General features: G+C 70.3%; 43 protein-coding genes (2 of these 43 only partly in view). 19 read left to right on the plus strand and 24 right to left on the minus strand.

Going from position 1 to position 57,671, the window contains the following annotated elements:
* Positions 1–840: the 3' end of an acyl-CoA mutase large subunit family protein gene (locus tag ACZ39I_RS14995; RefSeq protein ID WP_467244830.1), read on the plus strand. The gene continues 861 nt to the left of window position 1, outside the view; 840 of the gene's 1,701 nt are visible here — the last part of the coding sequence; the start codon falls outside the window, past its left edge; the stop codon is at positions 838–840.
* Between the two features lie 43 nt (positions 841–883).
* Here the strand turns inward: ACZ39I_RS14995 and ACZ39I_RS15000 are convergent, their stop codons facing one another.
* Positions 884–1,525, minus strand: coding sequence for a TetR/AcrR family transcriptional regulator (locus ACZ39I_RS15000; RefSeq protein WP_467244831.1), 642 nt, complete (start codon positions 1,523–1,525; stop codon positions 884–886).
* 232 nt (positions 1,526–1,757) lie between these two features.
* Between ACZ39I_RS15000 and ACZ39I_RS15005 the strand changes: the two genes are divergently transcribed.
* The 6 genes from ACZ39I_RS15005 to ACZ39I_RS15030 all read left to right on the plus strand — a co-directional run bounded on the left by ACZ39I_RS15005 (position 1,758) and on the right by ACZ39I_RS15030 (position 8,148).
* Positions 1,758–2,735, plus strand: coding sequence for a tetratricopeptide repeat protein (locus ACZ39I_RS15005; protein WP_352392147.1), 978 nt, complete (start codon positions 1,758–1,760; stop codon positions 2,733–2,735).
* A gap of 629 nt (positions 2,736–3,364) precedes the next feature.
* Entirely contained in the window at positions 3,365–4,018 is a 654-nt protein-coding gene (locus ACZ39I_RS15010) for a DUF6230 family protein (RefSeq protein ID WP_467244832.1), read from the plus strand.
* 131 nt (positions 4,019–4,149) lie between these two features.
* Positions 4,150–4,713, plus strand: coding sequence for a DUF6114 domain-containing protein (locus ACZ39I_RS15015; protein ID WP_467244833.1), 564 nt, complete (start codon positions 4,150–4,152; stop codon positions 4,711–4,713).
* Positions 4,703–6,049 (plus strand): hypothetical protein, encoded by a 1,347-nt coding sequence (locus tag ACZ39I_RS15020; protein WP_467244834.1) that lies wholly within the window; start codon positions 4,703–4,705, stop codon positions 6,047–6,049. Before ACZ39I_RS15015 ends, ACZ39I_RS15020 begins: the two co-directional genes overlap by 11 nt.
* Before the next feature lie 252 nt (positions 6,050–6,301).
* A complete protein-coding gene (locus ACZ39I_RS15025) occupies positions 6,302–7,573 on the plus strand; it encodes a polymorphic toxin-type HINT domain-containing protein (protein ID WP_467244835.1) in 1,272 nt (423 codons plus the stop codon).
* Positions 7,570–8,148: a hypothetical protein gene (locus tag ACZ39I_RS15030; RefSeq protein ID WP_467244836.1), complete on the plus strand. Its 579-nt coding sequence runs from the start codon at positions 7,570–7,572 to the stop codon at positions 8,146–8,148. Before ACZ39I_RS15025 ends, ACZ39I_RS15030 begins: the two co-directional genes overlap by 4 nt.
* A gap of 82 nt (positions 8,149–8,230) precedes the next feature.
* On the opposite strand, the gene pyk is transcribed toward ACZ39I_RS15030, so the two are convergent.
* The 3 genes from pyk to pta all read right to left on the minus strand — a co-directional run bounded on the left by pyk (position 8,231) and on the right by pta (position 13,052).
* Positions 8,231–9,658 (minus strand): pyruvate kinase, encoded by a 1,428-nt coding sequence (gene pyk / locus ACZ39I_RS15035; protein WP_352392139.1) that lies wholly within the window; start codon positions 9,656–9,658, stop codon positions 8,231–8,233.
* 83 nt (positions 9,659–9,741) lie between these two features.
* Complete coding sequence (locus ACZ39I_RS15040) at positions 9,742–10,956, minus strand: acetate kinase (protein WP_467244837.1); 1,215 nt, start codon at positions 10,954–10,956, stop codon at positions 9,742–9,744.
* A complete protein-coding gene (gene pta, locus ACZ39I_RS15045; protein WP_467244838.1) occupies positions 10,953–13,052 on the minus strand; it encodes a phosphate acetyltransferase in 2,100 nt (699 codons plus the stop codon). The genes ACZ39I_RS15040 and pta overlap by 4 nt, the downstream gene beginning before the upstream one ends.
* Positions 13,053–13,235: 183 nt before the next feature.
* On the opposite strand from pta, the gene ACZ39I_RS15050 reads away from it, so the two are divergent.
* Complete coding sequence (locus ACZ39I_RS15050; protein ID WP_352392136.1) at positions 13,236–14,261, plus strand: ATP-dependent 6-phosphofructokinase; 1,026 nt, start codon at positions 13,236–13,238, stop codon at positions 14,259–14,261.
* Between the two features lie 51 nt (positions 14,262–14,312).
* Here the strand turns inward: ACZ39I_RS15050 and ACZ39I_RS15055 are convergent, their stop codons facing one another.
* Positions 14,313–15,017, minus strand: a complete 705-nt coding sequence (locus ACZ39I_RS15055) for a helix-turn-helix domain-containing protein (RefSeq protein ID WP_352392135.1) — start codon at positions 15,015–15,017, stop codon at positions 14,313–14,315.
* A gap of 187 nt (positions 15,018–15,204) precedes the next feature.
* Here ACZ39I_RS15055 and ACZ39I_RS15060 point away from each other — a divergent pair, with 187 nt between their 5' ends.
* The gene (locus ACZ39I_RS15060) at positions 15,205–15,654 is read left to right on the plus strand and encodes a PPOX class F420-dependent oxidoreductase (protein ID WP_467244840.1); all 450 of its coding nucleotides are present in this window, start codon (positions 15,205–15,207) and stop codon (positions 15,652–15,654) included.
* A 576-nt stretch (positions 15,655–16,230) separates the two neighbouring features.
* Here the strand turns inward: ACZ39I_RS15060 and ACZ39I_RS15065 are convergent.
* The 5 genes from ACZ39I_RS15065 to ACZ39I_RS15085 all read right to left on the minus strand — a co-directional run bounded on the left by ACZ39I_RS15065 (position 16,231) and on the right by ACZ39I_RS15085 (position 21,881).
* The gene (locus ACZ39I_RS15065) at positions 16,231–17,073 is read right to left on the minus strand and encodes a carbohydrate ABC transporter permease (protein WP_467244841.1); all 843 of its coding nucleotides are present in this window, start codon (positions 17,071–17,073) and stop codon (positions 16,231–16,233) included.
* 2 nt (positions 17,074–17,075) lie between these two features.
* Entirely contained in the window at positions 17,076–17,936 is an 861-nt protein-coding gene (locus tag ACZ39I_RS15070) for a carbohydrate ABC transporter permease (protein WP_467244842.1), read from the minus strand.
* The gene (locus ACZ39I_RS15075) at positions 17,933–19,294 is read right to left on the minus strand and encodes an extracellular solute-binding protein (protein ID WP_467244843.1); all 1,362 of its coding nucleotides are present in this window, start codon (positions 19,292–19,294) and stop codon (positions 17,933–17,935) included. The genes ACZ39I_RS15070 and ACZ39I_RS15075 overlap by 4 nt, the downstream gene beginning before the upstream one ends.
* Positions 19,295–19,392: 98 nt before the next feature.
* Positions 19,393–20,085, minus strand: coding sequence for a response regulator (locus ACZ39I_RS15080; RefSeq protein WP_467244844.1), 693 nt, complete (start codon positions 20,083–20,085; stop codon positions 19,393–19,395).
* Entirely contained in the window at positions 20,082–21,881 is a 1,800-nt protein-coding gene (locus tag ACZ39I_RS15085) for a sensor histidine kinase (protein ID WP_467244845.1), read from the minus strand. The genes ACZ39I_RS15080 and ACZ39I_RS15085 overlap by 4 nt, the downstream gene beginning before the upstream one ends.
* Before the next feature lie 151 nt (positions 21,882–22,032).
* Between ACZ39I_RS15085 and ACZ39I_RS15090 the strand changes: the two genes are divergently transcribed.
* Entirely contained in the window at positions 22,033–23,409 is a 1,377-nt protein-coding gene (locus ACZ39I_RS15090; RefSeq protein WP_352392132.1) for a cation:dicarboxylate symporter family transporter, read from the plus strand.
* Between the two features lie 135 nt (positions 23,410–23,544).
* On the opposite strand, the gene ACZ39I_RS15095 is transcribed toward ACZ39I_RS15090, so the two are convergent.
* On the minus strand, positions 23,545–24,162 hold the full coding sequence (locus ACZ39I_RS15095) for a TetR/AcrR family transcriptional regulator (RefSeq protein ID WP_467244846.1): 618 nt from the start codon (positions 24,160–24,162) through the stop codon (positions 23,545–23,547).
* 110 nt (positions 24,163–24,272) lie between these two features.
* On the opposite strand from ACZ39I_RS15095, the gene ACZ39I_RS15100 reads away from it, so the two are divergent.
* Positions 24,273–25,943 (plus strand): MFS transporter, encoded by a 1,671-nt coding sequence (locus ACZ39I_RS15100; RefSeq protein ID WP_467244847.1) that lies wholly within the window; start codon positions 24,273–24,275, stop codon positions 25,941–25,943.
* A 76-nt stretch (positions 25,944–26,019) separates the two neighbouring features.
* Positions 26,020–26,820, plus strand: coding sequence for a DUF2127 domain-containing protein (locus ACZ39I_RS15105; protein WP_467244848.1), 801 nt, complete (start codon positions 26,020–26,022; stop codon positions 26,818–26,820).
* Between the two features lie 26 nt (positions 26,821–26,846).
* Here the strand turns inward: ACZ39I_RS15105 and ACZ39I_RS15110 are convergent, their stop codons facing one another.
* Positions 26,847–27,785, minus strand: coding sequence for an NAD-dependent epimerase/dehydratase family protein (locus ACZ39I_RS15110; protein ID WP_467244849.1), 939 nt, complete (start codon positions 27,783–27,785; stop codon positions 26,847–26,849).
* A gap of 45 nt (positions 27,786–27,830) precedes the next feature.
* On the opposite strand from ACZ39I_RS15110, the gene ACZ39I_RS15115 reads away from it, so the two are divergent.
* The 5 genes from ACZ39I_RS15115 (at position 27,831) to ACZ39I_RS15135 (ending at position 33,009) form a co-directional block, all read left to right on the plus strand.
* Entirely contained in the window at positions 27,831–28,340 is a 510-nt protein-coding gene (locus ACZ39I_RS15115) for an Lrp/AsnC family transcriptional regulator (RefSeq protein ID WP_467244850.1), read from the plus strand.
* Between the two features lie 29 nt (positions 28,341–28,369).
* Entirely contained in the window at positions 28,370–28,798 is a 429-nt protein-coding gene (locus ACZ39I_RS15120) for a MerR family transcriptional regulator (RefSeq protein ID WP_352392153.1), read from the plus strand.
* Positions 28,795–29,127 carry a thioredoxin family protein gene (locus ACZ39I_RS15125; protein WP_451475902.1) on the plus strand — a complete coding sequence of 111 codons (333 nt, stop codon included), beginning with the start codon at positions 28,795–28,797 and terminating at the stop codon, positions 29,125–29,127. The genes ACZ39I_RS15120 and ACZ39I_RS15125 overlap by 4 nt, the downstream gene beginning before the upstream one ends.
* A gap of 141 nt (positions 29,128–29,268) precedes the next feature.
* Entirely contained in the window at positions 29,269–31,557 is a 2,289-nt protein-coding gene (locus ACZ39I_RS15130; RefSeq protein ID WP_467245121.1) for a HelD family protein, read from the plus strand.
* 54 nt (positions 31,558–31,611) lie between these two features.
* Complete coding sequence (locus ACZ39I_RS15135; protein ID WP_467244851.1) at positions 31,612–33,009, plus strand: cytochrome P450 family protein; 1,398 nt, start codon at positions 31,612–31,614, stop codon at positions 33,007–33,009.
* A 19-nt stretch (positions 33,010–33,028) separates the two neighbouring features.
* On the opposite strand, the gene glgB is transcribed toward ACZ39I_RS15135, so the two are convergent.
* From glgB to ACZ39I_RS15160, 5 genes are all read right to left on the minus strand, one after another.
* Positions 33,029–35,713: a 1,4-alpha-glucan branching enzyme gene (gene glgB / locus ACZ39I_RS15140; protein ID WP_467244852.1), complete on the minus strand. Its 2,685-nt coding sequence runs from the start codon at positions 35,711–35,713 to the stop codon at positions 33,029–33,031.
* Between the two features lie 32 nt (positions 35,714–35,745).
* The gene (locus ACZ39I_RS15145) at positions 35,746–37,134 is read right to left on the minus strand and encodes a maltokinase N-terminal cap-like domain-containing protein (RefSeq protein WP_467244853.1); all 1,389 of its coding nucleotides are present in this window, start codon (positions 37,132–37,134) and stop codon (positions 35,746–35,748) included.
* A gap of 96 nt (positions 37,135–37,230) precedes the next feature.
* Positions 37,231–38,931, minus strand: coding sequence for a maltose alpha-D-glucosyltransferase (gene treS, locus ACZ39I_RS15150; RefSeq protein ID WP_467244854.1), 1,701 nt, complete (start codon positions 38,929–38,931; stop codon positions 37,231–37,233).
* Complete coding sequence (locus ACZ39I_RS15155) at positions 38,928–41,003, minus strand: alpha-1,4-glucan--maltose-1-phosphate maltosyltransferase (protein WP_467244855.1); 2,076 nt, start codon at positions 41,001–41,003, stop codon at positions 38,928–38,930. Before ACZ39I_RS15155 ends, treS begins: the two co-directional genes overlap by 4 nt.
* Before the next feature lie 191 nt (positions 41,004–41,194).
* A complete protein-coding gene (locus tag ACZ39I_RS15160; protein WP_467244856.1) occupies positions 41,195–42,397 on the minus strand; it encodes a S8 family peptidase in 1,203 nt (400 codons plus the stop codon).
* Between the two features lie 333 nt (positions 42,398–42,730).
* Between ACZ39I_RS15160 and ACZ39I_RS15165 the strand changes: the two genes are divergently transcribed.
* Complete coding sequence (locus tag ACZ39I_RS15165; protein ID WP_467244857.1) at positions 42,731–45,349, plus strand: glycosyltransferase family 1 protein; 2,619 nt, start codon at positions 42,731–42,733, stop codon at positions 45,347–45,349.
* 31 nt (positions 45,350–45,380) lie between these two features.
* On the opposite strand, the gene ACZ39I_RS15170 is transcribed toward ACZ39I_RS15165, so the two are convergent.
* The 7 genes from ACZ39I_RS15170 to ACZ39I_RS15200 all read right to left on the minus strand — a co-directional run bounded on the left by ACZ39I_RS15170 (position 45,381) and on the right by ACZ39I_RS15200 (position 57,331).
* Positions 45,381–45,890, minus strand: coding sequence for a DUF1990 family protein (locus ACZ39I_RS15170; protein WP_352389292.1), 510 nt, complete (start codon positions 45,888–45,890; stop codon positions 45,381–45,383).
* A 71-nt stretch (positions 45,891–45,961) separates the two neighbouring features.
* Positions 45,962–47,629: a M4 family metallopeptidase gene (locus ACZ39I_RS15175; protein WP_467244858.1), complete on the minus strand. Its 1,668-nt coding sequence runs from the start codon at positions 47,627–47,629 to the stop codon at positions 45,962–45,964.
* 284 nt (positions 47,630–47,913) lie between these two features.
* Positions 47,914–49,962 carry a M4 family metallopeptidase gene (locus tag ACZ39I_RS15180; protein WP_467244859.1) on the minus strand — a complete coding sequence of 683 codons (2,049 nt, stop codon included), beginning with the start codon at positions 49,960–49,962 and terminating at the stop codon, positions 47,914–47,916.
* Positions 49,963–50,216: 254 nt separating this feature from the next.
* On the minus strand, positions 50,217–51,971 hold the full coding sequence (locus ACZ39I_RS15185) for an ABC transporter ATP-binding protein (RefSeq protein ID WP_467244860.1): 1,755 nt from the start codon (positions 51,969–51,971) through the stop codon (positions 50,217–50,219).
* The gene (locus ACZ39I_RS15190; RefSeq protein ID WP_467244861.1) at positions 51,968–53,659 is read right to left on the minus strand and encodes an ABC transporter transmembrane domain-containing protein; all 1,692 of its coding nucleotides are present in this window, start codon (positions 53,657–53,659) and stop codon (positions 51,968–51,970) included. The genes ACZ39I_RS15185 and ACZ39I_RS15190 overlap by 4 nt, the downstream gene beginning before the upstream one ends.
* A gap of 16 nt (positions 53,660–53,675) precedes the next feature.
* Positions 53,676–55,538, minus strand: a complete 1,863-nt coding sequence (locus ACZ39I_RS15195) for an ABC transporter ATP-binding protein (RefSeq protein WP_467244862.1) — start codon at positions 55,536–55,538, stop codon at positions 53,676–53,678.
* A complete protein-coding gene (locus ACZ39I_RS15200) occupies positions 55,535–57,331 on the minus strand; it encodes an ABC transporter ATP-binding protein (RefSeq protein ID WP_467244864.1) in 1,797 nt (598 codons plus the stop codon). The genes ACZ39I_RS15195 and ACZ39I_RS15200 overlap by 4 nt, the downstream gene beginning before the upstream one ends.
* A 183-nt stretch (positions 57,332–57,514) precedes the next feature.
* Between ACZ39I_RS15200 and ACZ39I_RS15205 the strand changes: the two genes are divergently transcribed.
* Positions 57,515–57,671: the beginning of an ABC transporter ATP-binding protein gene (locus ACZ39I_RS15205; RefSeq protein ID WP_467244865.1), read on the plus strand. It continues 749 nt past the right edge of the window; only the first 157 of its 906 coding nucleotides appear in the window; the start codon lies at positions 57,515–57,517; the stop codon falls past the right edge of the window.

Below are 57,671 nucleotides of genomic sequence, written 5' to 3' on the forward strand. Positions count from 1 at the left end.
GAGATCGCCAAGTTCCGGGCGGCGCGGCGCATTTGGGCGCGGTGGATGCGGGACGTGTACGGGGCGCGGTCCGAGAAGGCGCAGTGGCTGAGGTTCCACACCCAGACCGCGGGGGTCTCGCTGACCGCGCAGCAGCCGTACAACAACGTCGTCCGTACGGCGGTGGAGGCGCTGGCGGCGGTGCTGGGCGGGACCAACTCCCTGCACACCAACGCCCTGGACGAGACCCTCGCGCTGCCGAGCGAGCAGGCCGCGGAGATCGCGCTCAGGACTCAGCAGGTGCTCATGGAGGAGACCGGGGTCGCCAACGTGGCGGATCCGCTGGGGGGTTCGTGGTTCGTGGAGCAGCTGACGGACCGGATCGAGGCGGACGCGGAGAAGATCTTCGAGCAGATCAAGGAGCGGGGACTCAGGGCCCATCCGGACGGACGGCACCCGATCGGCCCGATCACGTCCGGGATCCTGCGGGGGATCGAGGACGGCTGGTTCACGGGGGAGATCGCGGAAGCGGCCTTCCGGTACCAACAGGCCCTGGAGAAGGGGGAGAAGAGGGTGGTGGGCGTGAACGTCCACCACGGGTCGGTCACCGGCGATCTGGAGATCCTGCGGGTGAGTCACGAGGTGGAGCGGGAGCAGGTGCGGGCGCTGAGCGCTCGTAGGGCCGCCCGGGACGAGACCGGCGTACGAACCGCTCTGGACGGCCTGCTCGCCTCCGCCCGCGACGGGTCCAACATGATCGTGCCGATGCTGGACGCGGTGCGGGCGGAGGCGACGCTCGGGGAGATCTGCGGGGTGCTGCGGGACGAGTGGGGGGTGTACACGGAGCCGGCGGGATTCTGAGCTCACCCGCGCGCCTCACTCCATGCGCCTCACTCCATGCGCCTCACTCCATACCGGTCCCCGCCGGACCCGTCCCCGTCAGACCCGTCAACAGCACCTGGGTGAAGCCGTGGACCCACGCCGCGTCCGCCGGTTCCGCGCTGACCAGCGTGCGGTGGACCACCGCTCCCGCCACCATGTCGAAGATCAGGTCGGCCGTGCGGGCCGCCTCGACGGGGTCCGCCTGCCCAGGGAGTTCGCCGCGGGCCTGGGCGCGTTCCCGGCCCTGAAGGACCAGTCGTTTCTGGCGGTCGACGATCGAGGACCGGATGCGCTCGCGCAGCGCGTCGTCGCGGCACGACTCCGCCACCACCGCCATCAGGCCGTTCTGCGCCTCCGGACGCGCCAGAATCGCCGCGAACTGGAGGACCACGCCCTCGATGTCCGCCGCGAGGGTCCCGCTGTCGGGGAGTTCCAGCTCGTCGAAGAGTTCGGCCACCGCGTCGACGACGAGTTCGTTCTTGCCGGCCCAGCGCCGGTAGAGGGTGGTTTTCGCGACCCCCGCACGGGTAGCCACATCTCCCAGCGTCAGCTTCGACCAGCCCAGCTCCACCAGCGCCGCCCTCGTCGCCGCGAGGATCGCGGTGTCCGCGGCGGCGCTGCGCGGGCGGCCCGCGGCGCGGGGGGCGGGGGTGCTGCTCTGCATCCTCCGACCATAACCGGCCGTTCTCGAGTCGCAGTGAGAGAGATCACCGGGGTGGGGTACCGGGCAGGCACTCGGTGCCATTACGCTACGACTCGTAGCGAAAGCTCGCGACGGACGTACGCGAGCGGCGGCGCGCACGGCGCGGGGTGGGGACCCGGCGTCAGGACCGTGCCGCACGACCGGCTTTCACCATGCTTTTCACAGACGCGCGCTCACGGGGGAGGATAGACGCATGCAGCCACGGAACATGTCCATGAGCGGAGTCGTCGACCTCGCCGCGGTGAAAGCGGCCCAGGAGGCCAAGGCGAAGGCGGAGCAGGCGCGCGCCGAAGCGGCCCGGCACGGTGGCGGCCCGGGTGCCGTCTCCCCGGCCGATCTCGTCATCGACGTAGACGAGGCGGGTTTTGAACGCGAGGTTCTGCAGCGGTCCACCGAGGTCCCGGTCGTCATCGACTTCTGGGCCGAGTGGTGTGAGCCCTGCAAGCAGCTGAGCCCGGTGCTGGAGCAGCTCGTCGTCGAGTACAACGGACGCCTGCTCCTCGCCAAGATCGACGTCGACGCCAACCAGATGCTGATGCAGCAGTTCGGGGTGCAGGGCATCCCGGCCGTGTTCGCCGTCGTCGCCGGCCAGGCCCTGCCGCTCTTCCAGGGCGCGGCCGGCAAGGAGCAGATCCAGCAGACCCTGGACCAGCTGGTGCAGGTCGCCGAGCAGCGCTTCGGACTGACCGGCCTCGCCGTCGACCCGGACGCCGAGCCGGGCGCCGCCCCGCAGCCCGCGGCCGTGCCGGCGGGCCCGTACGACGCCCTCCTCGAAGCCGCCGTACGCGCCCTGGACGCCGGGGACTTCGGAGGTGCCGTCCAGGCGTACAAGAACGTACTGAGTGACGACCCCGGTAACAGCGAGGCCAAACTGGGGCTCGCCCAGGCCGAGTTGCTCCACCGGGTGCAGAGCCTTGACCCGCAACAGGTGCGCAAGGAGGCGGCCGAGAAGCCGGGCGACGCGCAGGCGCAGATCGCCGCCGCCGACCTCGATCTGGTCGGCGGGCATGTAGAGGACGCCTTCGGGCGGCTCATCGACACCGTGCGGCGCACGGCGGGCGACGAGCGGGACACCGTACGGCTGCGGCTCCTTGAGCTCTTCGAGGTCGTCGGTGCCGACGACCCGCGGGTGGCGGCGGCGCGCAGGGCCCTGTCCCGCGCCCTGTTCTGACCAGTTGCTAAACACTCCGCCATGTGATGCCGGAGTGAAAAATTTGCCGTCGGGAGACCACTGCGGCCGCACTTTGCCAAAACTTGGCAATTGCGGCCGCTGTTACTTCCAGTAAGCCAGAGGCGTTGATCTGTCGGTTTCTGTCCATCGATCAACTGCTTTGTCACCCCCCTGGTTGCCACCCAGCGTCGCCGACCGAGATCAGCGGGTCGTTGTTCGGTTATCCGCCCGTTACTACCGAGTAACGAAGCCCCTTGTGCGGGCGGCGAGAATGCACCACGATCGGCGACGCTCGGTCCTTTCCCGTACCCCGACAGCCGGTCGGGGCAAGGGATTCCGTGGGTCCCCACCGAGCAGAGCCGGCGGCAGGTGCGCCGGCTCTTGGACAGGGGGGTCTTCGCCCATCCGGCGAAGCCTGTCCAGCAAGGTTGTGCGTGATGCGTGTCAGGCGCGACCAGTGGTTGTGTCGCTCGGGGGTGATCGCCGGTGATCGGTGCGCGGTTCGCGCCTCCGAGGGCGGGCGCTCTCCTTCCCGAGGACGTAGCACTTCTCCCATCCCTGCCCGGCTGAGCCGTCCTTTCGAGAGGGCAGTCAGGGCCAGGAGATGTACGTCCGAGAAGGAGGAAAATATGGAGTCCCAGGTGCGTGGCGGGACAAGATGGAAGCGGTTCGCTGTGGTCATGGTGCCCAGCGTTGCCGCCACGGCAGTGATAGGTGTCGCCCTTGCACAGGGCGCGCTTGCCGCGTCGTTCAGTGTGTCGGGGCAGGAGTTCAAGGTCCGGGCCGGCGAGCTCGTCGGCTACGACATGAACCAGTACGGCTCCATAGACTCGGGCAAGAGTCTTGAGGGCAAGGACGAGGCGCACCCGGTGTCGGTCTCGGCGTTCAGCCACGCCACCATCACCAACATGTGTCAGTCCGTGGTCACCCCGGTTCCCTTCCTGAACAAGTCGGTCACCCTGAAGCTGACCGCGGGTGACAAGGGCACCAAGGTCGAGGCCGACCAGATCTACATCGATGTCGCCAACCTCGATGCGAAAGATGCCGTGTTCTCGGGCATCAACATCGGCGTCCCCGCGGGCACCACCAGCGGCGACACCCCGAAGCCCAAGACCGCGGACGGGGAGAAGTCCAACCCGTTCGGGTTCGCTCAGCAGGCCAAGAAGGCCGTGCTGACCGATGTGAAGCAGACGGCGTGGGCCACCACGGCCGGCACCTTCAAGCTCTCCGACCTCCACATGGGGCTGAGCTGGGGCAGCGGCGCCGGAATCGAGTGCTACTAGGCGCTCAGTGACGGGCGGGGGAGCCGTTACGGTCCCCCGCCTGCCATCTCTCACTCGTCGCCTTCACATCCCCCACATTCTTCGCGATACACCCTCATCAAGAGCAACGCCGCACCAGGGAGCTGTTTTCCATGAGCGCCGAGAGTCCTGCCGCGCCCGGCCAGTTCGCCCACCGGAGGCAGCAGTTCCGCGCCTGGCGGGGCACCCGCCCGTTCTGGGCGGGACTGTTGGTCATGATCGGCGGCCTCCCGATCATGTACTTCCCGTACGCGCACCTCAAGCTCGGTGGCCTGACCATCGCCATGGCCACCACGGCGGGCGCAGGATCCCTGATCATCGGCGTACTGCTCGTCGTCCTGGGCATCACCCTCTGGTTCCAGAAGCACGTACGCACCTTCGCGGGTGTCGCGGCGATCATGCTCGGGCTTGTGTCCCTCCCCGTCTCCAACTTCGGTGGCTTCATCGTCGGCTTCCTCCTCGCGCTGTTCGGCGGGGCGATGGCCGTGTCGTGGGCGCCGGGCGTACCGCCTGCGGAGGAGCCGGCCGGGCAGGACACGACCGCTGAGGGCGGTGCTCCCGAGGCCACGGACTACGACACCACGCTCCTGCGGCCGGTGAACCCGGTGGGCGAGCCGAACGATCTGTCAGGAACGAGCCCGGTCAACGGGGCGAACGGGAGGCACAGTGCCGGCTGACGAGGTGACCCACGGGGTTGACGTGGACGCGTCCCGTGCGAGATCCGGGCCCCGCCACGCGGCACCCAAGAAGCCGCTGTTCAACAGGTTCCACATGCCGGCCGGCAAGGCGATAGCCATGGCGGCGATGCCGACGGCCGTGCTCATGGGCATCGGGTTCACGCCGACGCTCGCGCTGGCCGACGACGCGCCGACCGCGAAGAGCCTGACGGCGGACGAGTACAAGGACTGCGTCGCGGCACTGACCGGCAGCCCATCCCCGTCCGCCTCGGCGAGTTCGTCCCCGTCCACCGGTGACACCACGGCGACTCCGTCCCCGTCGGCCTCCTCCGGCTCGGGGTCGGACTCCGGCTCGGGTGCGAACGGCTCCTCCTCGTCGGATTCGGGTTCCGACGACAAGGCCACGCCCACGCCCACGCCTTCGGCGTCCGCCTCCGCCGGCAAGGGGGAGAGCTCCTCCTCCGGCTCCGGCGGCTCCGCCACCGCCACGCCGTCGCCGTCGGCCTCCGCGAGCGACGACGGCAACCTGCTGACGGAGATCGGCGACGCGATCACCGGGATCTTCACGGGTGGCTCCGGCTCCGGCGATGCGGCCAGTGCAAGCCCTACGCCGACCCCCTCGGCCTCGGCGTCCAAGAGCGCCGACGACAGCGCGGGCGGCACAGCGGGCGACACCGTCAAGGAGACGACCGACAAGGTCACCGACACGGTGAAGGACACCGTGAAGGACACGACCGACTCGGCGTCCGAGGCGGCGAAGGACAGCACCAAGGCCGTGGAGGACGCCACCAAGGCAGCCGAGGAGGCGGCGGCGGACGCCACGGCCTCCCCGAGCCCGTCGGCGAGTTCCAGCACGGACCCGGCGGACTGCCCGGCCGCCACGGACGACGTGGGTGACACCGAGCCCGGTGTGACCGTGGCGGACAACGCCTGGACCCTCAAGGCCAGTTCGCTGCTGCTCAAGGGAGCCGACTACCAGGGTGTCGTCAAGGTCAGGACCGCGAGCGGCAAGACCAAGAAGGTGCTGAAGTACGTCATCTCCGGCGGCACCGAGATCGGTGACCTCCACCAGATCGTCACCGAGCAGGGCACCACGTACCACGTGCAGGCGGGCAAGGGCATGAAGCCGTCCACGATCACCGGTGACAAGACGATCATGTACACCGAGAGCATCTCCGGCAACCTGCTGGGGTTGATCCCGGTCACGTTCAGCCCGGACAGCCCCCCGCCGCTGAACATTCCGGTGATCTACTTCACCAATGTGACGGTCCAGCAGGCCGCCCAGTACGGCGGGACGCTGACCGTGCCCGGGATGCGCCAGTACACCACCGACTGACCTCGCCCCCGAACTTTTCCGGGAGCCGCACAACACGCTGAGGGTGCCCTCTTCACAGGGGGCGCCCTCAGCGCGTACACGAGCCCATGAGGGTTATCGAGTCCCTCACGTAAACCTCTTCACAATTTTCACAGAGTTCCCGTAACCTCATTCTTGCCGTGGACATAGGCGCAGACCCAGGCGTACGGCATCGCCGACGCGGCCGGTCTGCCGCGCGGCCGGGGCCTGCTGCACGGTCAGCAGGCCGCGCAGGTGACCAAGGCGTCCGCGGCGGCGGCCCAGGCCGTGGAGACCGCGTTCAACGCGACTCGCGCCTCCGCCGCCGACAGCAAGACGCTCGACTCCCTCGCCAACACCCAGGCGCACGCCGCCAAGGCCGAGTTCCGGCGCATCGCCGCGCAGGAGGCCGAGGCACAGGCCAAGGCCGCCGCGGCGGCCCGGGACTCGGCGGCGCAGGTCGTCAAACCCGCCAACGACGCCATCGAGTTGGGCTCCCCGTACGCGGAGACCGATTCCTCGGCGGGCCTGGCGGTGCTGACCGGCCAGGCCGCGAAGACCGCCGCCCAGCAGCAGGTCGCCGTCGCCAACGCCAAGGCGGCGCAGGCCAAGAAGGCGGCGGCCGAGGCGGCGGCGAACGCGGCCGAGTGGGCCGCGCAGGCGAGCACCTCGGCAGCGGCGGCGCAGGCTTCGTCGGATGCGGCGGCAGCCTCCGCCAAGGCGGCTCAGCGGTCCGAGGCCAACACCGTCGAGTACGACAAGCAGGCGGTGGCCGACGCGGCCGCCGCGCAGACCGCGGCCACCGCCGCGGACGGCTACGCCACCGACGCGGACGCCTCCGCCGACGCGGCCGAGCGGGATGCGGCGAGCGCCCGCAGCGCGGCCGACGCGGCCGAGGCCGACGCCTCCACCGCGCGGTCCGTCGCCGACAAGGCGGAACAGGACGCGGCCGTCGCCGAGGCGCTGCGTCCCGGCGACCGGCTGACCACACTGGACGGCAAGGGCGCGCGGGTCGAGTCGGTGACGAAGAAGCGCGGCCCGGTCCAGGTGTTCAACTTCGAGGTCGAGGGCGACCACACCTACTTCGTGGGTACGTCGAAGGTGCTGGTGCACAATGCCTGTCGGATCTGGCCGAACAACATGGCGGTCACTCTCGAACAGGAACTCGCCACCGCCGAGAGGCTGGGCATCCGTCCGGCCAAGCCGGGTTCCGCGAAGTGGGACAAGTACATCGACATGGACGGCGAAAAGATCAAGTGGGCCGTGCTCCAGGACGGGCAGCTCGTCATCATGCCGAAGATGGTGGGGCAGGATGAGCTCTCCCATCCCGTGCTGAGCGGCGGCGCCCCGGTGCAGGACGCCGGTGAGGCCCAGCTCGCGGGCAGCGGCGGCCAGTACTTCGGGCTGGAGATCGACGCCCACAGCGGGCACTTCTTCAAGCAGGGCGACCCGTTCTGGGCCCCGGGCGGCGGTGCCGAACAGCTCGGCAAGGAGATGTTCGAGGCGGCCGGGGTGATGTTCGGGTGACCGGGGTCTTCGAGGAGCTCGACCGGCTCGACCTCGACGGCCATGTGCGCCGCTGGTCGGCGCCGGGCGTCGCCACGGTCGACGGAGACGTGAGCCAGTGGATGGCCGCAGCCCAGCAGTTCGCCGCCCGGCTCCAGGTCCGTCCGGACGGGCCGACCTGGCTGACCGAGGAGCAGTGGGGCGAGATCGGGCACGCGTGGGCGGCGCTGCTGGCGGCTGCCGAGCGGTCCGTCGGCGAGCAGGGCAACGAGTGGCTGCTACGGGACCTGTGGCTGCGGTCCTGGCTCCTGGACCACATGGGGCCGCGCGCCGGTGTCGCACTGCTCGACCCCGAGGCCGTGCTCGAACGCGCGCTTGCCGCCATGCCCATGTCCGTGGAGGAGGCCGACAGGTCGGCCTCGTGGTGGCGGGAGGTGAAACCGGACGAGATCCTCACGTTCCGTGAGCGGATCCTGGAGCTTCGGATGATCCGACGGTTGCTCGCCACGGTGAGGCCGCTGGCCGCGCATCTCGCGGACCATCCCCGTTGGAGTGAGGTCGAGGAGTGGGCGCGGGTGGCTGAAGCACTGCCGTAGCCCCCGTCTCCGGCAACGACCGAGGGCGCCCCCTGTCACAGGGAGCGCCCTCGGTGTCGTACGGCCTCTTGCTGTCAGCCTCTTACTGGGCCGCGCCGCTCAGGTGATGCACCCGCAGCATGTTGGTGGTGCCCGCGACGCCGGGGGGCGAGCCGGCCGTGATGATGACGATCTCGCCCGGGTTGAAGCGGTTGATCTTGGCGATCTCCTGGTCGACCATGTCGACCATCTCGTCCGTGGTGTTCACGAACGGCACCACGTGCGACTCCACGCCCCAGCTGAGCGCCAGCTGGTTGCGGGTGTTCTCGTCGGTGGTGAAGGCGATGATCGGCTGCTGCGCGCGGTAGCGCGACAGGCGCCGGGCGGTGTCGCCGGACTGGGTGAAGGCCACCAGGCCCCGGCCACCGAGGAAGTCGGCGATCTCGCAGGCCGCGCGGGCGACCGAACCACCCTGGGTGCGGGGCTTCTTGCCGGGGACCAGCGGCTGCAGGCCCTTGGACATCAGCTCCTGCTCGGCGGCGACGACGATCTTCGACATCGTCTTGACGGTCTCGATCGGGTACGCGCCCACGCTCGACTCCGCCGACAGCATGACCGCGTCCGCGCCGTCCAGGATCGCGTTGGCCACGTCGGAGGCCTCGGCGCGGGTCGGGCGGGAGTTGGTGATCATCGACTCCATCATCTGGGTCGCCACGATCACCGGCTTGGCATTGCGGCGGCACAGCTCGATGAGGCGCTTCTGCACCATGGGGACCTTCTCGAGCGGGTACTCGACGGCCAGGTCACCGCGGGCCACCATGACGGCGTCGAACGCCATCACGACGTCCTCCATGTTGTCCACCGCCTGCGGCTTCTCCACCTTGGCGATGACGGGGACCCGGCGGCCCTCCTCGTCCATCACCTTGTGGACGTCGGCCACGTCCTTGGCGTCCCGGACGAAGGACAGCGCGACCATGTCGCAGCCCATGCGCAGCGCGAAACGGAGGTCCTCGACGTCCTTCTCGCTCAGCGCGGGGACGTTGACCGCCGCGCCGGGCAGGTTGATGCCCTTGTGGTCGGAGACGACACCGCCCTCGATGACCATCGTCTTGACCCGCGGGCCCTCGACGTCCAGGACCTTCAGCTCGACGTTGCCGTCGTTGATGAGGATCTGGTCGCCGCGGGAGACGTCACCGGGCAGGCCCTTGTAGGTCGTCCCGCAGATGGTCTTGTCACCCGGGACGTCCTCGGCGGTGATGACGAACTCGTCACCGCGCTCCAGCTCCACCGGACCCTCGGCGAAGGTCTCCAGGCGGATCTTCGGGCCCTGCAGGTCGGCGAGGACACCGATGGCCCGGCCGGTCTCCTTGGCGGCGGCACGGACGCGGTCGTACCGACCCTGGTGCTCGGCGTGCGTGCCGTGGCTGAAGTTGAAACGGGCCACGTTCATGCCGGCTTCGATCAGCGAGACCAGCATCTCGTGGGAGTCGACCGCGGGGCCGAGAGTACAGACGATTTTCGAACGGCGCATGGAGCGATCCTATCGGTTTGTTTCCCTGCGGAATATTCCGTCTGGCGGAAGATACAAATGGGCGGGGTCGCGCTCAGTTGCGGTTACTGCTCAGTCGCTTTTTCTTCGACCAGTGCGTAGGTCTGTGTCGCGATTTCCAATTCCTCGTCCGTCGGCACCACGGCCACCGCCACCCGGGCGTCCGCCGGCGAGATCAGTCGCGGCCCGTCGCTCCGTACGGTGTTCAGCGCGTCGTCCACCGCCAGGCCCAGGGACTCCAGGCCCGCCACGGCGGCCTCGCGCACCGGTGCCGCGTTCTCCCCGACGCCGGCCGTGAACGCGATCGCGTCCACGCGGCCGAGCACCGCGTAATAGGCGCCGATGTACTTCTTCAACCGGTGAATGTAGATGTCGAATGCGAGCTTCGCCTGTTCGTCGCCCTCGTCGACCCGGCGGCGGATCTCCCGCATGTCGTTGTCCCCGCACAAGCCGATCAACCCGCTCTTCTTGTTGAGAAGAGTGTCGATCTCGTCCGTGGACATTTTGCCAACACGCATCAAATGGAAGATGACGGCGGGGTCCAGGTCTCCGGAGCGGGTACCCATCACGAGTCCCTCCAAAGGCGTCAGCCCCATGGAGGTGTCCACGCACCTGCCGGCCCGGACCGCGGAGGCGCTCGCGCCGTTGCCCAGGTGCAGCACGATCACGTTGACGTCCTCGGGCGCCCTGCCGAGCAGCTTCGCGGTCGCCCGGGACACGTACGCGTGCGAGGTGCCGTGGAAGCCGTAGCGCCGGACGCGGTGGGCGTCGGCGGTCTCGACGTCGATCGCGTAGCGCGCCGCGGACTCCGGCATCGTGGTGTGGAACGCGGTGTCGAAGACGGCCACCTGAGGCAGGTCCGGCCGCAGCGCCCGCGCGGTGCGGATGCCGGTGAGGTTGGCTGGGTTGTGCAGCGGGGCGACCGGGATCAGCCGCTCGATCTCGGCAAGCACGGTCTCGTCGATCACCGTCGGCTCGGTGAAGGTCTTGCCGCCGTGCACGACCCGGTGCCCGATGGCGGCCAGCTCGGGGGAGTCCAGGCCGAGGCCGTCCTTCGACAGCTCCTCGGCCATGGCCTTCAGGGCGGCGTCGTGGTCGGCGATGGGGCCGGTCCACTCACGCGACTCGCCGCCCCGAGGCGTGTGCTTCAGCCGGGCGGACTGCTCACCGATGCGCTCGACGAGCCCCGCCGCGAGCCTGCTGCTGTCCCGCATGTCGAGCAGCTGGTACTTGACCGACGACGAGCCGGAGTTGAGGACGAGGACGCGGGTGGCGCTCACTGTGCGGTGGCCTTTTCTGTCGCGAGGGTCGAGGTCTGGGCCTGGATCGCCGTGATGGCGACGGTGTTGACGATGTCCGAGACGAGGGCGCCCCGGGACAGGTCGTTGACGGGCTTGCGCAAACCCTGGAGCACCGGCCCGACGGCGATCGCGCCCGCCGAACGCTGCACGGCCTTGTAGGTGTTGTTGCCCGTGTTGAGGTCCGGGAAGATCAGGACCGTTGCCTGCCCGGCCACGTCCGACTCCGGCAGCTTGGTCTCCGCGACCGTCGGCTCGACCGCGGCGTCGTACTGGATCGGCCCCTCGATCCTCAGGTCGGGCCGCCGCTGCCGTACCAGCTCGGTGGCCTCGCGCACCTTGTCGACGTCGGCGCCCGAGCCCGACGTACCGGTGGAGTACGACAGCATCGCGATCCGCGGCTGCACGCCGAACTGCTCGGCGGTCGCGGCCGACTGGATGGCGATGTCGGCGAGCTGCACGGCGTCTGGGTCGGGGTTCACCGCGCAGTCGCCGTACACCAGCACCTTGTCGGCGAGGCACATGAAGAAGACCGACGAGACGATGTCGGCGTCCGGCTTGGTCTTGATGATCTCGAAGGCCGGGCGGATCGTCGCCGCCGTGGAGTGCACCGAGCCGGACACCATGCCGTCGGCGAGGCCCTCCTGGACCATCAGCGTGCCGAAGTAGTTCACGTCGGAGACGACGTCGTAGGCGAGCTCGACGGTGACGCCCCGGTGGGCCCGCAGGGCCGCGTACTTCTCGGCGAAGGCGTCGCGCAGTTCGGAGGTCGCCGGGTCGATCAGCCGGCAGTCGCCGAGGTCGATGCCGAGGTCGGCGGCCTTCTTGCGGATCTGGTCGACCGGGCCGAGCAGCGTGAGGTCGCAGACGCCCCGGCGCAGCAGGACCTCGGCCGCGTGCAGCACGCGCGGCTCGGTGCCCTCGGGGAGCACGACCCGGCGCTTGTCGGAGCGGGCCGTCTCCAAAAGCTTGTGCTCGAACATCATCGGCGTGAGGCGGTCGCTGCTCGGCGCGGAGACCCGGCGGGCGAGCTCGGCGGTGTCGGCGTACCGCTCGAAGAGACCGAGCGCGGTCTCCGCCTTGCGGGGCGTGGCCGCGCTCAGCTTCCCTTCCAGGGAGAAGAGTTCGGCGGCGGTGGGAAAGCTGTTGCCCGCCACCGAGAGCACCGGGGTGCCGGGGGCCAGGCGGGCGGCGAGGGTGAGGACCTCGTCGCTCGGCACCTCGTTCAGGGTGAGCAGCACGCCGGCTATCGGCGGGGTGCCGGCGCTGTGCGCGGCGAGCGAGCCGACGACCAGGTCCGCGCGGTCGCCCGGGGTGACCACCAGGCAGCCCGGGGTCAGGGCGTTCAGGAAGTTCGGCAGCATCGCGCCGCCGAACACGAAGTCCAGCGCGTCCCGGGCGAGCCCGGAGTCGTCGCCGAGGATCACCTTGGCCCCGAGGGCCTGCCCGATCTGGGCGACGGTGGGTGCGGCGAGCGCGGGCTCGTCCGGCACGACATAGCAGGGCACGGGCACACGGCCCCGGAGCCGCTCGGCGATCTCGTCGCGGTCCTCGCGGGCCACCCGGTTGGTGACCATGGCGAGGACGTCGCAGCCCAGGCTGTCGTAGGCCCGGTAGGCGTTGCGGGTCTCCGCGAGCACCGACTCGGCGGGCTGCGTGCGGCCGCCCACGACCGGGATCACGGAGGCGCCGAACTCGTTGGCGAGCCGGGCGTTGAGCGCGAGCTCGTCCGGCAGCTGGGTGTCGGCGAAGTCGGTGCCGAGGACCAGGACGACGTCGAAGTCGCGGGCCACCAGGTGGAAGCGGTCGACGAGGGTGGAGACCAGCTCGTCGGTGCCGCGCTCGGCCTGCAGCGCGGAGGCCTCCTGGTAGTCGAGGCCGTAGACGGTGGCCGGGTCCTGGGTGAGCCGGTAACGGGCGCGCAGCAGCTCGAAGAGCCGGTCGGGACTGTGGTGCACCAGCGGCCGGAACACCCCCACCCGGTCGACCTGGCGGGTCAGCAGCTCCATCACCCCCAGCTCGACGACCTGGCGGCCGTCGCCGCGGTCGATCCCGGTCACGTACACGCTGCGGGTCACGCGAGCTCACTCCGTTTCCTGGACGGCATAAAAATCGCCCACCTAGGTGAGCAGAACCCTCTTGACAGTACCCCGATCGATGGATAAGGCGCCCGTCAGCATGGGATGCGACGTTGCTGTGCGGGACGTGAAAGAATCGGACCTGGCTCACCGGTATCAACAGCGAGCAGGAGACACAGCACGATGCGCATCGGAGTTCTCACCGCAGGCGGCGACTGCCCGGGGCTGAACGCAGTGATCCGGTCGGTCGTGCACCGAGCGGTCGACAATTACGGCGACGAGGTCATCGGCTTCGAGGACGGCTACTCCGGCCTCCTGGACGGCCGCTACCGCGCCCTGGACCTGGACAGCGTCAGCGGCATCCTGGCCCGCGGCGGCACCATCCTCGGCTCCTCCCGCCTGGAGCGCGACCGGCTGCGCGAGGCGTGCGAGAGCGCCTCCGACATGATCCACGAGTTCGGCATCGACGCGCTGATCCCGATCGGCGGCGAGGGCACCCTCACGGCCGCCCGCATGCTGTTCGACGCGGGTCTCCCGGTCGTCGGCGTCCCGAAGACGATCGACAACGACATCTCCTCCACCGACCGCACCTTCGGCTTCGACACCGCGGTCGGCGTGGCCACCGAGGCGATGGACCGCCTCAAGACCACCGCCGAGTCCCACCAGCGCGTGATGGTCGTCGAGGTCATGGGCCGGCACGCGGGCTGGATCGCCCTGGAGTCCGGCATGGCCGCCGGCGCCCACGGCATCTGCCTGCCCGAGCGCCCCTTCGACCCGGCCGACCTGGTCAAGATGGTCGAGGAGCGCTTCGCCCGCGGCAAGAAGTTCGCCGTGGTCTGCGTCGCCGAGGGCGCCCACCCCGCCGAGGGCAGCATGGACTACGGCACGGGCGAGATCGACAAGTACGGCCACGAGCGCTTCCAGGGCATCGGCACGGCCCTGGCGTACGAGCTGGAGCGGCGGCTCGGCAAGGAGGCCAAGCCGGTCATCCTCGGCCACGTCCAGCGCGGCGGCGTCCCCACCGCGTACGACCGGGTCCTGGCCACCCGCTTCGGCTGGCACGCGGTGGAGGCCGCGCACCGGGGCGAGTTCGGCCGGATGACCGCGCTCAAGGGCACCGACATCGTGATGGTGCCGCTCGCGGAGGCGGTCACCGAGCTGAAGACGGTCCCGAAGGACCGGATGGACGAGGTGGAGTCGGTCTTCTAGGCGCGCGTCCGGGCGGTCGCCGTCCTACGGCCGTCTGTCGGCCGTCTCGTGCTACGGCCGTGTCTCGACCGCCTCCCAGAACCGCTCCACGATCTCGGCCAGGAACTCCTGGCCGGCCTCGCCGGAGCGTTCGCCGCCCCCGCCCCAGCTCAGGGTGGACACCATCTGCCCCTGGTACTGCCGGTGCAGGTCCATGAGGGTCTCCTCCACCAGGCGCCGGTCCAGGGGCACGATCTTCGCGATCTGACGGACGTAGGCCTGCCAGCGGGTGCTGACCGCGCCGCGCAGGCATTCGGCGAGCCGCTTCTCGCGGCCCGTGACGGCGACGAAGTCCGGCAGGGTCAGCTCCAGCAGATCGGCGAGGGCGGCGGACTGGCGGTCGGTGCCGCGCCACTCGTCGTGTTCCTCCATGCCGAGGTAGGCGAGCAGTTCGAGTCCCACGGCACGGGCCACGTCCTCGGGGGCGATGCCGCGCGCGACGCGGTGCTCGCGCAGGGTGCGGGGGCGGCCGATGAGTTCACCGGGGGAGCACCACAACACGCCCGCGAGAGCGGTGAGTTCCGGACTGGTGGGGCAGAGGGTCCCGCGTTCCCAGGCGACGACGAGATCAGGGGTGACGTAGGGGAGCCCGTACGAGACGCGCAGCCCGTAGGCCACGTGCTCGGGCCCCATGCCGAGGGCGACACGGAGTCTGCGGGCGGTGAGGTTGTCGAAGGGCGGTCCGGGCTGGTTCGGCAGGGCGGGTGGTCGGCGCACGGCCCACAAGCTAGGGGCGCGGTCGTGCGGTGACTACGGTCTGTTCGGCCAGTATCACGGATTGTGCGAACCTACGGTTTCGACCGTGGGTTCGGGCTGGCCGAAGATCGTCTGTCGGCGGCGCGGACGCGGTGGCGAGGATGGCGCCGGGTGCCCGCACGGGTGGCCGGAAAGAGGTGCGATCTTCGTGTACGAAGTGAATGGCAAGGTAGAGGGGCATATTCGCGAGCGGCTGCTGGCGCCGAACTTCTGGCATCTCGCCACCGTCGGTCCGGACGGAGCGCCGCAGGTCTCGCCCATGTGGGCGGACCTCGAAGGTGAGTACGTCATGGTCAACACGGCGATCGGACGTGTGAAGGAACAAAACCTGCGGCGCAATCCGAACGTCTCCCTCTCCCACCACGACCCCGAGAACCCCTACGACCGTGTCGAGATCCGGGGCCGGGTGGTGCGCTTCGTCGAGGGCGAGGAGGCGGAGCGCTCCATGGACCGGCTCACGCAGAAGTACATCGGCGAGGAGCGCTACCCGTGGCTGCTGGCGGGCGAGCGGCGGGTGATGCTGCTGATCGAGCCGGTGCGGGTGCGCAGGGTGGTGGGGGTGGAGCCGTTCCGGCCGGGGGTGCTGCCGGAGGAGTGAGCACGGGCTGCCGAGCCCGGGGATGACGCGCCGCTCACGCGGCCCCCGGCGACCGGCTGACGCCCCCGTGAACCTTGATCGCGTCCGGCAGGCGGCAGTCGTGCTCCGGGTTCGTGGTAGTGGTCGGCCGAGTGGAGTGGCAGCGGTGTTCTGGGCTTGTGCCCCGGTCGGCCGTGTGAAATGGCGGCCGTGTTCGGGGTTCGTACCTCGCCGGCGCCCGATGGACGGCCGTTGGGTTCCGGGTTCGTGTCCTCGGCCCGCCGAGGGGAGTGGCAGGCGCGTCCTCCGGGTTTGTACGCTGGCCGCGTCCGGCAGGTGGCGGTTGTGCTCCGGGTTCGTGGTCGTGGTCGGTCGTGCGGGTCAGCCGCGTTTCCGGGTTCGTACCTCGGCCGCGTCCGGCAGTTGGTGGCTGTACCGGGCTCGTGGCCCCGGGCCGACCTCATGAAAGGCGCCCACGCCACGGACCGTGCCGGCCACGCCGGGTCCCGAGACCGTGTCGATGAGTCCGGACGCCCCAGGCCGGGTCGCCGGAGCCGGGCCGGACTTTCCCGAAGTCGTCGGAGAGGCGGCGGCAGGTCACCCCTTGACCGCCCCGCCCAGCGCGAAGCCCCCGCCGAGCCGCCGCGCGATCAGCACGTACAGCAGGATCACCGGTGTCGAGTAGACGATCGAGAACGCGGCGAGCTGGCCGTACGCCACCATCCCGCGGTTGCCGAAGAACTCGTTGATGCTGACGGATGCCGGCATCTGGTCCGGGGTGAGCAGCAGCATGAACGGGACGAAGAAGTTGCCCCACATCATGACGAAGGAGAAGACGGTCACGACCGCGACTCCGGGGCCCATGAGAGGCAGCACGATCCGGACGAGCGACTGGAGGGAGCCCGCGCCGTCCGTCCAGGCGGCCTCCTCCAGTTCCTTCGGCACGCCGTCCATGAAGTTCTTCATCAGCCATATGGCGAAGGGGAGTTGGGACGCGGCGAAGAACAGGATCGTGCCCTGGAGGGTGTCGATCAGGTCGACCTGCACGAACAGGGCGTAGACCGGAACCATGATCGCCGTGATGGGCAGGCTGGTCGCGAAGAGGACCGACAGCAGGAACGGCCGGTTGAGACGGGAGCGGAAGCGGGACAGGGGATAGGCCGCGAGGGCCGCGCAGACCACCGTCAGCCCGGTCGCCCCACCGCACAGGATGAGGCTGTTGAGCAGCGGGGTGAAGGTGATCTCCGAGGTCAGGATCGCGTCGAAGTTCCCGAGGGTGACACCGTCGGGGACCTTCGCCCTGAGGTCCGCGTGCGGATCCAGGGCCGACAGGAGCACCCAGGCGAGCGGCAGCACGAACGCGGCCGCGACCGCCAACAGCCCCGCGTCGGCGGCGAGTCGGTGGTTGCGGCGGCGGTCGGCGAAGTGTGCGCGGGCCATGGTCACACCTCCGTCCGCAGCAGGCGCATGTAGACCACGGAGAAGAGGGACCCCACCAGGAGGAGCAGCAGGGCGACCGCGGTGCCGTAGCCGATCATGCTGTTCTGGAAGGCCTGTTCGTACATGAAGAGGGGCAGGGTCTGGCTCTTGTCGCCCGGCCCGCCCCTCGTCATCACCCAGATCAGTCCGAAGACCGAGAGGGTCTGGAGGGTGTTGAGCATCAGGTTCGTGCCGATGGAGCGCCGGATCATCGGCAGGGTGATGTGCCACATCCGGCGCCAGCCGCCCGCGCCGTCGACCTCGGCGGCCTCCGTGATCTCCCTCGGGATCTCCCCCAGGGCCGCCGTGTAGACCAGCATCGAGAAGGCGGTGCCCCGCCACACGTTCGCGAAGGACACCGCCAGGATCGGCAGGGTGAACAGCCAGTTCTGGGACGGGAGATGGAGCAGGTCGAGCACCGCGTTCAACGTGCCCTCCTTGCGGAAGAAGGCGTAGAGGAGAAAGCCCGCGACGACCTCGGGCAGCACCCACGCGGTGATGACGATGCCGCCGGTGAGCGTGCGCACGGGTTTCGAGGCGCGCTGCATGAGCGCCGCCAGCGCCAGGCCCAGGGTGTTCTGCCCGATCAGCGACGACACGACCGTGAACACCAGCGTCAGCCATACGGCGTTGAGGAACTCCTCGTCCTGGAACGCCGTGCGGAAGTTCTCGAAGCCGACGAAGGACGACTCGGCCTGACCGGTCAACTGCAGGTCGGTGAAGGCGATGTAGGCGCAGTAGGCGATGGGTCCGGCGAGGAAGAGGAGCAGCAGGACGAGCGCGGGCGTGACCGGGAGGGCGCGGGCGAGGGAGCGCCGGTTCACTTGTCGATCACTTGGTCGTCCGTGGCCTCCTTGAGCGAGTCGTCGTAGTTCCTGGCCGCCGCCTCGACGGAGGTGTCACCGGTCGTCACGCCCTCCATCGCCTCCTGGATCGCGGTGGAGACCTTCGGATACGCCGGGTAGGCGGGCCGGTAGTGGGTGCTGGCGACCAGGTCGGTGAAGAACTCGATGCCGGGCTGGGCCTTGGCGTACGCGGGGTCCGCGGCCACGTCCTCGCGTACCGAGATGCCCGAGTTGGCGACGTACCACTTCTGGGCGTTGGCCTTGGTCTGCAGCGTCCTGATGAAGTCGAAGGCGAGATCGGGGTTGCCCGCCTTGGCCGGGACCGCCCAGGTCCAGCCGCCGGACATGCTCACCTTGCCGGGGGCCTGGCCGTGCTGGGTCGGCATGTACGCGAGCCCCAACTCACTGGACCACTGGGGCCATTCGTGACCGCTGCCGGGCAGCCAGTCCTGCGGGAGCCAGGAGCCGTCCAGGTTGATACCGAGCTTGCCCTTGGGGAGCAGATCGCCGCGGACGATGGTCTGGATGTTGGGGTCGAGGGCGGTGGAGACGTCCGGGCCGAGCTTCTCCCGGTAGACCGTCTCGACGAAGGAGAGGGCGTCCTTGAAGCCCTGGCTGCCGGCGATCCACTTCCTTGCGGACTCGTCGTACAGGCGGTCCTCGGTCCCGTAGAGCAGCATCTCGAAGCCCTGCATGGTGGCGGCCTCGCCCGCGGGTTTGCCGGTGTAGACGTTGAGGGGCGTGACGTCCGGGACCCGGCGCTTGATGGTGCGGGCGGCGTCGAGGACCTCGTCCCAGGTCTTGGGCTGCCAGTCGGCGGGCAGCCCGGCCTTGGCGAAGATCCCCTTGTCGAACCAGAGCCCCCGGGTGTCGGTGCCGTCCGGGACGCCGTACGTCTTGCCGTCCTCCGCCTTCGCCGCGGCCTTCGCGGTGTCGATGAACCGGTTCCAGTCGGGCCACTTGGCGAGATAGGCGTCAAGCGGCTTCAAGTACCCGCTGGTGATGTCGGAGTTGATGAGGAAGGTGTCCTCGTAGACCAGGTCGGGCGCGGTCTTCGCGGAGCGGAGCATCTGCTGCAGCTTGGTGTAGTACTCCGAGTCCGGGGCCTTGATGGGGACGAGCTCGACCTTCTTGCCGGGGTTCGCCTTCTCGAACTGCTTCTTGACGTCCGCGAGATAGTCGTCCATCACGTGGATCGAGTTGTCCGTGGACTGCTTGAAGGAGACCCTCACGGTGTCCGGATCGCTGCCGGAACCGCCTCCGCAGGCGGTGAGGGCGGATGCGGCGAGGGCGGTGGCGAGCAGGGAGGGAAGTACGGCGGTGGGGCGCACGGGCATGACCTCCTACGGGCTCACGTCGTTGTGGCCGGGACGGCTGCCGTGTGAACGTAAGAGGAGTGGTCTAGTCAGGTCAATGAGCGTGCACCAGAAGGACCCTAGGGCTGCTGTCGGGTGACCCATCGGTACTGCAACTCCGGGCGCCCCACCGTTCCGTACTGCGGGCTGCGGGCCGCCCGGCCGGCGTCGACCAGATGCTCCAGGTAGCGGCGGGCCGTGATCCGGGAGATCCCGACCACCTCGGCGAGACCGGTCGCGGTGAGCCCCTCCTCGCAGTCCCGCAGCGCCACCGTCACCCGCTCCAGGGTCGGCGCGCTGAGCCCCTTCGGCAGGGCGGCCGGGCCCGGCGCCCGGAGTGTGGCCAGCGCGCGGTCCACCTCGTCCTGACCGCTCGCCTCACCGGCCGACGCGTGGAACTCCGCGTACCGGATCAGCCGGTCGCGCAGGGTGGCGAAGGTGAACGGCTTCAGCACGTACTGCACGACCCCCAGCGAGACGCCCTCCCGGACGACCGTCAGGTCCCGGGCCGACGTCACCGCTATCACGTCCGCCTGATGCCCGGCCGCGCGCAGCTGACGGGCCAGCTGGAGGCCGTGCCCGTCCGGCAGATGCAGATCGAGCAGGAGCAGGTCCACGGCCGTACGGTCCAGCAGCCGCCGGGCCTCGGCACCGGTGTGCGCCTTGCCGACGGCCGTGAAGCCGGGGACGCGGTTGACGTACAGCACGTGCGCGTCGGCGGCGACCGGATCGTCCTCGACGACCAGGACACGGATGGGCTGCGGCGCGGTCATATCTGGCCTCCGGGGAGGGTGGCACGTCCGGGGGCCGGGGAGCCGGGGGGCGGCGGGGGGTCTTCCGGGGCTGTGGCGTTCGCGGGGGCAGGGGGGCGGTCCGGGGTTGTGGTGTGTTCGGGAGCGGCAGGGCCTTCCGGGACCGGCGAGGCTTCCCAGGCCGTGGTGCTTTCGAGCTCGCCCCCCAGAGGGAGCCGTACCTCGAATTCCGCGCCGCCTCCCTCCGCCTCCGCGACGGTCAGCGTGCCCTTGCAGCGGTTGACCGTCTGCCGTACGAGTGCGAGGCCCAGGCCGCGGCCGCCCGGGCCCGCCGGTTTCGTCGAGAAGCCGCGCTGGAAGACCGCCTCGGCGTGGGCCGGGTCCACGCCCGCGCCGGTGTCCGAGACCCGCAGGACCAGCCCGCGGCCCGCCGTGCCCTCCGTGCCCGCCGTGTATGCCGTCACCGTCACCCGCGCCCGCATGCTGCCCTGCGCCGCGTCCACCGCGTTGTCGATGAGGTTGCCGAGGATCGTGACCAGGTCCCGGGCGGGGAGCGTGTCCGGCAGCAGCCCGTCGTCCAGGCGGCTGTCCTCCGACACGACCAGCTCCACGCCCCGCTCGTTCGCCTGCGCGGTCTTGCCCAGCAGCAGGGCGGCCAGCACCGGTTCGCTCACCGCCGCCACCACCTGGTCCGTGAGTGCCTGCGCCAGCTCCAGCTCCGCCGTCGCGAAGCCCACCGCCTGTTCCGCGCGGCCCAGTTCGATCAGCGAGACGACCGTGTGCAGCCGGTTCGCCGCCTCGTGGGCCTGCGAGCGCAGCGCCTGGGTGAAGCCCCGCTCGGAGTCCAACTCGCCCATCAGGGACTGGAGTTCGGTCACATCGCGCAGGGTGACCACGGTGCCGCGCTGCTCTCCGCCGGAAACCGGGGAGGTGTTGACGACCAGGACCCGCGTGGACGTCAGATGGACCTCGTCGACCCGTGGCTCGGAGGACAGCAGCGCCCCCGTCAGCGGCGCCGGCAGCCCGAGGTCCGCCACCGACCGCCCGATCACCCCGTCCTGAGCGGACACGCCCAGCAACTCCCGTCCGCCGTCGTTGATCAGCGCGACACGGTACTGCCCGTCCAGCATCAGCAGTCCCTCGCGCACCGCGTGCAGGGCGGCCTGGTGATAGTCGTGCATCCTGCTGAGCTCGGCCGCGTTCATGCCGTGGGTGTGCCGGCGCAGCCGGGCGTTGACGACGTAGGTGCCGACGGCGCCGAGCGCGAGCGCGCCGCCCGCGACGCCGAGCAGGGCGGCGAGCTGGCCCTGCACCCGCTCGCTGATCTTCTCGACCTGGATCCCGGCGCTGACCAGCCCGATGACGTGCCTGTGGTCGTCCTCGACCGGAGTGACCGCGCGAACCGAGGCGCCCAGCGTGCCGGTGTAGGTCTCCGTGAACGTCTGGCCCCTGAGCGCGCGCTCGGTGTTGCCGAGGAAGTGCTTGCCGATCTCCTTCTTGTCGGGGTGGGTCCAGCGGATGCCCTGCGGACTCATGATCGTGACGAAGTCGACCTCGGTGTCGGCCATGACCCGCAGCGCGTACGGCTGGAGCCGTGCCGTCGGATCAGGCGTGCCGATGGCCGCCCGCACGGACGGCGAGTCCGCGACCGCCCGCGCCACGGCCCTGGCCTGAACCCGCGCCGCGTCCTCGGCCTGGCCCCGGTCGCTGACGTAGGTGAACAGCGCGTACCCCGCCACGACCACGGCGATCAGCACGGCCTGCATGGCGAAGAGCTGGGCCGCGAGGCTCCGGGGTCTCGGTACGGGGATGCGCATGTCGTCAGTGTGCCTCCATGGCTGATTGTGAACTAAATGAACGGAAGGGTGACCGCCCTCACAGGGCGGGAGATAGTCACGGCATTCCTTCAGAAGCCCGGACGTGAGCCGCACGCCGGTCATACCGACGAAGACGTCAAGGAGGGCAGCCGTGGCCGCCAGCACCCCCGAGAGGGCACCCGCAGTCAAAAAGGACCGCACTCACTACCTGTACATAGCGGTGATCGTCGCGGTCGCCCTCGGTATCACCGTCGGTCTGGTCGCCCCCGACTTCGCGGTCGAGCTGAAGCCGATCGGCACCGGGTTCGTCAACCTGATCAAGATGATGATCTCGCCGATCATCTTCTGCACGATCGTGCTGGGCATCGGCTCGGTGCGGAAGGCCGCCAAGGTCGGCGCGGTCGGCGGTATCGCCCTGCTCTACTTCACGATCATGTCGCTGGTGGCCCTGGGCATCGGCCTGGTCGTCGGCAACATCCTGGAGCCGGGCACGGGTCTCGCGGTGACCGACGCGATCAAGGACGCCGGCCACGCACAGGTGGACGCGGAGGCCAAGGACACCACCGAGTTCCTGCTCGGCATCATCCCGACCACGATCGTCTCCGCCTTCACCGAGGGCGAGGTGCTGCAGACCCTGCTCATCGCGCTGCTCGCCGGCTTCGCGCTGCAGGCCATGGGCTCGGCCGGGCAGCCGGTCCTGCGCGGGGTCGAGCACATCCAGCGGCTCGTGTTCCGCATCCTCGCCATGGTGATGTGGGCCGCCCCGATCGGCGCGTTCGGTGCCATGGCGGCGGTGGTCGGTTCCGCGGGCGTCGACGCCCTCAAGAGCCTCGCCGTCCTGATGCTCGGCTTCTACGTCACCTGTTTCCTCTTCGTCTTCATCGTGCTCGGCGTCATGCTGCGGGTGATCGCCGGCCTCAACATCCTCACGCTCTTCAAGTACCTGGGCCGTGAGTTCCTGCTGATCCTGTCGACCTCGTCGTCGGAGTCCGCCCTGCCCCGGCTCATCGCGAAGATGGAGCACCTGGGCATCAGCAAGCCGGTGGTCGGCATTACCGTCCCGACCGGTTACTCCTTCAACCTCGACGGCACCATGATCTACATGACCATGGCGTCCCTGTTCATCGCCGACGCCATGGGCACGCCGATGTCGGTCGGCGAGCAGATCCCGCTGCTGCTCTTCCTGTTCGTCGCCTCCAAGGGCGCGGCCGGTGTCACCGGCGCCGGCATGGCGACCCTCGCGGGCGGTCTCCAGTCGCACAAGCCCGCCCTGGTGGACGGCATCGGCCTGATCGTCGGCATCGACCGCTTCATGAGCGAGGCGCGCGCCCTGACCAACTTCGCGGGCAACGCCGTCGCCACCGTCCTGATCGGCACCTGGACCAAGGAGATCGACCGCGAGCGCGTCGACCAGGTGCTCGCCGGTCACCTGCCCTTCGACGAGAAGACGCTCCTCGACCACGACGACGAGGACGTCACGGCGGACATCCCCGAGCAGGGCGGCGAGAAGGAGCTGGCCAAGGCCTGACCGGCCGGACGCCGATGGCCGTACGGCCACACAGAGCCGGGTCGGGCCCGACCTGAACCCGGGCCCGGCTCCCGCCCCGGGCGGCCGAGTACTCCCCCGTAGCTCGGCCGCCCGGACCCACTCCCGAAGAACAGCTCAGTCGCTCAGTTTCGCCACCAGCGCGGTGGCCAGAGAGGCGGGTACGCCCGCCGCGGTCAGAACGGTGACCGCGGCGGAGCGGCCCGCCTCTTTTGCGTCCAGCAGCCCGTGGTTCACCGCCTCCATCACCGCGAACATCATCTGCTCGTGGACGTACGCCAGCGCGGGCGCCGGCAGCGGTGAGACGAAGACGCCCTCGTCGAGACCGCGCTGGAGCAGTTCGGTGGAGGCCTGGCGCACGGGGGCGAGCCGCTCGATGATGCCTTCCATCGTGACGCTGCGCTGGGCGAGCGCGACCAGGATGCGGTAGCGGTCGGCGACCTTCCAGACCTCGAGCACGGAGCCCGCCACGGCCTGCGCCAGATCGTCGATCCCCTCGCGTCCCGCCGCGTCGGCGGCCGCCACCGCCTCCACGGCCCCGTCGACGAGCGTGCTGATCAGCGCCTCACGGCTGGGGAAGTGCCCGTACACGGTCCGCCTCACGACGCCCGCGGCGCGCGCGATCTGGTCCATGGACGCATCCGGGTCGCGCAGCAGCTCGGCGAGTGCGACATCGAGGATGTGGCGGCGGTTGGCTTCGGCGCGACTGGAGTGGCCCGTGGTCATGGCCGCCATTGTGCCCCCACCGGCTGGACTTGCACAGCGCTGTGCAGCAAGCGTACATTGCACAGCGTTGAGCAAATGCACATCGCTGTGCAAGACCGCTGAGGAAGGCCACCCCTGCCATGCGACTCGTCATGACCGAACCGGTCGAGAAGATGGAGCGCCCCTACGCCCGCCGCTGGTGGGCCCTTCTCGTCCTCTGCCTCAGCCTGCTGATCATCGTGATGGCGAACACCGCCCTCACGGTCGCGGCCCCCGACATGACCGAGGACCTCGGGCTGTCGAGCGCCGACCTCCAGTGGGTCATCGACGGCTACACCGTCCCGTACGCCGCCCTGATGCTGCTGTTCGGCGCGATCGGCGACAAGTACAGCCGCCGCGGCGCACTGCTGCTGGGGCTCGGGGTCTTCGGCGGCGGCGCGGTCTTCGGCTACGTCGCCGACAGCGCCACGACCGTCATCGCGGCCCGCGCGGTGATGGGCACCGGCGCCGCGATGATCATGCCGGCCACGCTGTCCATGCTCGCCGCGACTTTCCCGCGCGGTGAGCGCGCCAAGGCGATCACCGTGTGGACCGCCACCTCCGGCGTGGCGATCGCGGCCGGGCCGCTGGTCGCGGGCGCACTCCTGGAGCGCCACGCCTGGACGTCGACGTTCCTGATCGACGTCCCGATAGCCGCCGTCGCGATCGTCGCGGCCCTCGTCCTCGTCCCGCCGTCCAAGGCCGCGAAGCACGGCCGTATCGACTACGTCGGCGGCCTGCTGTCGGTCGTGTGGATCGGCGCGCTGGTCTACATGATCATCGAGGGCCCGCACTTCGGCTGGCACGCCAGGGCGATCGCCGCCGCGCTGGTCGCGGGCATCGGTCTCGCCCTCTTCATCCTCTGGGAGCTGCGCCACCCGCGCCCCGTCGTCGACGTCCGCCGCTTCGCCGACCGCGGCTTCGCGGGCGCCAACCTCGCCGTCGCCCTGTTCTTCCTGGCCGTCTTCGGCGCCTTCTACTACCTCACCCAGCACCTCCAGTTCGTCCTCGGCTACAGCGCCCTGGAGACCGGCCTGCGCATGCTGCCGCTGGCCGGCGCGGTCTTCGTCGGCTCCGCCCTGACCGGGTTCCTCACCCCGCGGGTCGGGATGAAGTGGACGGTCACCGCGGGCATGGTCGGCGGCACGGCGGCCCTCGCGCTGCTCACCCGGATCGACGCGAGTGCGTCGTACGGCGATTTCCTCGTGCCCCTGATGGTGCTGGGCCTGGCGATCGGCCTCGCCCTCTCGCCCGCCACGGACGCGATCATGGGAGCCTTCCCCGAGTCCGAACTGGGCGTCGGCGGCGCGGTGAACGACACCTCGATCGAGCTCGGCGGCTCGCTCGGCATCGCGATCCTCGGCTCGCTGCTGGCGACCTCCTACGCGGACCACCTCTCCGACGCCACCGCCGGCAGCGGGCTCCCGGCCGCCGCCCTGTCCTCCGCCCAGGACTCCGTCGGCGCCGGATACACCGTGGCGCAGGGCATCGGTGCGAAGGCCCAGCAGGTCGCGGCCCAGGCCGCCGGGGCCACCGACCCGCAGCAGGCCGCCCAGCTGAAGGCGCAGGCCGGGGAACTCGCCTCCGGCGCACGGCAGTTGGCGGACGCGGTCGGCTCGTCCTTCTCCGACGCGGTGGCGCACACCAGCCTGATCGGGGCGATCGTGCTGGGTGTCGGGACCGTCCTGGTCGCGGTGCTCCTGCCCGGCCGCACGTCCACGGAGCCCGCCCCCCGGGCCGAGGCGGAGAAGGAACTGGTCGACACCCACTGACTCACCGAATTCTTACCCGGCCCCACTAGCGTGCCGTCCCCGGACGGCACGCTCTTTCATCGGAGGCACACGGGGGATGAAGATCGACTGGGACCGGCGGACGTGCGCACGCCGCGGGCATGTGACGTACGCGCCGGACGAACCCCGCCTCAGGGAGCCGCTGTACGCCGAGACCGCCGTGGGCGGGGCGTGGCGCTGCCTGCGCTGCGGCGACTTCGCCCTCGGTGAGCCGCACGGCTCGGGACCCGCGGACCACGCGCCCCTCGTCCCGCGCGGCAAGGTGCTCAGGGACCTGTTCGTGCTGCGCTTCCTCGCGATCGAGCGGGCCGTGCGCGGGGTGTTCATCGTGCTGGCCGCGGTGGCGGTGTGGAAGTTCAGTAACAGCCAGGACGCGGTGCGCCGGCTCTTCGACGAGTATCTCGACGTCTTCCGGCCGGTGTTCAGGCACTTCCACTACGACCTGGACCACTCACCGATCGTCGACACCGTCCAGAAGACGTTCGGGTACAAGCACAACACCCTGGTCCTGGTGGCCGTGCTGCTGCTGGCCTACGCCCTCATCGAGCTCGTCGAGGCGGTCGGCCTCTGGTACGCCAAGCGCTGGGCGGAGTACCTGACGGTGGTGGCGACGGCCGCCTTCCTTCCGCTGGAGATCTACGAACTCACCGAGCGCATCAGCTGGCTGAAGATCGCCACGCTGTTCCTCAACATCCTCGCCGTCCTGTACATCCTCCTCGCCAAGCGCCTGTTCGGCCTGCGCGGCGGACACCGGGCCTTCGAGGAGGAACGGCACAGCGCGTCACTGCTGGAGGTGAAGGAGGCCGGCGAGCGGAGCGAGCTCAGCGCATCGGGCCAGGGTTCCCGGCACCGCCCCTAGGCCCCCAGCCCCCTAGGGGGGTGCCGTCACTCCGCGCCGCTACGAACTGTTCGCCAGGTGTCCTTTCCCAGGGTTTCGGCCACGGCTCGCGGCAGCCATCGGTGTACGTCGCCGAAGGTGAAGCCGAGGCGGGTGGCCCGGGAGTTGTCCATGCCGTAGGAGCGGGCGAAGGAGAACGGTGAGACCTCGCCGAGCTCGACCAGTTGGAGGAGGGTCTTGCCCTCGGGGAAGTGCGCGGCGACCGCCCTGCACAACTCCTCCGTGCCCAGCAGCCCGTGGGAGGCCGCGTTCACCGGCCCGGTGAAGTCCTGGCCCACCGTCCAGGCGAGGAAGTCGGCGATCTCCTCGACGTGGATGTAGGTGGCGGGCTGGTTGTCGACCGGGACGGCGATGGGCTCGCCGGTGCGGATACGGTCGGCGTAGTGGGCGAGGCGTCCGGTGAAGTCGTCGGCGCCGCCCAGGACGTGGGCCACGCGGATCGTCGTCACGGGAAAGGCGGGGTCCGTCGCGAAAACGGATTCCGCCTGCCGCTTTCCCTCGCCGTAATGGGAATCGAGGAATGCGGGGTCGTCCCAGGGAAGCTCGACATCGACGGACACGGTCGTCGGGTCGACGGCGTCCTCCCGCACGAGGGCGATCGAGTCCTCGTACTCGTACACCTCCACTGTCGAGGTCATCACATAGCGCCGGGCGCGTCCGGCGAAGACCCGGCGGGCGATCGCCGCCTGGCGCGGGGTGTAGCAGACCTGGTCGACCACCACGTCGAAGGTGCGCGAGCCCAGGGCGCTGAGCAGCGCGCTTTCGTCGTCGCGGTCGGCGAGCAGGTGAACCGCCCCGGGCGGGGGCGCGGACGAGCCCCGGTTGAGGACCGTGACCCGGTCGCCGGCGGCCAGCAGACGTGCGATCAGGCGCTTGCCGACATAGCGGTTGCCGCCGATGACCAGTACCTCGCGGGGAGTTTCCATGACCATAATTCTCCCGGCGTACATCCACGTATTGAAGGGGGAACCATGGGAGTTCAGGCGGCGGCACCGAAAGAACCACGGCAGCTGCGTCCTACCGCCGACGAAACCTCGGTGGCCTTCGACGCGCTGGACCGGCAGATCCTGGAGCTCCTGCAGACCGACGGCCGGATCAAGCTCAGTGAGCTGGGCCGCCGGGTGCGGCTGAGCCCGGCGGCGGTCACCGAGCGGGTGCGGCGGCTGGAGGCGGCAGGCGTGATCGGCGGCTACGGCGCCCACGTGGTCCCGGCCCGGCTCGGCTACGGCATCCAGGCGTTCATCCGGGTCAGCCCGCACGGCGGCTACACCCTGAGGCACCCGAGGACCCTGGAACTGCTGGTGCGCCCCGAGATCATCGAGGCGCACCACGTGGTCGGCGAGGACTGCTGGATCCTCAAGGTCGCCGTCCGTGACACCGTCCACCTGGAGGAGGTCCTCGAAGAGGTTTCCGCCCTCGGCCGCACCACGACCTCGATCGTGCTGACCACCCCGGTCCCGCGCAAACCGCTCTTGCCTTGACGTCGGCGTAAAGGATTACGTTCGTGGACATGCGAATCGGCGAGCTGGCCGCACGGGCCGGGACCACGACGCGGACGCTGCGCTACTACGAGGCGCGGGGCCTGCTGCCCGCGCGGCGCGGTCACAACGGGTACCGGACCTACGACGAGGACGACCTGAAGCTGCTCCGGCAGATCCGGACGCTCCAGGACTTCGGGTTCGACCTGGAGGAGACGCGGCCGTTCGTGGAGTGTCTGCGGGCCGGCCACCCGGAGGGCGACTCGTGCCCCGCCTCACTCGCGGTCTACCGGCGCAAGCTCGGTGAACTGGACGCGCTGATCGGTGAGTTGCAGACCGTGCGCGCCCAGGTCGGGCAGCAGTTGGAGCGGGCCGAGCGGGCGCGTGACGGGCTGGCCGCCGACGCGCGGGTTCCGGGCGGTCCGGAGCCGGAGTGCGAACTGGGAGGGATCCACAGGTGATCAAGGCAGCGGGTGTGGCCGAGGTGACGGACGCGGACTTCGAGACGGAGGTGCTCGGGTCGGAGCTGCCGGTGCTGGTGGAGTTCACCGCCGACTGGTGTCCGCCGTGCCGGCAGATGGGGCCGGTGCTCACGGCTCTCGCCGCGGAGGAGGGCGAGCGGCTCAAGGTGGTCCAGCTGGACGTCGACACCAATCCGCTGACCACGAACGCCTACAGGGTGCTCTCGATGCCCACCTTCATGGTCTTCCGGGGCGGGGAGCCGGTGCGGTCGATGGTGGGGGCGCGGCCCAAGCGGCGGCTGCTGGAGGAGCTGACGGACGTCCTGTGAGCCTGCGGTGAGCTGACGCAATACAGAGAAATCCCCCGAGCGATTGCGCTCGGGGGATTTCTCTGCGTATATTCAATGATTCGCGACTTCATGACAGTCTATAAAGCATGGTTCGCAAAAGAAGCTCAGTGAGCAGAGTATATCCGGGCGGGAGTGGAATTGTCAAACACCGGCTTTCCGGACGATGAATTGCGGCAGGAACAGGAATTCATCGACGGGCTGTACGCACATGTGGACGCCCTGCGCGGCGACACCGAGGTCTCCGTCACGGACGCGCTCGCCCAGGGCAACACCCCCATGCAGGCCCGCCTCGAGCGGGACATCCTGGTCGCCGAGCGCTCGGGACTGCTGGCCGCGCTGAACGCGGTCGACGGCTCGCTCTGCTTCGGCCGGATCGACCTCACCTCGGGCACCACCCATCACATCGGCCGGATCGGACTGCGCACCGAGGACGCCGAACGCACCCCGATCCTCATCGACTGGCGGGCCGACGTCGCCCGTCCCTTCTACCTGGCCACCGGCCACACCCCGATGGGCCTGCGCCGCCGCCGGCACATCGGCACCGAGGGCCGCCGGGTCACCGACCTGCACGACGAGATCCTCGACCTCGGCGACCAGGAGCGGACCGGCCACGAGGACCCGAGCGGTGACGCCGTCCTGCTCGCCGCGCTCAACTCCGCCCGCACCGGCCGCATGAGCGACATCGTGCAGACCATCCAGGCCGAGCAGGACGAGATCATCCGCGCGCCCCACCGCGGGGTGCTGGTGGTCGAGGGCGGGCCGGGCACCGGCAAGACGGCCGTCGCCCTGCACCGGGCCGCGTATCTCCTGTACGAGCACCGGGAGTTGCTGGCCAAGCGGGCCGTGCTGATCGTCGGCCCCAACCCGGCCTTCCTCGGCTACATCGGCGAGGTGCTGCCCTCGCTGGGCGAGACCGGGGTGCTGCTCGCGACGGTCGGGGAGCTCTTCCCCGGCGTGAGGGCCACGGCGACCGACAGCCGCGAGGCGGCCGCGGTGAAGGGGCGCGCCGCCATGGCGGACGTCCTCGCCGACGTCGTACGCGACTGGCAGGCCCTGCCCGACCCGGTGATCGCCATCGAGCACGACCGCGAGATCCTCATGCTCGACGACGGCCTGGTGAAGGTCGCCCGGGAGAAGACCCGCGCCGCCCGACTGCCGCACAACATGGCCCGTGAGCACTTCGAGGGTCACATCCTCAACACGCTCACCGACATGGTCGCCGAACGCATCGGCACCGACCCGTTCGACGGGACGAACCTGCTGGACCCGAGCGACATCACGCAGATCCGCGACGAACTCGCCGAGAACCCCGAAGTCTGGGCTGCCATCGAGCAGTTGTGGCCGCGCCTGACCCCGCAGCGCCTGGTCGCGGACTTCCTCGCCGACCCCGTCGGCTACCTTCCCGACGAGGACGCGGCCGCCATCCGCCGCCCGGTGACCCGGGGTTGGACGGTGGCGGACGTGCCCCTGCTCGACGAGGCGGCCGAACTCCTCGGGGTGGACGAGCGGGTGGCGCGGGCCCGGGCCGAGCGTGAGCGCGAGACGCAGGTCGCGTACGCGCAGGGCGTGCTGGACGTGTCGTACGCCTCGCGCACCTACGAGTTCGACGACAAGGACGAGGAGGAATCCGAGGTCCTGTCCGCGCACCACATCATCGACGCCGAGCGTTTCGCCGAGCGACAGGAGGAGGACGACCACCGCAGCGCCGCCGAGCGCGCGGCGGCCGACCGCACCTGGGCGTTCGGGCACATCATCGTCGACGAGGCGCAGGAACTGTCGCCGATGGCCTGGCGGTTGCTCATGCGGCGCAGCCCGACCCGCTCCATGACCCTGGTCGGCGACCCGGCCCAGACCGCGGAGGCGGCGGGCGTGGGTTCCTGGCAGAAGATCCTGGAGCCCTACGTCCAGGACCGCTGGGAGCACGCGAGGCTGGGCGTCAACTACCGCACCCCGGCCGAGATCATGGAGCTCGCGGCGGCAGTGGTGCGCGCCTCGGACCCCGCCTTCGAGCCGCCGAGTTCGGTGCGGTCGACCGGGGCACGGCCATGGGTGCGGGCCGCCGACGACCTGCCCGGCGCGGTCGCGGAGGCGGTGAAGGAGCTGACCCCCGCCGAGGGGCGGCTCGCGGTCATCGCGCCGCGCCATCTGCACCGCAGGCTGGCGGCCCGGCTCGACGGGGTGACGGCGGGCGCGGAGCCGGACCTGACGCGGACCGTCGTACTCCTGGACCCCCGGCAGTCGAAGGGGCTCGAGTTCGACTCCGTGCTCGTGGTCGAGCCGGCGCTCTACGGCACGAGCGACCTGTATGTGGCGCTGACCCGGGCGACCCAGCGGCTGGGGGTGCTGCACACGGGCCGGCTGCCGAAGGCGCTGGTGGACGCCGCGGTCCCGGGGATCACCAAGACGTAACAGTTCACGCCATGGTCACTGCTTGTGCACGGCCGGTGCGGTATGCGTTGCGGTATGGAAGCCCACTCCGACGCGACCCCGCCGGCCGACGGCCCCGTACTCGGGTCGCTGTCCGTCGAGCCGCTGCTCACCGCCGAGTTCGACGTCGACCCCGGGGCGGTGTACGAGCGGCTGCGCGGCACCTACGGGCCGGTCGCGCCGGTCGGTCTGCTGGGGGTGCCGGTGTGGCTGGTCCTCGGGTACACCGAGGTCACCGAGGTGCTGCGGAACGAGAACCTGTGGCGGCGGGACATCCGGTACTGGCGGGCGCGGGCCGAGGGGCGGCTGCCGCGGGACTGGCCGCTGCTGGCCGGTTACGAGGTACGGCAGATGATGTTCATGGACGACGAGGAGCATCTGGGGGCCCGGCGTACCCATCACTCGGCACTGAGCCCCTTCCAGGACGCGCGGAGTCCGGAGGGGTGGGAGCTGCGGGCCGCGGTCACGCGGTACGCCGACGAGCTGGTCGGGATGCTGGCCGCCGAATCGGGGACCGTGGGTTTCGCCGATCTCGGGGCGCAGTTCACGCGGCCCCTGCTGCTGATGGTCACGACCAAGTTGTTCGGCTGCCCTGTGGAGTTGGGCGACGAACTGGTCATGGACCTGTGGCGGATGCTGGACGGCGGACCCGGCTCGGCACCGGCGACGGCGCGTGCGCTCGGGGCCTTCACCCGGCTCGCCGCGCATCGCAGGGCCCGGCCGGGTGACGACCTCACGTCGTACATGCTGCTCGCGGACCCCGGGCTGAGCGACGAGCAGCTCGGGCGGGAGCTGTTCATGAACGCCGTGTACCTGAACGACATCACCGGGAACATGGTGCTCAACACCCTGCTGGAGGTGTTGCGGGGGAACGCGACGGTCCGCCGGAGCCTGTCGGCGGGGCAGCTGGGAGAAACGGTCAACCGGGCGGCGCTGGCGAATCCTCCGGTGGCCAACATGTGCTTCCGCTTCGCGGCACGGGATGTGCGGTTGGGGGAGGTGTGGGTGCGGGCGGGGGACGCGGTGTCCCCCTCCGCCGCGGCCGCCCACCGCGACCTGCTGGCGATCAGCTCCTCCCACCTGGTCGGATCGACGGTGTCCACCCGGGCGCATCTGGGGTGGGGCGCGGGCCCGCACCAATGCCCGGCTGCGGCGCGGGAGTTGGGCGGGACGATCGTGGCGACCGCGGTGGGAAGAGTGCTGGATCACTTCGTCCGCGCGGAGCTGACCCTGCCACCGGATCAGTTGCCGTGGCGGTCGGGGCCGGTGGTGCGGGGGCTGCGGTTGTTGCCGGTGCGGTACGAGCTGGAGGCGGGGGTGTTCGCCGTACCCCGGCCCACGACTCCGTCGGGGACGCCGGTGGCGTCGCCGACGGAGCCTGAGCCCCGCGGGCTGCTGGCGATCCTGCGCAAGCTGATGCTCGGCGGTCGCTGAGGTTCCCCGTCCACGCCTCCTACGCCGGCCGCAGCCACACCGTGGCCAGGGGTGGCAGTGTCACCTGGATGCTGGCCGGGCGGCCGTGCCAGGGCTGGGGGTCCGGTTTCAGGATGTCGGGGTTGGTGACGTCGCCGCCGCCGTACTTGGCGAGGTCGGTGTTCAGGGACTCCAGCCAGGCCGGGACGTCGTCCGGGGCGCCCAGGCGGTAGTTGGGGCGGACCACCGGGGAAAGGTTGGAGACCGCGAGGAGCGGGGAGCCCTCCGCGTCGTAGCGGAGGAAGGCGAAGACGTTGTCCTCGGACGCGTCGCCGACGATCCACTGGAAGCCCGCGGGGTTCGTGTCGCACTGCCACAGGGCCGGGGTGTGGCGGTAGACGACGTTCAGGTCGCGGACCAGGTCGCGCACGCCCCGGTGCTCGGCCTCCGCGCCGTACGCCGGATCCAGCAGCCACCAGTCCGGGCCGTGGGCCTCGGACCACTCGGCGCCCTGGGCGAACTCCTGGCCCATGAAGAGGAGTTGCTTGCCGGGGTGCGCCCACATGAAGGCCAGGTAGGCGCGCAGGTTGGCTCGCTGCTGCCACCAGTCGCCCGGCATCTTCGAGACCAGTGAGCCTTTGCCGTGCACGACCTCGTCGTGGGAGATCGGCAGGACGTAGTTCTCGCTGTACGCGTACACCATCGAGAACGTCATCTCGTGGTGGTGGTACTTGCGGTGCACGGGCTCGTGGGCCATGTAGTCCAGCGAGTCGTGCATCCAGCCCATGTTCCACTTCAGGCCGAAGCCGAGACCGCCGAAGCCCCCGGGACCCATGTGATGCGTCGCGCGCGTCACGCCGTCCCAGGCCGTGGACTCCTCCGCGACCGTCACCACGCCCGGGACCCGCCGGTACACCGTCGCGTTCATCTCCTGGAGGAAGTCCACCGCGTCCAGGTTCTCCCGGCCGCCGTGCACGTTCGGGACCCACTGGCCCGGCTCGCGCGAGTAGTCGAGGTAGAGCATCGAGGCGACCGCGTCGACCCGAAGGCCGTCGATGTGGAACTCCTCGCACCAGTAAACGGCGTTGGCCACAAGGAAGTTGCGGACCTCACGGCGGCCGTAGTCGAACTCCAGCGTGCCCCAGTCGGGGTGGGCCGAGCGGAGCGGGTCCTCGTGTTCGTACAGGGGCCGGCCGTCGAACTCGGCGAGCGCCCAGTCGTCGCGCGGGAAGTGGGCCGGCACCCAGTCCATCAGGACGCCGATACCGGCCTGGTGGAGCGCGTCGACCAGGTACTTGAAGTCGTCCGGGGTGCCCAGGCGTGCCGTCGGCGCATAGAAGCCGGTGACCTGGTAGCCCCAGGAGCCGCCGAACGGGTGCTCGGCGACCGGCATCAGCTCGACGTGGGTGAAGCCCATGTCCTTGACGTAGGCGGGCAGTTGCTCGGCTAGCTGACGGTACGTCAGGCCCGGTCGCCAGGACGGGAGATGGATCTCGTAGACCGAGAAGGGGGCCTCGTGGGCGGGGGCGCCGGCCGCCCGCTTCGCCAGCCACTCCTCGTCCTGCCACTCGTGGTGCGAGGCGTGGATGATCGAGGACGTGTTGGGCGGGACCTCCGTGCGGCGGGCCAGCGGGTCCGCGCGCAGGGTCTTGGAGCCGTCGGGGCGGGTGATCTCGAACTTGTACAGCTCGCCCTCGCCGACCCCGGGCACGAACAGCTCCCACACACCGGTGCCGCCGAGCGAGCGCATCGCGAACGCCGAGGGGTCCCAGAAGTTGAAGGTGCCGGCCACCCGCACACCGCGCGCGTTCGGCGCCCACACCGTGAAGCGTGTTCCCGCCACGCCCTGGTGGGTCATGGGCTGCGCGCCCAGCGCCGTCCACAGCTGCTCGTGCCGGCCCTCGCCGATCAGATGCAGGTCGAGGTCGCCGAGCGCGGGCAGGAAGGCGTACGCGTCCTCGGTCTCCTGGACCGTCTCCTCGTACGCCACGAGCAGCCGGTAGGAGGGCACCTCGCTCAGGGGCACCAGACCGGAGAAGAAGCCGTCACCGTCGTCGTGCAGTTCCGCACGCACGTCCCCGGCCACGACCGTGACGCCCGTGGCGTAGGGACGGAACGTCCGGAAGGCCACCCCGCCGGGAACGCGGTGCGCGCCGAGCACCCCGTGCGGATCGTGGTGGGTACCGGACAGCAGCCGGTCCCGGTCGCCGCCGTCGAGGGCGGGGGAGACGGGGACCTCCGACGGCGGAACGGACGCCGGGGCGGTGGCCGCTTCGGCAGCGACCGGCGCGACCGGCTCCACGACGGCGTCCTCGGCGGCCACCTTCGGCGCCACGGTTTTCTTCGCGGTCACCTTCTTCGCCACGGCCTTCTTCGCCACGGCCTTCTTCGCCGTGGTCTTCTTGACGGCAGCCTTCTTGGCGGTCGCCTTCTTCACGACAGGCTTGTCGACCGCCGCATCCTTGACCAGCGCCTTCTTGGCAACGGCCCGCTTGGCAACGTCCTTCTCGGCGCCGGCCTTCTTCGCGCCGACCTTCTTGGCGACCGCCTTCACGATGCCCGCCGCGTCGGCAGCCGTCTTCCCGGCACCGGCCTTCTTCGCGGGCGCCTTCTTGGCCACCGGCTCAGCCTTCTTCGCCGAGGCCTTCGTGGTCACTGCCTTCTCCGCGGCCTTCTTCTTCACAGTCTTCTTCGGGTCCGAACCGCTGGGGGTGGGCGGAGTCACGGGTGGAGCCTCCTCGGCGGGAGTCGGGTCGGTCAGGTCAGGTCGGTTGTCGCGTACCGCGCGACCGCGGCCATGGGCACCTGCAGCCAGTCCGGGCGGTGCCGGGCCTCGTAGACGACCTCGTATATGGCCTTGTCGGTCTCGTAGGCGCGCAGCAGCACCGGGTCGGTCCGCGGGTCCACGCCGCTGACCTCGGCGTATCCGGAACAGTACGCGGCCCGGCAGGCTTCGGCCCAGCCCGGTACCGGCAGATCGGTCGAGTGTGCCGCGTAGTCGAAGGAGCGCAGCATCCCGGCGATGTCCCGGGCCGTGGGCTGCGGCAGCCGGCGTTCGGAGAGCGGCTTGGACGGCTCGCCCTCGAAGTCGATCAGCGACCAGTGCCCGGCGGCCGAGCGCAGGCACTGGCCGAGGTGGAGGTCGCCGTGGATGCGCTGCGCGGTCCAGGTGCTGCCCTCGGCGGCGAGATCGCCCAGCGCGGTGAAGGCGGAGCGCAGGCCCGGAGCGTGCGGCCGGAGCGCGGGCACCGCCTGTACGGCCGCCTCCAGCCGCTCGATCATGCCGTCGACCAGCAGGCGCAGCTGCTGGTGGCCCAGCGTCACGGTGGGCAGCGCCCGGGCGAGCGCGGTGTGCACCTCGGCGGTGGCCCGCCCGAGGGCGTGCGCCTCGGCGCTGAAGTCCTCGCCCTTGGCGAGCTCCCGCAGGGCCAGCTCCCAGCCGTCCGAGGCGCCCTGTACGAAGGGCTGGAGCACGCCGAGGGTGTACGGCTCTCCGTCCAGCTCCGCCCGCAGCCACCCCGTGGGCGCGGGCACCCGGGGGCAGCCCTCGCGGGCCAGCGCCAGCGGCAGCTCCAGGTCGGGGTTGACGCCGGGCACGACCCGGCGCAGGAGCTTCAGGATGAACGTATCTCCGTAGACGATCGACGAATTGGACTGCTCGGCGGTCATCACCCGGGCCACCAGGCCCTCCCGGATCTCCTGGTCCGGGTCCCGCTCGAAACACAGCCCGCCGATCCGGGTCCCGGAGCGGATCGCCTCCAGGAGCAGTTCGGCGGGCAGTGGGTCGTAGAGGGCGTCGTACGCGGTACGGCCGGTGAGCGGGCCCTCCTCGACATGGCCGATCAGCGCGGGCGCCAGCCGGGGCGGCAGCGCCTCGCGCACGCCTATGAGGAGCTGGTAGCAGTCCCCGGGGTGCGGGGCGGCGCCCACGGTGAGCGGCTGGTGGGCGCGGACCAGCAGGTGGTAGAGGCCGAGCTTGGCAGTGGGCGGCAGCAGCTCGGTGGCCGCCACCAGGGAGAACCCGGTGACCGGGCGGCCCTTGCCCGCGAACCAGCGCTGCCGTGGCAGCCACTCGCGCAGGAGTGGATCAAGCGAGGCGAGGATGCCTGAACTTGTCGTGGCGGTGCGGGTGACGGCTTCCGACATGGGGTGGCGTCCTTTCCCCGGGCTGGCTGGTCGGGGTGTTACTGATGCGTGCCCCGGGTGGGGCGGTGGAAACCGCCCCACCCGGGCCTTCGTCGGCTAGGTGGGTTCCTTGCGGAGCCGGAACCAGTAGAACCCGTGCCCGGCGAGCGTCAGCAAGTACGGCAGATCACCGATGGCCGGGAACCGCACCCCGCCGAACAGCTCGACCGGATGCCGTCCGTTGAAGGCGCTCAGGTCCAGTTCCGTCGGCTGCGCGAACCTGGAGAAGTTGTTCACGCACAGGACCAGGTCGTCCTCGTACTCCCTCAGGAACGCGATCACCGCCGGGTTCGACGACGGGAGCTCGGTGTAGGAGCCGAGGCCGAAGGCGGCGTTCTGCTTGCGGATCTCGATCATCCGGCGGGTCCAATGCAGCAACGAGGAGGGCGACGCCATCGACGCCTCGACGTTGGTGACCTGGTAACCGTAGACCGGGTCCATGATGGTCGGCAGATACAGCCGCCCGGGGTCACTGGAGGAAAACCCTGCGTTACGGTCCGGTGTCCACTGCATCGGGGTGCGGACCGCGTCCCGGTCGCCGAGCCAGATGTTGTCGCCCATGCCGATCTCGTCGCCGTAGTACAGGATCGGCGAGCCGGGCAGGGACAGCAGCAGGGCGGTGAACAGCTCGATCTGGTTGCGGTCGTTGTCGAGCAGGGGGGCGAGCCGCCGCCGGATGCCGATGTTGGCGCGCATCCGCGGGTCCTTGGCGTACTCGGCCCACATGTAGTCGCGTTCCTCGTCGGTGACCATTTCCAGGGTCAGCTCGTCGTGGTTGCGCAGGAAGATGCCCCACTGGCAGTTCTGGGGGATCGCCGGGGTCTTGGCGAGGATCTCCGAGACCGGGTAGCGCGACTCGCGGCGGACCGCCATGAAGATGCGCGGCATGACCGGGAAGTGGAACGCCATGTGGCATTCGTCGCCGCCGGCCTCGTAGTCGCCGAAGTAGTCGACCACGTCCTCCGGCCACTGGTTCGCCTCCGCGAGGAGGACCGTGTCCGGATAGGACGCGTCGATCTCCTTGCGTACCCGCTTGAGGAACTCGTGGGTTGCTGGAAGGTTTTCGCAGTTGGTGCCTTCCTCCTGGTAGAGGTACGGCACGGCGTCGAGGCGGAAACCGTCGATGCCCAGGTCCAGCCAGAACCGCAGTGCGGAGATGATCTCCTCCTGCACGGCCGGGTTCTCGTAGTTGAGGTCCGGCTGGTGGGAGAAGAAGCGGTGCCAGTAGTACTGCTTGCGCACCGGGTCGAAGGTCCAGTTGGACGCCTCGGTGTCGACGAAGATGATCCGTGCGTCCGGGAACTGCTTGTCGTCGTCGGCCCACGTGTAGTAGTCGCCGTAGGGGCCGTCGGGGTCCCTGCGGGACTCCTGGAACCACGGGTGCTGGTCGCTGGTGTGGTTCATGACGAAGTCGATGATGACCCGCATGCCGCGCTGGTGGGCGGCGTCGACGAACTCCACGAAGTCGGCGAGGTCACCGAACTCCGGCAGCACGGCGGTGTAGTCCGAGACGTCGTAGCCGCCGTCCCGGAGCGGTGACTTGAAGAACGGCGGCAGCCACAGGCAGTCGACGCCCAGCCACTGCAAGTAGTCGAGTTTGGCGGTCAGGCCCTTGAGGTCGCCGACACCGTCGCCGTTGCTGTCCTGGAAGGAGCGGACCAGCACCTCGTAGAAGACCGCGCGCTTGAACCAATCCGGGTCCCGGTCCTTGGCGGGGGTGTCCTCGAAGGTGTCGTGGACGGGCTCGTTGACGATCATGTTGTGGGTGACCCTCCGATCTGCGGGGTGGACGGTCGCAGGACGGTGAGGATGTGCGCGGGGCGAGTGCCCGGTTCGAGACGCACGTAGTTCGCCCTGCCCCAGTGGTAGGTCTCGCCGGTGAGCTCGTCGCGCACCGGCACCGACTCGTGCCATTCCAGGCCGAGTTGCGGCATGTCCAACGAGACCGTGGCCTCCTGGGTGTGGTGCGGATCGAGGTTCACGACCACCAGAACCGTGTTCGAGCCGCTCTGCTTCGAGTACGCGATCACCTCGTCCTTGTCCGCGTGGTGGAAGTGCAGGTCACGCAGCTGCCGTAGGGCCGGGTTGTCCCGCCTGACCGTGTTGAGCTGGGTGATCAGGGGGGCGAGGCTGTCCTCGCGGTCCCAGTCGCGGGCCTTGAGCTGGTACTTCTCCGAGTCCAGGTACTCCTCGCTGCCCTCCCGCAACGGGGTGTTCTCCGCGAGTTCGTAGCCGGAGTAGATGCCCCACGTCGGCGAGAGGGTGGCGGCCAGGATGGCGCGCAGCGCGAACGCCGGACGGCCGCCGTGCTGCAGGAATTCATGCAGGATGTCGGGGGTGTTGGCGAAGAAGTTCGGCCGCATGTAGGAGGCCGCCTCACCCGACAGTTCCGTCAGGTACTCGGTGAGCTCTTCCTTGGTGGTGCGCCAGGTGTAGTACGTGTACGACTGCTGGAAGCCGATCTGGGCCAGGGTGTGCATCATCGCCGGCCGGGTGAACGCCTCCGCCAGGAAGATCACGTCCGGGTCGGTGGCGTTGATGTCCGCGATCACCCGCTCCCAGAACACCACCGGCTTGGTGTGCGGGTTGTCCACCCGGAAGATCCGCACCCCGTGGTCCATCCAGTGCCGCAGCACCCGCAGCGTCTCCGCGATCAGCCCCTCCAGGTCGGCGTCGAAGGCGATCGGGTAGATGTCCTGGTACTTCTTCGGCGGATTCTCCGCGTAGGCGATGGTGCCGTCGGGCCGGTGATGGAACCACTCCGGATGCTTGTGCACCCACGGATGATCCGGGGAGCACTGCAGGGCGAAGTCCAGCGCGATCTCCAGACCGTGCCCCTTGGCCTCCTGCACGAACCAGTCGAAGTCCTCGATCGTGCCCAGATCCGGGTGGACCGCGTCATGCCCGCCCTCCGGCGAACCGATCGCCCACGGCACGCCCACATCGTCCGGGCCCGCGGACAGGGTGTTGTTGCGGCCCTTGCGAAACGTCGTCCCGATCGGATGGATCGGCGGCAGATAGACCACGTCGAAACCCATCGCGGCGATCGCCGGCAACCGCCGGGCCGCGGTACGGAACGTGCCGTGCGGCTGCTCCGGCGTGCCCTCCGAACGCGGGAAGAACTCGTACCACGACCCGAACAGCGCCCGCTCCCGCTCCACCAGCAGCGGCAACGACTCCGACGCCGTGATCAACTCCCGCAGCGGATACCGTGCCAGCACCGCGTCCACCTCGGGCGTCAGCGCTGCGGCGAGACGGGCGGCGGCCGGCCGGGTCTCGTCGCGGAGGGCGCGGACGGCCGCGAGGATCACGCCGTTCCGGCCGTCGTCGGGCACGCCGGCGGCGGCCCGCTCGTAGAGCCGGGCGCCGTCCTCCAGGACCAGTTCGGTGTCCATGCCGGCCGGGATCTTGATCTGGGCGTGGTGCCGCCAGGTGGTGATCGGGTCGCCCCAGGCCTCGACGGTGAAGGACCACAGTCCGGGTGTCCCGGCGGTGACGGTGGCGCCCCAGCGGTCGGTGCCCGGGGTGAGTTCCCGCATGGGGATCCAGGGCCCGGCGCGGTCTTCCGGATCCCTCAGTACGACATTGGCGGCGACCGCGTCATGACCCTCACGGAACACGGTGGCCGAGATCTCGAACGTCTCGCCGGTGACCGCCTTGGCGGGCCGGCGTCCTCGCTGGACGACCGGGCGGACGTCGAGGACGGGTATGCGACCGACGGCCGTAGCCGGTCCCGCCTCCGTGGAGGGTCGCTCCTCGGGCGGCGGTCCGGGGTCGACGGGGCGTGTGGTGGACGTCAGGGGTGCTGACTTGTGGTGCGTGGCGGGCATGACCGCTCCTGTCCGCGTCAACTTCGGGTGGGCGGATGGATGTGGGAGGGGGTCCTGAGGCGTCTACCGCAGGAGCCTTCCCACCCTATTCGGGTGAGCAATCCGGCACTTTGCTAACTACTCACGCGTATGTCTTTACACAAAACCGGCCCCGTTCTGGCCGAACGGGGCCGACTTGCGGACGCCTTCCCCTAGGAACCGGGCACCTGAAGGAGTTTGTCCGGTGAACCGGCCCCCCGACCGGACACCGTCCCGGAGGCCGCCAGTTTGACCAACGCTTTGCCGACCTGGGCCGGAGTGGCCCTCGGATGGTCGGCCAGGTAGAGCGCGGCCGCGCCCGCCGCGTGCGGGGTGGCCATCGACGTACCCGAGTAGGTCGCCCTGGCGGTGTCACTGCGGATGCCCGCCGAGGTGATCGATACACCTGGGGCGAACAGATCGAGAGCCGATCCGTAGTTGGAGAAACCCGCCCGTGCGTCCGTCGTGTCGGTCGCGCCGACCGTGATCGCCTGGGGCACGTCGGCCGGTGAGTAGAGCCCGGCCGGCCGGCCGTCGTTGCCCGCGGCGACCGTGTAGGTCACCCCGGACGCGATGGAGGTGCGGACGGCGGCGTCGAGCTGGGCGCTGTGGTGACCGGCCAGGCTGAGGTTGGCGACCGCCGGCTTGCGCGCATGCTTCGTCACCCAGTCGATACCCGCGATGACCTGGGCGATCGTGCCCGATCCGGTGCTGTCGAGGACGCGTACGGCGACCACCTCGGCCCGTTTCGCGACGCCGTATCCGGTGCCGGCGACGGTGGCCGCGACATGGGTGCCGTGGCCGTTGCCGTCGCCCGCCGAGCGGTCGCGCCCGACGAAGTCCCAGCCGTAGGACGCCCGGCCCCCGAAGTCCCTGTGGGAGATCCGGATGCCGGTGTCGATCACGTACACCCTCGTCCCGGCGCCCGCGGACCGCGGCCAGGTGTAGGACCTGTCCGGCGACGCCTTCGGCTGGTCCAGGCGGTCGAGACCCCAGGACGGCGGGTTCTTCTGGGTGCCCTCCAGGGTCACCCGGGCGTCCTGGACGACCGAGGCGACCCGTGGGTCCGCCGCCAGCCGCCCGGCCCGTCTCTCGTCGGTCCGCACGGCGTAGCCGTTGAGCACCGCGCCGTAGGTATGGCTGATTTTCGCCCCATACTTCTCGGCGACACCTTTTCCGGCCACCGACCGGGCCTGCGTTCCCCCCTTGAGTGTCACCAGGTAACTCCCGCTGACGGAACCGGGCTCTCCGGCGCCGAGTATCCGCCCCTCCGGTGCGGCGTGCGCGGGCGGGGTGATGGCCGAAAGAGCGGCTGCACAGCTCACCGCGGTCAGGCCCCCCACCCAGCGCAGACGCCGATTGCGCGTCCGTGCCATGACTTGAGTTCCCCTCCTCACCTCGGCGTACGGCAGCCGCGGCAGGCCGGGTGCACCCGGCGCCGGGCGGTACGCCATGGGGCAGCCTCTCGTGCGGTGTGAAGTACCACAAGGACGCCTGCGGGGGTGTAATCGGCCATATCCGCTATGGGAGGACGTGGGGAGGTTGCGGCGATTTCCGGACTGTTCGATCCGGGAGGGCTTGAGGGCGACACGGCCTTCTGCTGTGAACCGCGCCGTGGTGACGACACCCTCCGCACGGATACCGTCAAGGCTGAAGACGGGACGCACACCGCCGTGTGTCCCACTCCGCTCCGCTCGCCGAGGTGGAATGTGAAGGCGATTCGTCGATTCACCGTCCGACCCGTACTCCCCGATGCCCTGCGGCCCCTGAGCGATCTGGCGCGCAATCTGCGCTGGTCCTGGCACGCGGAGACCCGTGATCTCTTCCAGTCCGTCGATCCGGAGCGCTGGGCCGCGTCGGGCGGTGATCCCGTACGGCTGCTCGGCAGCGTGCGCCCCGCCCGGCTCGCCGAACTCGCCGAGGATCGCCGTTTCCTGCGCCGGCTCACCGCGGCCGCCGACGATCTCCACGACTACGTCACCGGTGAGCGCTGGTATCAGGCCCACACCGGTGAACTCCCGGCCGCAGTCGCCTACTTCTCGCCCGAGTTCGGCGTCACGGCCGCCCTGCCGCAGTACTCCGGTGGTCTGGGCATCCTGGCCGGCGACCATCTGAAGGCCGCCAGCGACCTGGGCGTACCGCTGATCGGCGTGGGCCTGCTGTACCGCCACGGCTACTTCCGCCAGACCCTGTCCCGGGACGGCTGGCAGCAGGAGCACTATCCGGTCCTGGACCCCCACGAGCTGCCGGTGGCGCTGCTGAGGGAGGCCGACGGCACCCCGGCCCAGGTGTCGCTGGCCCTGCCCGGCGGCAAGCAGTTGCACGCCCGGATCTGGCTCGCCCAGGTCGGCCGCGTGCCCCTGCTGATGCTGGACTCCGACGTCGAGGAGAACGACCTCGGCGAACGCGGGGTGACCGACCGGTTGTACGGCGGCGGCAGCGAACACCGGCTGCTCCAGGAGATGCTGCTCGGCATAGGGGGCGTCCGGGCCGTACGGACGTACTGCCGGCTGACCGGCCATGCCGACCCCGAGGTCTTCCACACCAACGAGGGGCACGCCGGGTTCCTCGGTCTGGAGCGGATCGCCGAACTCTGCGACCAGGGGCTGGACTTCGACGCCGGTCTGGAGGCGGTCCGCGCGGGGACCGTGTTCACCACGCACACCCCCGTCCCGGCCGGCATCGACCGCTTCGACCGTGAACTGGTCGCCCGGCACTTCGGCCCGGACGCCGAACTTCCGCGCATGGACGTGGGCCGCATCCTGGCGCTGGGCATGGAGACCTACCCGGGCGGCGAACCCAACCTCTTCAACATGGCCGTGATGGGTCTGCGCCTCGCCCAACGCGCCAACGGCGTCTCGCTGTTGCACGGGCAGGTCAGCCGGGAGATGTTCTCCGGACTCTGGCCGGGATTCGACCCCGAGGAGGTGCCGATCACCTCCGTGACCAACGGGGTGCACGCCCCGACCTGGGTCGCGCCCGAGGTGTTCCGGCTCGGCGCGCGGCAGATCGGCGCCCAGCGCACCGAGGACGCGATGACCGTCGGCGGCTCGGACCGCTGGGACGCCGTGGGAGACATCCCCGACCAGGACGTCTGGGAGCTGCGCCGTTCGCTGCGGGAGCAGCTGGTGATGGAGGTACGGGACCGGCTGCGCGCGTCCTGGCGTCAACGCGGCGCCGGGACGGCGGAGTTGGGCTGGATCGACGGCGTCCTCGACCCCGATGTGCTGACCATCGGATTCGCGCGCCGTGTCCCGTCGTACAAGCGGCTGACCCTCATGCTGCGGGACCGCGACCGTCTGATGGACCTGCTCCTGCACCCCGAGCGCCCGATCCAGATCGTGGTGGCGGGCAAGGCCCACCCGGCGGACGACGGCGGAAAGCGGCTGGTCCAGGAGCTGGTGCGGTTCTCGGACGACCCGCGGGTGCGTCACCGGATCGTGTTCCTGCCGGACTACGGCATGGCGATGGCGCAGAAGCTCTACCCGGGCTGCGACATCTGGCTCAACAACCCGCTGCGGCCGCTGGAGGCGTGCGGGACGAGCGGGATGAAGGCGGCACTCAACGGCTGCCTGAACCTGTCCGTCCTGGACGGCTGGTGGGACGAGTGGTTCCAGCCCGACTTCGGCTGGGCGATCCCGACCGCGGACGGGGTGGGGACCGACTCCGACCGCCGTGACGACATAGAGGCCGACGCCCTCTACGACCTCCTGGAACAGCGGGTGACACCCCGTTTCTACGAGCGCGGCCAGGGCGGTCTGCCCGACCGCTGGATCGAGATGGTCCGCCAGACGATCACCCTGCTTGGCCCGAAGGTCCTGGCGGGCCGCATGGTCCGCGAGTACGTGGAACGCCTCTACGCCCCTGCGGCCGAGGCCCACCGCACGATGGTCCCGGACGCGGCGCGCGAACTGGCGGAGTGGAAGGCCAGGGTGCGGGCCGAGTGGCACGGGGTGACGGTCGACCACCTGGAGACCACGGCCGCGACGGCCACGGCCGAACTCGGCACCACGCTGGGACTGCGGGTCCGTGTCGGTCTCGGCGCGCTCGGCCCGGACGACGTGGAGGTCCAGGCGGTCTCCGGCCGCGTGGACGAGGAGGACCGCATCGCGGACGCGGCGACGGTCCCGCTGAAGCCGGTGGGCGGCCCGGACCCGGAGGGCCGCTGGGTCTACGAGGGCCCGCTGTCCCTGGACCGCACGGGCCCCTTCGGCTACACGGTCCGCATCCTGCCCACACATCGCCTGCTGGCGTCGGGGGCGGAGCTGGGAGTGGTGGCGGTGCCTTCGGAGGAGGTGGTGGAGGGGGCCGGGGTGCTGCTGCGGTGAGCGGCGGGGGCGCGGGCCGGGCGGCTTCCGCTCAGCCCGCGTCCTCTCCGCCGCACAGCTTGCGCAGCACCGTCCCGCACTTTCGCGCGTATGCGTGCTGCAGGCCCCGGGTCGCCGGGCCGCCCGCCCTGGAGTACCACTTCGCGCCCCTGCTGAACGCCGATACCGTCAGCCACACCGTGCCGTCGCCCGTGCGGTCGACGACGAAGGACTCCTCGCCGGATTCGGGGTGGCCGGTCAGGGTGCCGTAGGCCCAGCCGGCGCGGCGGTGTTCCTCGACCGTCCAGACCACCCGGCAGGGGGCCTTGATGACGCCGGCCAGGGTGACCGTGACGTCCACGTCGGGGGCCGCGCGGTCCGCGGTGGTGTCTATGCCGACGCCGAGGGCTCGGTGCATCTCCCAGGTCAGGACCGCCTCGGAGGCCTTCCGGAAGACGTCGTGGCCCTCGCCTATGCGCGTGCGGACATGCAGGGGGTGGAAGCCGGGCGGGCAGAATCCGCTCCGCCGGGTCGCGCCGACGTCGTCGTACGTGAAGGACATGGGACCCAAGAGTAGGGCGGCACCCGGAAATGCCTTCGTTCCGGGTACCGCCCGTCGTGTCTCTCGTGGAGCTAGCTCACGTTGACCGCGGACCAGGCCGCGGCCACCGCCTTGTACTCGGTGCTGGTCGAGCCGTACAGGGCGGACGCCGCGGAGAGCGTGCCCGTGCGGGCCGACTTGTAGTTGGTCGTCGACGTGAAGTACGTCGTCAGCGCCTTGTACCAGATCTGCAGCGCCTTGGCGCGGCCGATGCCGGTGACCGTGGAGCCGTTGGACGTCGGCGAGTTGTAGGACACGCCGTTGATGGTCTTGGCGCCACTGCCCTCCGAGAGGAGGTAGAAGAAGTGGTTCGCCACGCCCGACGAGTAGTGGACGTCCAGGTTGCCGACGGAGGAGGACCAGGAGTCCGCCGAGCCGCCGTCCTTGCTGGGCTTGTCCATGTAGCGCAGCGGGGAGCCGTCGCCGTTGATGTCGATCTCCTCGCCGATGAGGTAGTCACCGACGTCGTTGGAGTTGGCCGCGTAGAACTCGACACCCGTGCCGAAGATGTCCGAGGTCGCCTCGTTGAGGCCACCGGACTCGCCGGAGTAGTTCAGGCCCGCCGTGTTCGAGGTGACGCCGTGGCTCATCTCGTGGCCGGCCACGTCCAGCGAGGTCAGCGGGCTGACGTTGCCCTCGCCGTCGCCGTACGTCATGCAGAAGCAGCTGTCGTCCCAGAACGCGTTCACGTACGCGTTGCCGTAGTGGACGCGGGAGTAGGCCGCGACACCGTTGTTCTTGATGCCGCTGCGGCCGAAGGTGGACTTGTAGAAGTCCCAGGTCTCCGCCGCGCCGTAGGCGGCGTCGACGGCCGCGGTCTGGTCGGTGGTGGAGCTGGAGGCCGCGCCGGTGCCCCACACGTTGTCGGCGTCCGTGAACAGCGTGCCCGCCGACGAGCTGGTGCCGTGCGACTTGTTGTACGTCTTGTGGCTGCCGCGCGAGGCGTCGGTGAGGTTGTACGTCGAGCCGGACAGCGTGGTGGTCAGGCTGACCGTGCCCGAGTACAGGCTCTTGCCGGTGCCGGTCGCGTTCTCGATGCCCTGGTACTCGTAGAGCTTCTTGCCGGTCGCGGCGTCGGTGATGACGTGCAGCTGGTTCGGGGTGCCGTCGTCCTGGAAGCCGCCGACGATCGTCTCGTAGGCGAGGACGGGCGTCCCGCTGCCGGCCCAGACGACCTTGCGCGCGCCGTCGGCCTCGGTCTTGTCCGAGCCCGCGGCCTTGGCGGCGGTCAGGGCCTGCGTCTCGGCCTTGGCGACGGTGAGCTTCGGGGTCAGGGAGGCGACCTTGATGGTGGCCTTCGTCGCCTTGGAGACGCCCTCGGTCGCACCGGACTTCGACTCGTGGACGACCAGGTCGCCGCCGAGGACGGGCAGACCGGCGTAGGTGCGCTCGTAGCGGGTGTGGACCGTGCCGTCGGCGTCTCTGACGACGTCCTTGACGACCAGCTCCTCCTTGGCGCCGAGGCCTATCTCCTGGGCCGTGGTGCCGACGTCGGCCTGCTGCTCCTTGATGAGGGAGGTGCGCGCGGCCGCGGACAGCTGGACCGGGGCGCCGGCGAGCGTGGCCTTGCCGGTGCTCTCGGCCGGGGTCACGGCGGCGGCACTGCCGGTGGTCAGGCCGGTGGTGAGCAGGGCTCCGGCCGCCACGGCGGTGGCGATGGCCAGAGTGGTGCGCTTGTGACGCGCGTAGAGGGGGGTCACACAAGCTCCTTCGTGGGGGAGCCCGGACGGCGTGGGGTTGCCCTCCGGGGTGGTTGTGAAGTTGTGCGGCGGTTGTGAGGAAGCGTGGCATCAAGGCGCGTACATGTCATGACCCCCAAGTGATGTTGGCCGAAAGTCGACGGCTGGATGAACATTGCAGGCATGTAAACCGCGTTGACCTGGGCAAAGCCCCAACAAGCCATCGGTCATGGGAAGGCAAAAAGAGGGCGCCGCCCCGGGGATTCGAACCACCGGGACGGCGCCCTGACTTGAGGGTCGCGGACCTACGGGAAGGTCAGCTTCCAGCCGTTGATGTAGCCGGTGTCCTGGGCCGCGTTGTCCTGGACCCGCAACTGCCAGGTCCCGTTGGCGACCTCGGACGATGCGTTCACCGTGTACGTGGTGTCGAGGTTGTCGGTGCTGCCGCCGGTGCCGTACGCCTTCAGCGTGTACGCCGTGCCGTCGGGGGCGATCAGCTGCACCCGGAGGTCACCGATGTAGGTGTGCACGATGTCGACCGCGACCGCGAGGTTGGAGGGCGCGTTGCCCGTACGCCCTGAGACGGTGATAGGCGAATTGACCGCCCCCCCGTTGTCCGGAATCGATACGTCGGTGGTCGACTCGAACGAGGTGCCGCCACCGCCGCCACCGCCGGGACGCGAGCCGACCGCCACGCCCGCCCAGGCGTTCGCCACGGCCGTGTACTCGGCGCTCGTCGTGCCGTACAGCTCACCCGCCGCCGCGAGGGTGCCGGTGCGGGCGCCCGCGTAGTTGGTCGTGGTCGTGAACTTCGTGGTCAGGGCGCGGAACCAGATCTTCTCCGCCTTGTCCCGGCCGATGCCGGTGACCGGGAGCCCGTCCGAGGTCGGGGAGTTGTAGGTGACACCGTTGATGGTCTTGGTGCCGCTGCCCTCCGACAGGAGGTAGAAGAAGTGGTTCGCGGGGCCGGACGAGTAGTGGACGTCCACCGACCCGATCCCCGAGTACCAACTGTCCTTCGACGCGCCGTCCTTGCTCGGCTTGTCCATGTAACGCAGCGGCGTGCCGTCGCCGTTGATGTCGATCTCCTCGCCGATGAGGTAATCACCGATGTCGGCGGAGTTGTTGGCGTAGAACTCGACGGCCGTGCCGAAGATGTCGGAGGTCGCCTCGTTCAGCCCGCCGGACTCGCCCGAGTAGTTGAGCCCCGCGGTGTTCGACGTGACGCCGTGGGTCATCTCGTGGCCGGCCACGTCGATCGCCGTCAGCGGGTGGGTGTTGCCCGACCCGTCGCCGTACGTCATGCAGAAGCAGCTGTCCGACCAGAACGCGTTGACGTAGTTGTTGCCGTAGTGGACCCGGGAGTACGCGCCCACCCCGTCGCCGCGGATACCCGAACGCCCCTGCACGTTCTTGTAGTAGTCCCACGTGAGCGCGGCACCGTAGTGCGCGTCCGCGCCGGCCGTCTCGGCGTTGGAGGAGCTGCCGTTGCCCCAGACGTCGTCGGGGCCCGAGAAGAGGGTGCCGGTGCCGGAGGTGCCGCGGTTGAGGTTGTACGTCTTGTGGCCGCCGCGCGCCCCGTCGGTGAGGTTGTACGTCGACCCGGACTGGGTGGTGCCGAGGGTGACCGTGCCGCTGTACGTGGTGTTGCCGGTGCCGGTCTCGACGCCCTGGTACTCGTAGAGCTTCGCGCCGGTCGCCGCGTCCGTGACGACGTGCAGCTCGTTCGGAGTGCCGTCCTCCTGGAGGCCGCCGACGACCGTCTCGTACGCCAGGGTCGGGGTGCCGCTGCCGGCCCAGATCACCTTGCGCGGGGCTCGGTTGGTGTCGGCCTTGTCGGCGCCGGCTGCCTTCGCGAGCGTGAGCGCCTGCTTCTCGGCCTTGGCGGCGGGCAGGGCCGCAGTCGTGGTGGCCGGCTTGATGGCCTTGGCGGTCGCCTTGACGACACCCTCGGTCGCACCGGACTTCGCCGTCTCCACGACGAGGTCGCCGCCGAGGACGGGCAGACCGTCGTAGGTGCGCTCGTAGCGGGTGTGGAGCGTGCCGTTGCCGTCCTTGACGACGTCACGGACGACCAGCTTCTCCTTGGCGCCGAGGCCGAGGTCCTTGGCGGTGTCCGCCTTGGTGGCGTTCGCCTCGCGTATCAGCTCGGCGCGCTGGGCGGGGGTGAGCTTGAGGGACTCGGCGCCCGGGATCACCTTGCCCGCGGCCGACGGTGCCTTCGCCGGGGCTGCGGTGGCGGCGCCCGACTGGACAGCCGCGGCGATCAGGGCGGACACACCGACGAGGGCCACGGCGGCGGCCTTGCGGTGCAGGGTGTGGGGGGTGCGTCTGTGGGAGGACCTGTCTCTCAACACTGACTCCTTCTGCGCGGCCGCGGATCACGCGGCCAGGGGAGACCGGACGGTGGGTCGACCGTCCGGGCGGTACGCGGAACGAGGTGCAGGCGGCCGAGGATCGGAACACAGCGAGACATCTGTGAGGTTGCTGTGAGGCGGCCGTGGGAAGAGTGGCACCGGAAAGCCCGTACTGTCAGGAGCGCGTCAGGAAGTTGGCCAAAAACGGTTCGTTGTCCGGTAGTTCATGTTCGATATACGGTCCCGTGGGATCAGCTCCCGCCCGGCCCTCCGTGCCACGACCCCCACAGCGCCGCGTACGCCCCGTCCGCCGCCACCAGCTCCTCATGCGTGCCGAGCTCGGTCAGCCTGCCGTTCTCCATCACCGCCACCCGGTCCGCGTCGTGCGCGGTGTGCAGCCGGTGCGCGATGGCGATGACCGTGCGCCCTGCGAGTACGGCGCCCAGGGCACGCTCGGTGTGCCGCGCGGTCGTGGGATCGAGGAGCGCGGTCGCCTCGTCGAGGATCAGGGTGTGCGGGTCCGCCAGCACCACCCGGGCCAGGGCCAGTTGCTGCGCCTGCGAGCCGTCCGCACGGTGACCGTCCTGGCCGAGCGCCGTGTCGAGCCCCTCGGGCAGCTCCCGCACCCAGCCCTCGGCCCCCACGGCGGTCAGGGCGGCCCACAACTCCTCGTCCCCGGCACCGGGTTCGGCGATGAGGAGGTTGTCGCGGACCGTGCCCAGGAAGACGTGGTGCTCCTGGGTGACCAGGACGACCTGGCGGCGCAGCTGCTCGGGGCCCAGGCCCACGACGGGGACCCCGCCGACGGTCACCGATCCGGAAGTCGGCGCGTCGACGCCCGCGAGGAGCCTGCTCAGGGTGGTCTTCCCGGCGCCGGACGGGCCGACCACCGCGAGCCGTTCACCGGGGCGCACGGTCAGGTCGACGCCATGCAGGACCTCGCCGCCGCGGCCGTAGGAGTAGCGCACGCCGGTCACGTCGATGCGGTCGTCGGCAGGGACGGGGGAGTCCTCGGAGTCGGCCCGCGGGGCCGCGGCGAGACCCTCGACGCGGGCGAACGAGGCGCCACTGGACTGGAGTTGCTCGACCCGTACGAGGATCTGGTCGAGCGGAGTGACCAGTTGCTGCAGATACAGGGCGGCCGCCACGACCGAGCCCAGGCTCATCAGGCCCCGCGCGTGCAGCATTCCGCCGACCAGGAGCACACCGGCCACGGGCAGGATGTAGGCCACCTCCACCACCGGGAAGAACACACTGCGCAGGTAGAGGGTGTACAGCCGGGTGCGGCGGGACGTGTCCAGGGCCTCCCGGCTCGCCCGGACGCGCCGCTCCTCGAGGCGCAGCGCCTCGACCGTGCGGGCGCCGGACGCGGTGGCCGCGAGGATCTCGGCGACGTCGGAGGTGGCCTCGCCCTCGGCCAGATAGCCGTCCCTGGCCCGGCGCAGATACCAGCGCAGGACGAACCAGATGGGCAGCAGACCGAACACGCCGACCGCGCCGAGCAGCGGGTCCAGGACGAACACCGCGGCGAGCAGGAACACGAACTGCACCGAGTTGATGAGCAGTTCGGGGCCCGCGTCGCGGAGCGTGGTGCCGACGGTGGCGACATCGGCGGTGCCGCGGGCGGTCAGGTCACCGGTGCCGGCGCGTTCCACGACGGAGGCCGGCAGCGCGAGCGTACGGTCCACGAACTCCTCGCGGACCCGGGCCAGAGTGCGTTCGCCGAAGCGGTGGCCGACATAGCGGGCCCAGCGGGCCAGCAGGAGCTGGGTGCCCGCGCACCCCACGAGGACGAGGGAGAGCCGGTCCACCGCGCCCACGCCCTCACCTGCGCGCACCTCGTCGATGATCCGGCCGAGCAGCCACGGACCGGCGAGGCCGGTGACGGCGGCGAGCGCGTTCAGGGCGAGGACGGCGGTGAAGGCGCGGGCGTCCTCGCGGATCAGCCGGGCGGACGCGCGCCGCACGGTGGCCTGATCGGCGACCGGCAGATGGCCTCTGCTCACTTCATGACCTCCACGTCCCGGGCGACCAGGGCGCGGTATCCCGGTTCCGTCGCGAGCAGTTGCTGATGGGTGCCGGTCGCCGCGAGTTTGCCGTCGACCAGGTACAGGACCGTGTCGGCGTGGTCGAGGACGAGGGGCGAGGTGGTGGTGACGGCCGTGGTGCGGCCTTTACGGGCCTCGCGCAGGCGCTCGGCCACGAGGGCTTCCGTGTGGGCGTCCAGGGCGGAGGTGGGTTCGGTGGCGAGCAGGACCTGCGGGTCGGCGAGCAGGGCCCTCACCAGCCGGACCCGTTGGCGCTGACCGCCCGAGAGGTTGCGGGCCTGGGCGTCGATCGGTGAGTCGAGGCCGTCCGGGAGGCCTTGGACGATGTCGTCCGCCACGGCCGCGTGCAGGGCGGCCGCGGGGTCGCGGTCCCCATCCATGATCACCTCGCGAAGGGTGCCCGCGAACAGGTCCGCCTCGTGGTCCGCCATCAGGATGTGCTCTCTGATGTGGGGCAACCGGATCTCGTCGAGGGGGACTCCGGCCCAGGTCGCCTGCGACGGCGTGTAGCGGGCCACCCGGTCCAGCACGGCCGCCGTGTCCGCGGGGTGGGCCGAGGCCAGCGCCGTGAGGCGGCCCGGGAGGATGCGTACGCCCGACTCCGGGTCGTGCAGCACCGACGGCTCCGCCGGTGCGTCCCGCGTGCCCCGGTCCTCCAGCGGCTCCAGGCGCAGGAAGGCGACGACCCTCCGCGCCGCCACCACGCCCCGGCTCAGTTGGTACCCGCACTCCACCCAGAACGCCACCGGCCCCACCAGGACCGCGACATAGCCGTACACCGCCACCAACTCGCCCACGGTGATGTCCCCCTGGGCGGCCAGGCGGGCCGCGAGCCAGGTGACGACGGCGAGGAACAGGGTGGGCAGGCCCACGCCGAGGGCCTGGACCCAGCTGGTGACCGCGCCGACCCGGTAGCCCTGCGCCTGCAGGTGCCGGCTGTCGCGGTGGAAGGCCTCGGCGACCAGGCCCTTGCCACCCAGGCCGTTGAGGACCTGCAGACCGCCCGCGAGGTCGGCTATACGGGCGGTGAGGACACCCTGGCGGTCGCGGTACTCCCTCTCGGCACCTTGGAGGCGGGACAGGAAGGGGCCCACCAGGAGGACGATCGCCGGGATGCCGAGGAGGACCACGGTCGCGAGGACCGGGGAGACCGAGACCAGCAGGGCGGCGACCGTCAGATAGGCGACACAGGCTCCGACGCCCGGGCCGACGACGGTCAGGGCGCCCGCGATCGTCTGCACGTCGCCCACCCCGATCGTGACGACCTCACCGGCCCCGGTGCGGCGGGAGAGTGCGGCGCCGAGGCGGACCGCCTGCCCGACGACCACCTTGACGGTGCGGAAGTTGGCGTCCATCCGTACCCGGGTCATCGTGCGGTGCCGCATGATGCTCAGCCAGGCGTTGAACGAACCGACCACGAACAGCGCGCAGCTCCAGCCGGCCAGCGCCGCCCAGTTCCCCGGCTCCAGCCCCTCGTCGATCGCCTTCGCCATCAGATACGGCGTCGCCGCCAGCAGCACCATCCAGGTGCTGCCCAGCAGCGCCCCGGCCACCGACCGCCCCGGCTGGCAGCGCACCAGCCACCACAGATACCGCCAGCCGCCCCGGACATCGGGCGTACCCGGGTCCTCGTACGCGTCGATCACACGTCCCCCTGGTCGCTCACGCCAGACTGTCCCGCCACGCCCGGTGCAGATCCGCGAACCGGCCCGTGCCCGCGACGAGTTCGGCCGGTGTGCCGTCCTCGACGATCCTGCCGTGCTCCATGACCAGCACCCGGTCGGCGATCGCCACGGTCGACAGCCGGTGCGCGATCACCACGGCCGTACGGCCCTTGAGGACCGTCGCCATCGCCCGCTGCACCGCCCGCTCGCCCGGGATGTCGAGGGAACTGGTCGCCTCGTCCAGGATCAGCACCGCCGGATCGGCGAGCAACGCCCGCGCGAACGCCACGAGTTGACGCTGACCCGCCGAGATGCGGCCGCCGCGCTTGCGTACGTCCGTGTCATACCCGTCGGGCAGCGCGCTGATGAAGTCGTGCGCGCCGATCGCCTTCGCCGCCTGCTCGATCTCCTCGCGGGTGGCGTCCGGCCTGCCGATCGCGATGTTCTCGGCGACCGTGCCGGAGAACAGGAACGCCTCCTGCGTCACCATGACCACCCCGCGCCGCAGTTCGGGCACGGCCAGCTCGCGCAGGTCCACGCCGTCCAGGAGGACGCGGCCCTGCGAGGGGTCGTAGAAACGGGCGAGGAGTTTGGCGAGCGTCGACTTCCCGGCGCCGGTCGAGCCGACCACCGCGACGGTCTGTCCGGCGGGGAGCGTGAGGTCGAAGCGGGGCAGCACCTCGCCGCCGGTGCGGTAGGCGAACGAGACCCCCTCGAAGACGACCTCACGGCCGGGGCGGTCCGCGGATTCCAGTGCCGGCAGCTGCCTGGGCGTCGAGGGCTCGGGCACGGTCGGGGTCTGGGCGAGCAGGCCCGCGATCTTCTCCAGGGAGGCCGCCGCCGACTGGTAGGAGTTCAGGAACATCCCGAGCCGGTCGATCGGGTCGTACAGCCGCCGCAGATACAGCACCGCAGCCGCCAGTACACCCAGCTCCAGCGAGTCCTGCGCCACCCGGTAGGCACCCCACAGCACGATCCCGGCCACGGCCGTGTTGGCGACCAGCCGGGACCCGACGACATAGCGGGCCATCTCCAGGAGCGCGTCGCCGTTGACCCGCTCGTGCCGCTTGTTCAGTACGGCGAACTCGGCGTCGTTGGCCGCTTCGCGACGGAACGCCCGCACCGGCCGGATGCCGTTCATCGTCTCCACGAACTTCACGATCACGGTGGCGATCGCGGTCGACCGCTTCCGGTACACCCGGCCCGCGCGCTGCCGGTAGACCCGCACCAGCAGGTACAGCGGCACGAACGACGCCACCGCGACCGCGCCGAGCCCGAGGTCCAGCCAGAGCAGCAGGGCGGAGATGTAGAGGAAGGACAGGATGACGGTGACGAGCTCCTGAAGCCCCTCGTTGAGCAGTTCGCGCAACGACTCCACGTCCGTCGTCGAGCGGGAGATCAGCCGGCCCGAGGTGTAGCGCTCGTGGAAGTCGATGCTCAGCGCCTGCGCATGGCGGAAGATCCGGCCGCGCAGGTCGAGCAGCACGTCCTGGTTGACGCGCGCGGAGGCCAGGATGAACGCGTACTGGAGCCCGCCGGAGGCCAGCGAGCACAGCAGATAGCCGGCGCCGACCGCGATCAGCGGACCGTTGTCGTGGTCCCGGAACGCGGGCACCGCGCGGTCGATGGCGTACGCCACCAGCAGCGGACCCGCCTGCACGGCCGCCTGCTGGAGCAGCAGCAGGAACGTGGTGAGGGTGACACGCGCCCGCATCGGGGCGAGCAGGGAGCGCAGCAGGAGGGAGGTGGCGCGCGGGGGAGTGGGCAGGACGTCGTGGTCGAAGGCGTCCACCGCGTCCTCGCGGCGGCTCGCTTCCGGCTCGTCGTCCGCCGTGGGGGCGTTGGTGGTGGGGGCCGTCATCGGTCGTCCTCCGCTTCCCCGGTACCGGACATGAGGTGGGCGTACTCGGCGTTCGTGCGCAGCAGTTCGTGGTGGGTGCCCACGGCGGTGATACGGCCGTCGGACAGCAGCGCGACCCGGTCGGCGAGCAGCACCGTCGAGGGGCGGTGGGCCACGATGAGGGCGGTGGTGTCTGCCAGTACGTCTCGGAGCGCCGCCTCGACGGCGGCCTCGGTGTGCACGTCCAGCGCGGACAGGGGGTCGTCGAGGACGAGGAACCGGGGCTTGCCGACCACGGCCCGCGCGAGGGCGAGGCGCTGGCGCTGGCCGCCGGAGAGGCTGAGGCCCTGCTCGCCGACCCGGGTGTCGGTGCCGTGGGGGAGGGCGTGCGCGAAGTCGGCCTGCGCCACGGCGAGGGCGCGGTCCAGTTCCTGTTCGTCCATGCCCAGCAGGACGTTGTCCTTGACGCTGGCCGAGAAGAGGGTGGGCTCCTCGAAGGCGACGGCGACGAGGGCGCGCAGCGTTTCCCTCGGCATCGCGGTGATGTCCTCGCCGTCCAGGGTGATGTGGCCGGATGTCACCTCGTGGAGGCGGGGGACGAGGGCGGTGAGGGTCGTCTTGCCGCTGCCCGTCGTGCCGACCAGGGCCATGGATTCGCCGGGGCGGATGTGGAGGTCGATGAGGTCGAGGATGGGTGGGGAGTCCTCGGGGGCGTCGGGGTAGCGGAACCGGACGTTTCGGAACCGGAGGCCATCGTTGTCGGCTGACGGCCGGTGGGGGCTGGTCGCGCCGTTCCCCGCGCCCCTTGAGTAGGTTTCCTGCTCCGGTGCTTCATCGATCACCTCGAAATAGCGCTCCGTCGCCGTCACCGCCTCCTGGGTCATCGCCAGGAGGAAGCCGATGGACTCCACCGGCCACCTGAGCGCGAGTGCCGTCGACAGGAAGGCCACCAACGTGCCCGCCGACAAGTCCCCGTCGGCCACCTGCACGCAGCCCAGAACCAGCGCGGCCCCGATGGCCACCTCGGGCAGGGTGGTGATCACGCCCCAGATCGTGGCCAGCAGCCGCGCCTTGTGCAGCTCGGTTCCCCGCAGCTTCCCGGTCAGCTCGCGGAACGCCCGCGCCTGCGACCGGTGTCGTCCGAACCCCTTGATGATGCGGATGCCGAGCACGCTCTCCTCGACGACCGTCGTGAGGTCGCCGACCTGGTCCTGGGCGAGCCGCGCCACCCGGTGGTACCGCTTCTCGAAGACCACGCACGTGATCATCACGGGGATGGCCGGACCCAGGATCACCAGCCCCAGCGTCCAGTCCTGGAGCAGCATGATGGTCACGCCGACGATGATCGTCACCGCGTTGACCAGCAGGAAGGTCAGCGGGAAGGCCAGGAACATCCGCAGGAGCATGAGGTCGGTGGTGGCCCGGGACAGCAGCTGGCCGGACGCCCAGCGGTCGTGGAAGGCCACCGGGAGGCGCTGGAGGTGCCGGTACAGTCCCGCCCGCATCTCCGCCTCCACGTGGGAGAGCGGTCTCGCCACCAGCCACCGCCGCAGCCCGAACAGCAGTGCTTCCGCGAACCCGAGCAGGAGCAGGTACAGCGCCCCGCGCCATACGCCCGCCGTGTCCCCGTCGGCGACCGGGCCGTCCACCATCCACTTCAGGACGAGCGGGATCACCAGCCCCGTGCAGGAGGCGAGGATCGCCACGACCGCGGCGGTCAACAGCCGCGCGCGGACCGGGCGGACGTACGGCCACAGGCGCAGCAGGGACCTCACGGCCGATCGGTTCTTGGTGGTTGCATGTGTGAGGGACATCAACAGCGAGCCTACGGATCGGCACTGACAACGCCCACCTGGTTTTGGCCGGACCTGGATCGGCCGCTGGTCCTACGACCTGCATGTTCGAGGGGTCGTACGGCCGCATCCACCGATCGGTTGATGCCGGGTCGAGCGCGACGGGCGATGTGGCGGCGGGGTCCGGCCCGGGACGCTGGGGCCATGTCCGTCATCGAAGTCAGCGAACTGCGCAAGTCCTACGGCGGCCGGGCCGTCGTCGACGGTGTCTCCTTCGCCGTCGAGGAGGGCGAGATTTTTGGAATTCTTGGCCCGAACGGCGCCGGCAAGACCACCACCGTCGAGTGCGTCGAGGGTCTGC

Source organism: Streptomyces sp. NPDC024687 (genome assembly GCF_055559055.1).

Coding starts and splice junctions, on each gene's coding strand:
- ACZ39I_RS15000 (WP_467244831.1), bottom strand. CDS start 1,525: ATGCAGAGCAGCACCCCCGCCCCCCGCGCCGCGGGCCGCCCGCGCAGC.
- ACZ39I_RS15005 (WP_352392147.1), top strand. CDS start 1,758: ATGCAGCCACGGAACATGTCCATGAGCGGAGTCGTCGACCTCGCCGCG.
- ACZ39I_RS15010 (WP_467244832.1), top strand. CDS start 3,365: ATGGAGTCCCAGGTGCGTGGCGGGACAAGATGGAAGCGGTTCGCTGTG.
- ACZ39I_RS15015 (WP_467244833.1), top strand. CDS start 4,150: ATGAGCGCCGAGAGTCCTGCCGCGCCCGGCCAGTTCGCCCACCGGAGG.
- pyk (WP_352392139.1), bottom strand. CDS start 9,658: ATGCGCCGTTCGAAAATCGTCTGTACTCTCGGCCCCGCGGTCGACTCC.
- ACZ39I_RS15050 (WP_352392136.1), top strand. CDS start 13,236: ATGCGCATCGGAGTTCTCACCGCAGGCGGCGACTGCCCGGGGCTGAAC.
- ACZ39I_RS15065 (WP_467244841.1), bottom strand. CDS start 17,073: ATGGCCCGCGCACACTTCGCCGACCGCCGCCGCAACCACCGACTCGCC.
- ACZ39I_RS15075 (WP_467244843.1), bottom strand. CDS start 19,294: ATGCCCGTGCGCCCCACCGCCGTACTTCCCTCCCTGCTCGCCACCGCC.
- ACZ39I_RS15080 (WP_467244844.1), bottom strand. CDS start 20,085: ATGACCGCGCCGCAGCCCATCCGTGTCCTGGTCGTCGAGGACGATCCG.
- ACZ39I_RS15085 (WP_467244845.1), bottom strand. CDS start 21,881: ATGCGCATCCCCGTACCGAGACCCCGGAGCCTCGCGGCCCAGCTCTTC.
- ACZ39I_RS15095 (WP_467244846.1), bottom strand. CDS start 24,162: ATGGCGGCCATGACCACGGGCCACTCCAGTCGCGCCGAAGCCAACCGC.
- ACZ39I_RS15100 (WP_467244847.1), top strand. CDS start 24,273: ATGCGACTCGTCATGACCGAACCGGTCGAGAAGATGGAGCGCCCCTAC.
- ACZ39I_RS15105 (WP_467244848.1), top strand. CDS start 26,020: ATGAAGATCGACTGGGACCGGCGGACGTGCGCACGCCGCGGGCATGTG.
- ACZ39I_RS15110 (WP_467244849.1), bottom strand. CDS start 27,785: ATGGAAACTCCCCGCGAGGTACTGGTCATCGGCGGCAACCGCTATGTC.
- ACZ39I_RS15115 (WP_467244850.1), top strand. CDS start 27,831: ATGGGAGTTCAGGCGGCGGCACCGAAAGAACCACGGCAGCTGCGTCCT.
- ACZ39I_RS15120 (WP_352392153.1), top strand. CDS start 28,370: ATGCGAATCGGCGAGCTGGCCGCACGGGCCGGGACCACGACGCGGACG.
- ACZ39I_RS15135 (WP_467244851.1), top strand. CDS start 31,612: ATGGAAGCCCACTCCGACGCGACCCCGCCGGCCGACGGCCCCGTACTC.
- ACZ39I_RS15145 (WP_467244853.1), bottom strand. CDS start 37,134: ATGTCGGAAGCCGTCACCCGCACCGCCACGACAAGTTCAGGCATCCTC.
- treS (WP_467244854.1), bottom strand. CDS start 38,931: ATGATCGTCAACGAGCCCGTCCACGACACCTTCGAGGACACCCCCGCC.
- ACZ39I_RS15155 (WP_467244855.1), bottom strand. CDS start 41,003: ATGCCCGCCACGCACCACAAGTCAGCACCCCTGACGTCCACCACACGC.
- ACZ39I_RS15160 (WP_467244856.1), bottom strand. CDS start 42,397: ATGGCACGGACGCGCAATCGGCGTCTGCGCTGGGTGGGGGGCCTGACC.
- ACZ39I_RS15170 (WP_352389292.1), bottom strand. CDS start 45,890: ATGTCCTTCACGTACGACGACGTCGGCGCGACCCGGCGGAGCGGATTC.
- ACZ39I_RS15195 (WP_467244862.1), bottom strand. CDS start 55,538: ATGACGGCCCCCACCACCAACGCCCCCACGGCGGACGACGAGCCGGAA.
- ACZ39I_RS15200 (WP_467244864.1), bottom strand. CDS start 57,331: ATGTCCCTCACACATGCAACCACCAAGAACCGATCGGCCGTGAGGTCC.